At 70.9% G+C, this 57671-nt stretch carries 55 protein-coding genes, 1 tRNA gene, 1 other RNA gene and 1 pseudogene (1 of these 58 running past the window's edge); 38 read left to right on the plus strand and 20 right to left on the minus strand.

Annotation, left to right across the window (positions count from 1 at the left end):
• The first annotated feature begins 370 nt into the window (after positions 1-370).
• The 19 genes from ACLQ2S_RS18905 to ahcY all read left to right on the plus strand — a co-directional run bounded on the left by ACLQ2S_RS18905 (position 371) and on the right by ahcY (position 20111).
• Positions 371-1555, plus strand: coding sequence for a polyamine ABC transporter substrate-binding protein (locus tag ACLQ2S_RS18905; protein ID WP_155215088.1), 1185 nt, complete (start codon positions 371-373; stop codon positions 1553-1555).
• Positions 1500-2702 carry an ABC transporter ATP-binding protein gene (locus tag ACLQ2S_RS18910; protein WP_425702207.1) on the plus strand — a complete coding sequence of 401 codons (1203 nt, stop codon included), beginning with the start codon at positions 1500-1502 and terminating at the stop codon, positions 2700-2702. Before ACLQ2S_RS18905 ends, ACLQ2S_RS18910 begins: the two co-directional genes overlap by 56 nt.
• 22 nt (positions 2703-2724) lie before the next feature.
• On the plus strand, positions 2725-3630 hold the full coding sequence (locus tag ACLQ2S_RS18915; RefSeq protein WP_425702208.1) for an ABC transporter permease: 906 nt from the start codon (positions 2725-2727) through the stop codon (positions 3628-3630).
• Between the two features lie 55 nt (positions 3631-3685).
• On the plus strand, positions 3686-4504 hold the full coding sequence (locus ACLQ2S_RS18920) for an ABC transporter permease (protein WP_425702209.1): 819 nt from the start codon (positions 3686-3688) through the stop codon (positions 4502-4504).
• Positions 4505-4694: 190 nt separating this feature from the next.
• A complete protein-coding gene (locus ACLQ2S_RS18925) occupies positions 4695-5522 on the plus strand; it encodes a G5 domain-containing protein (protein WP_425702210.1) in 828 nt (275 codons plus the stop codon).
• A gap of 206 nt (positions 5523-5728) precedes the next feature.
• Positions 5729-6394, plus strand: coding sequence for a response regulator transcription factor (locus ACLQ2S_RS18930; protein WP_309222766.1), 666 nt, complete (start codon positions 5729-5731; stop codon positions 6392-6394).
• Positions 6391-7449: a sensor histidine kinase gene (locus ACLQ2S_RS18935; protein ID WP_309222649.1), complete on the plus strand. Its 1059-nt coding sequence runs from the start codon at positions 6391-6393 to the stop codon at positions 7447-7449. The genes ACLQ2S_RS18930 and ACLQ2S_RS18935 overlap by 4 nt, the downstream gene beginning before the upstream one ends.
• A gap of 268 nt (positions 7450-7717) precedes the next feature.
• The gene (locus tag ACLQ2S_RS18940) at positions 7718-8860 is read left to right on the plus strand and encodes a threonine ammonia-lyase (protein ID WP_230462276.1); all 1143 of its coding nucleotides are present in this window, start codon (positions 7718-7720) and stop codon (positions 8858-8860) included.
• 59 nt (positions 8861-8919) lie between these two features.
• A complete protein-coding gene (locus ACLQ2S_RS18945; protein ID WP_425702211.1) occupies positions 8920-10044 on the plus strand; it encodes a D-alanine--D-alanine ligase family protein in 1125 nt (374 codons plus the stop codon).
• The gene (locus tag ACLQ2S_RS18950) at positions 10041-10676 is read left to right on the plus strand and encodes a M15 family metallopeptidase (protein WP_309222648.1); all 636 of its coding nucleotides are present in this window, start codon (positions 10041-10043) and stop codon (positions 10674-10676) included. The genes ACLQ2S_RS18945 and ACLQ2S_RS18950 overlap by 4 nt, the downstream gene beginning before the upstream one ends.
• A gap of 106 nt (positions 10677-10782) precedes the next feature.
• Positions 10783-11463 carry a hypothetical protein gene (locus ACLQ2S_RS18955; RefSeq protein ID WP_309222647.1) on the plus strand — a complete coding sequence of 227 codons (681 nt, stop codon included), beginning with the start codon at positions 10783-10785 and terminating at the stop codon, positions 11461-11463.
• A 71-nt stretch (positions 11464-11534) separates the two neighbouring features.
• Positions 11535-11855, plus strand: coding sequence for a hypothetical protein (locus ACLQ2S_RS18960; protein WP_155215084.1), 321 nt, complete (start codon positions 11535-11537; stop codon positions 11853-11855).
• Between the two features lie 121 nt (positions 11856-11976).
• Positions 11977-13320 (plus strand): hypothetical protein, encoded by a 1344-nt coding sequence (locus ACLQ2S_RS18965; protein ID WP_425702212.1) that lies wholly within the window; start codon positions 11977-11979, stop codon positions 13318-13320.
• 69 nt (positions 13321-13389) lie between these two features.
• Complete coding sequence (locus ACLQ2S_RS18970) at positions 13390-14769, plus strand: phosphomannomutase/phosphoglucomutase (protein WP_425702213.1); 1380 nt, start codon at positions 13390-13392, stop codon at positions 14767-14769.
• A 62-nt stretch (positions 14770-14831) separates the two neighbouring features.
• The gene (locus ACLQ2S_RS18975; protein ID WP_309222645.1) at positions 14832-15014 is read left to right on the plus strand and encodes a Trm112 family protein; all 183 of its coding nucleotides are present in this window, start codon (positions 14832-14834) and stop codon (positions 15012-15014) included.
• Positions 15011-16207 carry an SIS domain-containing protein gene (locus tag ACLQ2S_RS18980; RefSeq protein ID WP_309222644.1) on the plus strand — a complete coding sequence of 399 codons (1197 nt, stop codon included), beginning with the start codon at positions 15011-15013 and terminating at the stop codon, positions 16205-16207. The genes ACLQ2S_RS18975 and ACLQ2S_RS18980 overlap by 4 nt, the downstream gene beginning before the upstream one ends.
• Entirely contained in the window at positions 16204-17157 is a 954-nt protein-coding gene (locus ACLQ2S_RS18985) for a cation diffusion facilitator family transporter (RefSeq protein ID WP_309222643.1), read from the plus strand. The genes ACLQ2S_RS18980 and ACLQ2S_RS18985 overlap by 4 nt, the downstream gene beginning before the upstream one ends.
• A gap of 3 nt (positions 17158-17160) precedes the next feature.
• Entirely contained in the window at positions 17161-18318 is a 1158-nt protein-coding gene (gene manA / locus ACLQ2S_RS18990; protein WP_425702214.1) for a mannose-6-phosphate isomerase, class I, read from the plus strand.
• Between the two features lie 293 nt (positions 18319-18611).
• The gene (ahcY, locus tag ACLQ2S_RS18995) at positions 18612-20111 is read left to right on the plus strand and encodes an adenosylhomocysteinase (RefSeq protein ID WP_155215081.1); all 1500 of its coding nucleotides are present in this window, start codon (positions 18612-18614) and stop codon (positions 20109-20111) included.
• 82 nt (positions 20112-20193) lie between these two features.
• Here the strand turns inward: ahcY and ACLQ2S_RS19000 are convergent, their stop codons facing one another.
• On the minus strand, positions 20194-20346 hold the full coding sequence (locus ACLQ2S_RS19000; RefSeq protein ID WP_196222453.1) for a hypothetical protein: 153 nt from the start codon (positions 20344-20346) through the stop codon (positions 20194-20196).
• The gene (locus tag ACLQ2S_RS19005) at positions 20343-21236 is read right to left on the minus strand and encodes an RDD family protein (protein WP_425702215.1); all 894 of its coding nucleotides are present in this window, start codon (positions 21234-21236) and stop codon (positions 20343-20345) included. Before ACLQ2S_RS19005 ends, ACLQ2S_RS19000 begins: the two co-directional genes overlap by 4 nt.
• A 41-nt stretch (positions 21237-21277) precedes the next feature.
• Here ACLQ2S_RS19005 and ACLQ2S_RS19010 point away from each other — a divergent pair, with 41 nt between their 5' ends.
• Positions 21278-22246: a stage II sporulation protein M gene (locus ACLQ2S_RS19010; RefSeq protein ID WP_309222640.1), complete on the plus strand. Its 969-nt coding sequence runs from the start codon at positions 21278-21280 to the stop codon at positions 22244-22246.
• 18 nt (positions 22247-22264) lie between these two features.
• Here the strand turns inward: ACLQ2S_RS19010 and ACLQ2S_RS19015 are convergent, their stop codons facing one another.
• The 5 genes from ACLQ2S_RS19015 to ACLQ2S_RS19035 are packed head-to-tail and all read right to left on the minus strand — an operon-like array spanning position 22265 to position 27324.
• Positions 22265-23575, minus strand: a complete 1311-nt coding sequence (locus ACLQ2S_RS19015; protein WP_425702216.1) for a DUF58 domain-containing protein — start codon at positions 23573-23575, stop codon at positions 22265-22267.
• Positions 23572-24543, minus strand: coding sequence for an AAA family ATPase (locus ACLQ2S_RS19020; RefSeq protein ID WP_425702262.1), 972 nt, complete (start codon positions 24541-24543; stop codon positions 23572-23574). Before ACLQ2S_RS19020 ends, ACLQ2S_RS19015 begins: the two co-directional genes overlap by 4 nt.
• Positions 24544-24554: 11 nt before the next feature.
• Positions 24555-25922, minus strand: coding sequence for a DUF4350 domain-containing protein (locus ACLQ2S_RS19025; RefSeq protein WP_425702217.1), 1368 nt, complete (start codon positions 25920-25922; stop codon positions 24555-24557).
• Positions 25919-26491, minus strand: a complete 573-nt coding sequence (locus ACLQ2S_RS19030) for a DUF4129 domain-containing protein (protein ID WP_155215078.1) — start codon at positions 26489-26491, stop codon at positions 25919-25921. The genes ACLQ2S_RS19025 and ACLQ2S_RS19030 overlap by 4 nt, the downstream gene beginning before the upstream one ends.
• A complete protein-coding gene (locus tag ACLQ2S_RS19035) occupies positions 26488-27324 on the minus strand; it encodes a hypothetical protein (protein WP_309222639.1) in 837 nt (278 codons plus the stop codon). The genes ACLQ2S_RS19030 and ACLQ2S_RS19035 overlap by 4 nt, the downstream gene beginning before the upstream one ends.
• A gap of 210 nt (positions 27325-27534) precedes the next feature.
• On the opposite strand from ACLQ2S_RS19035, the gene mtrA reads away from it, so the two are divergent.
• The 5 genes from mtrA (at position 27535) to hpf (ending at position 33389) form a co-directional block, all read left to right on the plus strand.
• Positions 27535-28224, plus strand: coding sequence for an MtrAB system response regulator MtrA (mtrA, locus tag ACLQ2S_RS19040; RefSeq protein WP_155215076.1), 690 nt, complete (start codon positions 27535-27537; stop codon positions 28222-28224).
• A 13-nt stretch (positions 28225-28237) separates the two neighbouring features.
• Positions 28238-29995, plus strand: a complete 1758-nt coding sequence (mtrB, locus tag ACLQ2S_RS19045) for an MtrAB system histidine kinase MtrB (RefSeq protein ID WP_309222638.1) — start codon at positions 28238-28240, stop codon at positions 29993-29995.
• Entirely contained in the window at positions 29992-31791 is a 1800-nt protein-coding gene (locus ACLQ2S_RS19050) for an LpqB family beta-propeller domain-containing protein (protein ID WP_309222637.1), read from the plus strand. Before mtrB ends, ACLQ2S_RS19050 begins: the two co-directional genes overlap by 4 nt.
• Before the next feature lie 6 nt (positions 31792-31797).
• Positions 31798-32496, plus strand: coding sequence for a ComF family protein (locus tag ACLQ2S_RS19055; RefSeq protein WP_425702218.1), 699 nt, complete (start codon positions 31798-31800; stop codon positions 32494-32496).
• A 248-nt stretch (positions 32497-32744) separates the two neighbouring features.
• On the plus strand, positions 32745-33389 hold the full coding sequence (hpf, locus tag ACLQ2S_RS19060) for a ribosome hibernation-promoting factor, HPF/YfiA family (protein ID WP_309222635.1): 645 nt from the start codon (positions 32745-32747) through the stop codon (positions 33387-33389).
• Between the two features lie 55 nt (positions 33390-33444).
• Here the strand turns inward: hpf and ACLQ2S_RS19065 are convergent, their stop codons facing one another.
• Positions 33445-34569 (minus strand): GNAT family N-acetyltransferase, encoded by a 1125-nt coding sequence (locus tag ACLQ2S_RS19065; RefSeq protein WP_425702219.1) that lies wholly within the window; start codon positions 34567-34569, stop codon positions 33445-33447.
• Positions 34566-35720, minus strand: a complete 1155-nt coding sequence (locus ACLQ2S_RS19070) for a GNAT family N-acetyltransferase (RefSeq protein ID WP_425702220.1) — start codon at positions 35718-35720, stop codon at positions 34566-34568. Before ACLQ2S_RS19070 ends, ACLQ2S_RS19065 begins: the two co-directional genes overlap by 4 nt.
• Before the next feature lie 161 nt (positions 35721-35881).
• Between ACLQ2S_RS19070 and secA the strand changes: the two genes are divergently transcribed.
• On the plus strand, positions 35882-38797 hold the full coding sequence (gene secA / locus ACLQ2S_RS19075) for a preprotein translocase subunit SecA (protein WP_309222633.1): 2916 nt from the start codon (positions 35882-35884) through the stop codon (positions 38795-38797).
• A 145-nt stretch (positions 38798-38942) separates the two neighbouring features.
• On the opposite strand, the gene ACLQ2S_RS19080 is transcribed toward secA, so the two are convergent.
• Positions 38943-39608: an Rv3235 family protein gene (locus ACLQ2S_RS19080; protein ID WP_155215072.1), complete on the minus strand. Its 666-nt coding sequence runs from the start codon at positions 39606-39608 to the stop codon at positions 38943-38945.
• 112 nt (positions 39609-39720) lie between these two features.
• Complete coding sequence (locus ACLQ2S_RS19085; RefSeq protein WP_203991763.1) at positions 39721-39954, minus strand: helix-turn-helix domain-containing protein; 234 nt, start codon at positions 39952-39954, stop codon at positions 39721-39723.
• A gap of 207 nt (positions 39955-40161) precedes the next feature.
• On the opposite strand from ACLQ2S_RS19085, the gene ACLQ2S_RS19090 reads away from it, so the two are divergent.
• On the plus strand, positions 40162-40680 hold the full coding sequence (locus ACLQ2S_RS19090; protein ID WP_309222632.1) for a DUF6912 family protein: 519 nt from the start codon (positions 40162-40164) through the stop codon (positions 40678-40680).
• Positions 40681-40726: 46 nt separating this feature from the next.
• On the opposite strand, the gene ACLQ2S_RS19095 is transcribed toward ACLQ2S_RS19090, so the two are convergent.
• A complete protein-coding gene (locus ACLQ2S_RS19095) occupies positions 40727-41707 on the minus strand; it encodes a hypothetical protein (protein WP_155215071.1) in 981 nt (326 codons plus the stop codon).
• A gap of 284 nt (positions 41708-41991) precedes the next feature.
• Here ACLQ2S_RS19095 and pruA point away from each other — a divergent pair, with 284 nt between their 5' ends.
• From pruA to ACLQ2S_RS19135, 8 genes are all read left to right on the plus strand, one after another.
• A complete protein-coding gene (gene pruA, locus ACLQ2S_RS19100) occupies positions 41992-43623 on the plus strand; it encodes an L-glutamate gamma-semialdehyde dehydrogenase (RefSeq protein ID WP_155215070.1) in 1632 nt (543 codons plus the stop codon).
• 213 nt (positions 43624-43836) lie between these two features.
• A complete protein-coding gene (locus ACLQ2S_RS19105) occupies positions 43837-44355 on the plus strand; it encodes a PadR family transcriptional regulator (RefSeq protein ID WP_155215069.1) in 519 nt (172 codons plus the stop codon).
• Positions 44356-44471: 116 nt separating this feature from the next.
• Positions 44472-45593, plus strand: a complete 1122-nt coding sequence (gene prfB, locus ACLQ2S_RS19110; RefSeq protein WP_309222631.1) for a peptide chain release factor 2 — start codon at positions 44472-44474, stop codon at positions 45591-45593.
• Positions 45594-45711: 118 nt separating this feature from the next.
• Entirely contained in the window at positions 45712-46392 is a 681-nt protein-coding gene (ftsE, locus tag ACLQ2S_RS19115) for a cell division ATP-binding protein FtsE (RefSeq protein WP_013731749.1), read from the plus strand.
• 67 nt (positions 46393-46459) lie between these two features.
• A complete protein-coding gene (gene ftsX, locus ACLQ2S_RS19120) occupies positions 46460-47335 on the plus strand; it encodes a permease-like cell division protein FtsX (protein ID WP_425702221.1) in 876 nt (291 codons plus the stop codon).
• 148 nt (positions 47336-47483) lie between these two features.
• Positions 47484-47963, plus strand: coding sequence for an SsrA-binding protein SmpB (gene smpB / locus ACLQ2S_RS19125; protein ID WP_425702222.1), 480 nt, complete (start codon positions 47484-47486; stop codon positions 47961-47963).
• 107 nt (positions 47964-48070) lie between these two features.
• Positions 48071-48446: a transfer-messenger RNA gene (gene ssrA, locus ACLQ2S_RS19130) on the plus strand.
• 179 nt (positions 48447-48625) lie between these two features.
• Positions 48626-49567 carry a hypothetical protein gene (locus ACLQ2S_RS19135; protein ID WP_425702223.1) on the plus strand — a complete coding sequence of 314 codons (942 nt, stop codon included), beginning with the start codon at positions 48626-48628 and terminating at the stop codon, positions 49565-49567.
• Between the two features lie 50 nt (positions 49568-49617).
• Here the strand turns inward: ACLQ2S_RS19135 and mdlC are convergent, their stop codons facing one another.
• On the minus strand, positions 49618-51213 hold the full coding sequence (gene mdlC, locus ACLQ2S_RS19140; protein WP_425702224.1) for a benzoylformate decarboxylase: 1596 nt from the start codon (positions 51211-51213) through the stop codon (positions 49618-49620).
• A gap of 285 nt (positions 51214-51498) precedes the next feature.
• On the opposite strand from mdlC, the gene ACLQ2S_RS19145 reads away from it, so the two are divergent.
• The 3 genes from ACLQ2S_RS19145 to ACLQ2S_RS19155 all read left to right on the plus strand — a co-directional run bounded on the left by ACLQ2S_RS19145 (position 51499) and on the right by ACLQ2S_RS19155 (position 53195).
• Positions 51499-52089: a YqgE/AlgH family protein gene (locus ACLQ2S_RS19145; protein ID WP_425702263.1), complete on the plus strand. Its 591-nt coding sequence runs from the start codon at positions 51499-51501 to the stop codon at positions 52087-52089.
• Between the two features lie 92 nt (positions 52090-52181).
• A tRNA-Ala gene (locus tag ACLQ2S_RS19150) sits at positions 52182-52254 on the plus strand.
• 251 nt (positions 52255-52505) lie between these two features.
• Complete coding sequence (locus ACLQ2S_RS19155) at positions 52506-53195, plus strand: hypothetical protein (protein ID WP_425702225.1); 690 nt, start codon at positions 52506-52508, stop codon at positions 53193-53195.
• A 47-nt stretch (positions 53196-53242) separates the two neighbouring features.
• On the opposite strand, the gene ACLQ2S_RS19160 is transcribed toward ACLQ2S_RS19155, so the two are convergent.
• From ACLQ2S_RS19160 to ACLQ2S_RS19190, 7 genes and pseudogenes are all read right to left on the minus strand, one after another.
• The gene (locus tag ACLQ2S_RS19160; protein WP_425702226.1) at positions 53243-54379 is read right to left on the minus strand and encodes a tyrosine-type recombinase/integrase; all 1137 of its coding nucleotides are present in this window, start codon (positions 54377-54379) and stop codon (positions 53243-53245) included.
• Positions 54380-54589 carry an excisionase family DNA-binding protein gene (locus tag ACLQ2S_RS19165; RefSeq protein ID WP_425702227.1) on the minus strand — a complete coding sequence of 70 codons (210 nt, stop codon included), beginning with the start codon at positions 54587-54589 and terminating at the stop codon, positions 54380-54382. It lies immediately after the preceding gene.
• Between the two features lie 349 nt (positions 54590-54938).
• Positions 54939-55952: pseudogene (locus tag ACLQ2S_RS19170) on the minus strand (AAA family ATPase); the annotation flags it as partial.
• Positions 55949-56932 (minus strand): bifunctional DNA primase/polymerase, encoded by a 984-nt coding sequence (locus tag ACLQ2S_RS19175; protein WP_425702228.1) that lies wholly within the window; start codon positions 56930-56932, stop codon positions 55949-55951. The pseudogene ACLQ2S_RS19170 and the gene ACLQ2S_RS19175, both read right to left, overlap by 4 nt.
• A 15-nt stretch (positions 56933-56947) precedes the next feature.
• The gene (locus ACLQ2S_RS19180; RefSeq protein WP_425702229.1) at positions 56948-57196 is read right to left on the minus strand and encodes a hypothetical protein; all 249 of its coding nucleotides are present in this window, start codon (positions 57194-57196) and stop codon (positions 56948-56950) included.
• Positions 57197-57249: 53 nt separating this feature from the next.
• On the minus strand, positions 57250-57537 hold the full coding sequence (locus ACLQ2S_RS19185; RefSeq protein ID WP_425702230.1) for a hypothetical protein: 288 nt from the start codon (positions 57535-57537) through the stop codon (positions 57250-57252).
• Positions 57534-57671: the 3' portion of a hypothetical protein gene (locus tag ACLQ2S_RS19190; RefSeq protein ID WP_425702231.1), read on the minus strand. Its footprint extends 105 nt past the window's final position; 138 of the gene's 243 nt are visible here — the last part of the coding sequence; its start codon lies beyond the right edge, outside the window; the stop codon is at positions 57534-57536. Before ACLQ2S_RS19190 ends, ACLQ2S_RS19185 begins: the two co-directional genes overlap by 4 nt.

Consider the following 57671-nt stretch of genomic DNA (forward strand, 5'->3'; position numbering starts at 1 on the left):
CGGCCATACCAGCCCAAAACGGCGGCCGAACCCCGCCTCGCCGCTTGACACAACCCATAGGGACACCCCCCCACCCCCCCACCCCCGGCCCTCCGGGCCCCTCCTTCTGCGTTGATCAAGAAGTTTTGGTCACCCAGAGGCCCGAAAAGAGACCAAAACTTCTTGATCACCCGGCGCGGGGTGGGGTGTGAGGGTGGGGGTTGTGGGTGGGGTGGGTGGGGGTGGTGTTGTCGTATCCTGCTGCCGGTTTGTCATCGGTCGATCTTGGCCGTCACGGCGGGAGCGATCGGACCGTCGTCGCTGAGCTTCAGCCGCTAGCCGGTGCGCCCAGCCGGTCCCGCCGCCGACGAGCACCGATAGGAGTCGTCACATGCGTAGTGCCCTCCGGCCCCTCACCCGGCGCGGGATGCTCACCGGCGCTCTCGGGTCGGCCGCGCTGCTCGCGACTGGCGGCGCGGTGGCCGGCTGCGGCACCCCCGCCGCACAGCAGACCGAGGCGGGCTGCGTCAGCGAGGACCTGTCCGGCTCGGAGCAGACGTTGGCGTTCTCCAACTGGCCGCAGTACATGGACGTGGACCCCGACGACGAGTCGAAGCGCCCCAGCCTGGACGGGTTCGTCAGCCGCAGCGGCATCCAGGTGACCTACACCGAGGACATCAACGACAACAACGAGTTCTTCGGCAAGGTGCAGCACCAGCTCGCCGGCTGCCAGAGCACCGGGCGCGACATCATGGTGCTGTCCGACTGGATGGCCGCCCGGATGATCCGGCTCGGCTGGATCCAACGACTCGACCCGGCCAAGCTGCCGAACGTCGAGGCCAACATCCTGCCGTCGCTGCGCGACCGCTCCTTCGACGCCGACAACCAACTCGCCATCCCATGGCAGTCCGGCCTCGCCGGGCTGGCCTACAACGGCCGGGTCACCGGGGAGATCCGTACCGTCGACGAACTGCTCACCCGCCCCGACCTCAAGGGCAAGGTGACCGCGCTCAGCGAGATGCGCGACACCATGGGTCTGCTGTTGTTGTCCAACGGCCACGACCCGGCGGACTTCACCGCAGCCCAGTTCGACGACGCGCTGAGCAAGCTCAAGCGGGCGGTGGACTCCGGGCAGATCCGCCGCTTCACCGGCAACGACTACGCGCCGGATCTGGCCAAGGGTGACATCGCCGCGTGCATCGGCTGGTCCGGCGACATCATCCAACTCGGCTTCGACGACGAACGGATCAAGTTCGTGGTGCCCGAATCCGGTGTGCTGCTCTGGTCGGACAACATGGTGGTGCCGAACCGGGCCAGCCACAAGGCCAACGCCGAAGCGCTGATCAACTACTACTACGAGCCGGCCGTCGCCGCCCAGCTCGCCGCCTACGTCAACTACATCTGCCCGGTCCAAGGGGCGCAGGCGGAGATGGAGAAGATCGACCCGGAGCTGGCCGCGAACCCGCTGATCTTCCCGGACGAGGCCATGCTCGCCAAGGCCCGGGTCTTCATGGCCCTCGATGAGCAGCGGGAACGCGATTACGAGACCAGGTTCCAGCAGGTCATCGGAGCCTGAGGTGGCGCGGGAGACTCCGGCCGGGGACCTGCGGCTGGCCAACCTCACCAAGACGTTCGGCGCCTTCACCGCCGTCGACGACCTGAGCCTGACGGTCCCGCAGGGCTCGTTCTTCGCCCTGCTCGGCGCGTCGGGCTGCGGCAAGACCACCACCCTGCGGATGATCGCCGGTCTGGAGCCGCCGACCAGCGGGCAGGTGCTGCTCGGCGACCGCGACATCACCCGGCTGCGACCGTACAAGCGGCCGGTCAACACGGTGTTCCAGAGCTACGCGCTCTTCCCGCACCTGGACGTCTTCGAGAACGTCGCCTTCGGACTGCGGCGGCGCGGCATCCGGTCGGTCGACGGGCAGGTGCGGCAGGTGTTGTCTCTGGTGCGGCTCGACGGCTTCGAACGGCGGCGACCCGGCCAGCTCTCCGGCGGCCAGCAGCAGCGCGTCGCGCTGGCACGGGCCCTGATCAACCATCCCCAGGTGCTGCTGCTCGACGAGCCGCTCGGTGCGCTCGACCTCACACTGCGTCGCCAGATGCAGATCGAACTCAAACGGATCCAGACCGAGGTCGGCATCAGCTTCGTGCACGTCACCCACGACCAGGAGGAGGCCATGACGATGGCGGACACGGTCGCGGTGATGAACGCCGGACGGATCGAGCAGCTCGGTGCGCCGGCCGACATCTACGAGTTCCCGGCGACCGCCTTTGTGGCCACCTTCCTCGGCCAGTCGAACCTGATCGCCGGTGTCGTCTCCGGCAGCAGCGGGGACGACCTGCTGGTCACCGCGCACGGCACGCGCTTCTCGGTGCCCGTCGGCCGGTCCCGCACCGACCAGGGCCCGGTCTTCCTGGGCGTACGCCCCGAGAAGCTGCGCCTGGCCGGGGCGGTGGCGCAGGTGCCCGCCGGAAACCAGCACCTCGAAGGCACCGTCACCGACGCCTCGTACCTCGGGGTCAGCACGCAGTACGCGCTGCGGACCGGCGCGGGCGCCGAGTTGAGTGTCTTCGTCGCCAACAGTGGCGACCGGCAGCGCTTCGCGGTCGGCGAGCAGGCGGTGGCGTACTGGCACCCACGGCACGCCTTCCTGCTCGGCCGCGCCGACGGCCAGGCCCGGACCACCCCGGAGCTGGGTGAGCCGGTCGGTGTGTCGTGAGTCGACCAGGCGGGTTCACCGCGTGACCGCGTTGACCCAACTGCCCTCCGGCACCGAGCGCTCGTCGCCGAGGGCCCGGTGGGGGCGTCGTCGGCTGCTGCCGTACCTGCTGGTGCTGCCGGGCGCGGCCTGGCTGGTGCTGTTCTTCGCCATGCCGGTGGGGCAACTCGCCGCCGCCAGCCTCTACGACCCCACCGGCTCGATTTCCACCGGGTACGCACCGGCTTGGGCGTTCGGCAACTATCCGGCGGCGTTGCGGGTGTACTGGCCGCAGTTCGGGCGGTCCTTCCGGTACGCCGGCATGGCGCTGGCGGTGGCGCTGGTGATGGGCTATCCGCTGGCGTACGCGATCGCGCGCAAGGCCGGCCGGTGGAAGAACCTGCTGCTGGTCTGCGTGATCGCGCCGATGTTCACCAGCTTCCTGGTGCATACGCTGGCCTGGAAGACGATCCTGTCGGACAACGGCGCGCTGGTCGGGCTGCTGCGCGACGTGCACCTGCTCGGCCCCGACGGTCGGCTGCTGGCCACCCCGATCGCGGTGGTGCTCGGCCTGACGTACAACTTCCTGCCGTTCCTGGTGCTGCCGCTGTACGCGAGCCTGGAGCGGCTGGATCCCCGGCTGCTGGAGGCCGCCAGCGACCTGTACGCGAGCCCGCTGGCGACGTTTCGCCGGGTCACCCTGCCGCTGTCGATGCCCGGCCTGGTCGCCGGCACCCTGCTGTTCCTCATCCCGGCGACCGGTGACTACATCAACGCCGAACTGCTCGGCACCCCGAACGAGTACATGATCGGCAACGTCATCGACTCGGCGTTCCTGATCCGGCTCGACTACCCGCAGGGCGCGGCGCTGTCCTTCCTGCTGATGTCGGCGATCCTCGCGCTGGTCTTCGGCTACCTGCGCCGCGCCAGCCCCGAGGATTTGCTGTGAGCGCGGGGAGTGCGGCGGAGCGGGGCCCCGCAGTCGCGAACGGAAGGCAGACCCGGTGAGTCGGGTCTTTCGCTGGTGCACCGAACACTGGGTGATGGGGGTGGCCCTGCTGGTGCTCGGCTACCTGCTCCTGCCGATCGTCGTGGTCGCCGCGTTGTCGTTCAACCGCCCGTCCAGCCGGCTGTCGTACGACTTCAACGAGTTCACCCTGGACAACTGGCGTAACCCGTGCGCGACCTCCGGCATGTGCGACGCGGTGCTGCGCAGCGTGCAGATCGGGTTCCTCGCCACCGTGGCGGCGACCGCGCTCGGCACGCTGGTGGCGTTCGCCCTGGCCCGGCACCGGTTCCGTGGCAGGTCCGGGCTCAATGTGCTGGTCTTCCTGCCGATGGCGACGCCGGAACTGGTGATGGGTACCTCGCTGCTCGCCCTCTTCGTCGCCGGTGGGGTGCCGCTCGGCTTCTGGACGATCGTCGTCGCCCACGTCATGTTCTGTCTGTCGTTCGTGGTGGTGACCGTCAAGGCGCGGCTGACCGGCATGGACAGGCGGCTGGAGGAGGCCGCGATGGATCTGTACGCCAGCGAGTGGCAGACGTTCCGGCGGATCACGCTGCCGCTGGTGTCACCCGGCATCGTTGCCGCCGCCCTGCTGGCGTTCTCGCTCAGCTTCGACGACTTCATCATCACGAACTTCAACTCGGGTACCACCGTCACGTTCCCGATGTACGTCTGGGGTGCCGCCCAGCGGGGCATCCCCCCGCAGGTCAACGTGGTCGGCACGGCCATGTTCCTGACCGCGTTGTTGCTGGTGTTCGCCACGTCGGTGGGTGGACGGCGAAGCCGCCGGGCAGCGGAGCCCGGCCCGCGTCCCTGAGTCGTCCACATCGTCCTTTCGCCCAAGCGGCGGTGGCGGGGTCGATGACGGTCAGCAGCCCGGTCGTGTCATCGGTGTGACGATCGGAGTCGTGTTGCGGCCCTGACGGTCACCTGACGAACGCGTTCGGTGTAGGTAGTCGCCGCAGCAGGGGATAGCGCCGGGAGTATCGCTGACGAGACTCACTGATGTGACTACTCCGATGACCTTTCCCGGTCCGCCGCAGCCTGTTCCGCCGTCGAACTGGTTCAGCCGGCTCAGCCCCGGCCACCGGGTCACGGTGATCCTGGGCGGAGTTCTCATGTCGTTCGTGCTGCTCTGCTGTGGCGGCAGCACCGTCGTGGGCGCGTTGGTGGGTGATCCGGAACCGGTGCGTACCGGCACCGTCGCCGACGAGGAGGCGGCCCCGGTCATCGTCGCCACCGCCGTACCCGCGCCAGCGGCACCCGCGTCGGACGATGCTGAGCCGTTGCCCGCCACCCCGCCTGCCACCTCCGGTGAACCGGCGGCGGGCGGCGCGTCCACGCCGGTGCCGTCGGCGGACGACGCGGTGGCCGAGTCGGCCGTGCCGGGCGGCGTCACCACGAGCCCGACCGTCGCCCCTACCCCCGTCGTGCAGACCCGTGACGTGGTGGAGAAGAAGGTGATCCGGCACGGCACCCGCACGGTGCAGGACCCGTCGTTGGCGAAGGGGAAGCGGGTCGTCCGCACCCGGGGCGTGGACGGCGTACGCACCCTGACCTACCGGGTGACGGTGGTGGACGGGGTGCAGACCAGCAAGAAGCTGGTCAGCTCGGTCGTGACGAAGAAGGCGGTGACCGAGGTCGTGGCCGAGGGCACCAAGGCGGCCGCCCAGTGCGATCCGAACTACAGCCCCTGTGTGCCGATCGCCAGTGACGTCGACTGTGCCGGTGGCAGCGGTAACGGCCCCGCGTACGTGACCGGTCCGGTCAAGGTCATCGGGGAGGACATCTACGACCTCGACCGCGACAACGACGGCTGGGGCTGCGACGACTGACCCCGCCCCCGCCGGTCGGCGGGCCCTGGCGGGTCGATCTCCCACCTGACCTCCACCACCTCAGCCGCCCATCTCGCCCGCCTCGTCGGGCCGTGGTGGGCGGCTGGGGTGGTTACGTGGAGTATTGCTGCGGCGGGCACTTACGGAATCCTTAACTCCCGCCTGGGAACGTATGCCCGACAGCGATGACCACGGGGAGCGGAAGCGTGCGGGTGCTGGTGGCGGACGACGAGCGGTTGTTGGCGGACACCGTCGCCGAGGGGCTGCGTCGCCTCTCGATGGCGGTGGACGTCTGCTACGACGGTTACGGAGCGTTGGACCGGGTCGGGGTCAACCGGTACGACGTCGCGGTGCTGGACCGGGACATGCCGGGACATACCGGCGACGAGGTGTGTCGCACCCTGACCGCGTCCGGTTCCGGCACCCGAGTGCTGTTGCTCACCGCCGCCGCCGGGATCCGGGACCGGGTGGAGGGCCTGGGACTCGGTGCCGACGACTACCTGACCAAGCCGTTCGCCTTCGCCGAACTGGTGGCCCGGGTACAGGCGTTGGGCCGCCGCTCCGCGCCGGCCCTTCCGCCGGTGCTGGAGGCGTACGGCGTCCGGTTGGACGTGGCCCGGCACACGGTCACCCGGGGTGACCGCCCGGTCAGCCTGAGCCCGAAGGAGTTCGCGGTGCTGCACGTGCTGCTCCGCGCTGAGGGCCGGGTGGTCAGCGCCGAGGATCTCCTCGAACAGGCGTGGGACGAGTTCGCCGACCCGTTCACCAACGTGGTTCGGGTGACCGTGATGACGCTGCGTAAGAAGCTGGGCTCGCCCCAGATCATCCACACCGTTCCCCGGGCCGGGTACCGCATCGGCGGTGCCGAGTGAGTCCGCGCTGGCGCGTCGTGCTGGTCGGCGTGGTCGCCCTGCTCGTCGGGTACGCCCTGCCCGGCCTGACGAAGTCGGTGCTCGGTGGGGTGTGGATGGGGGCCGAGGGGTTCTGTCGCTCCGGGCTGCCCGGGATGAGTCTGGTGTGCCAACCGGCACGGGAACTCAGCACGCTGGCCTTTCCGCTCACCAGGTTGGCCGTCCTCGTGGTGTTGGTCGCCGCGATCTGGGCCACGGCACGGTGGTGTCTGCGTCCGGTGCGGGACCTGGCCGGGCCGATCGCCCAGGTCGGGCCGCAGAACCTTGGTCACCGGCTCTGCCCGCGTGGCGACGACGAGCTGGCCCGGCTGGCGCGCGCCATCGACGAGATGATGGAGCGCATCGCGGCAGGCTACGAGGGGCAACGGCGGTTCGCCGCGAACGCCTCCCACGAGCTGCGTACGCCGTTGGCGGTGCAGCGGACGCTGATCGAGGTCGGTATGTCCCGGGCGCTCACCGGGGAACAGTTGGAGCTGCTGACCGGGCAACTGCTGGAGACCAACGAACGCAACGAGCGGCTCATCGAGGGGCTGCTCGCGCTCAGCGAGAGCGACCAGGGGCTGCGCTCACGTACCGCGCAGCGGCTCGACCAGGTCGTTGCCGGGGTGCTGGCCGCCTACCAGGACCGGATCACCGAGGCCGGGGTGACGGTGCAGAGCCATCTGGAACCCCGCACGGTGCTGGGCGAGCGGGTACTGCTGGAACGCCTGGTGACGAACCTCGTCGAAAACGCGATCAAGTACAACCGGCCGGGCGGCACCATCACCGTCACGGTCGGCCGCAGTCCGGCCCTCACCGTGGTCAACACTGGCCAGGTGGTGCCCGCTGAGGCGGTGTCCGGGCTCTTCGAGCCGTTCCGCCGCCTGGCCCGGGACCGTACGAACCACAGCGGCGGTGCCGGCCTCGGCCTGGCCATCGCCCGCTCGATCACCCAGGCGCACGACGGCCTGATCTCCGCCCGTCCGGCCGAGTACGGCGGGCTGCGGGTGGATGTCGAACTACCCACCACGACCTGACCCGGCCGCCCGGCCGGTAACACAGCGCACCACCGCCCACGGGGCCGCACGTCCAAGGGCGGCTGCATCCTGCTGGTCCTGCTCTGGCACGTGATCGTCAAGGACCACCAGCAGATCGACTGATCGCCGGGCTGGACGGTACTGCCCGGCTCGACCTGCCCGGCCGGCGCGCTTCCGCCCGCGACCAACCATCCCGACCACTCCCGTCGAGCCTGCCCGACGCCGCAGCGCCGACGGGCCTTCGACGATCGACTTTCAAGGAGAGCAGATGTCCCACACCGATCCGTCCGGAGCCGCTCCGGACGTGCCGGAGGCGGCCCGGTGGCTGGCCGGGCGGGTACTGCGTACCCCGGTGTTGCGCGCACCCGCCATCGACCGGCTGGCCGGCGCCCGGGTGTTGCTGAAGGCGGAGAACCTCCAGGCCGGTGGTTCCTACAAGATGCGTGGCGGGCTGTTCGCGGTGGGCCGGCTGGCAGCGGCCGGGCACGCCGGGGTGGTCGCCCAGAGCACCGGCAACCACGCGGTGGCGGTGGCGCTTGCGGCGCGGCGGTTCGAGCTGGCCGCCACGGTGGTACTTCCGGTCGACGCGGCATCGACGAAGGTGGCCAGGGCACGCGCGGCGGGCGCCCGGGTGGTCCTCGCCGGTACGACGGTCGAGGAGCGGTTGGCCGTGGCGCGCCGGGTGAGCGACGAGACCGGTCACCCGATCGTCGACGCGTACGACCATCCGGACGTCATCGCGGGACAGGGCAGCGCCAGCCTCGAACTCATCGAGGAGGCCGAGCGGGCCGGTACCCCGTTGGACGCCCTCGTGCTGCCGGTCGGTGGCGGCGGTGGCGCGGCGGGTGCCTGCCTGGCCGCGACAGGTCGGCAGATCGAGGTGTACGGCGTGGAGCCGCACGGCTGCGACTCGCTGGCTCGCAGCCTGGCCGCCGGCCGACCGGTCCCGGTCATCCCGGGGCAGACGATCGCCGACGGACTGCGTCCGTCCTGTGTGGGCGAGCTGCCCTTCGCCGTCCTGCGCAACCGGCTGCGTGGCGTGGTGCGGGTGGACGACGACGAGATCGCCGAGGCGTTCCGGTTGCTCCTGCTGGAACTGAAGGTGCTGGCCGAACCGTCCGGGGCGGCGGGATTGGCCGGAGCCCTACGGCTCGCCGCCGCCGGGGCGCTGTGGCCGAGCGGCCCGGATGGGGGGCTGCGGCCAAACGGCCCGGATGAGCCGCTGCGGCCGAGCGGCCCAGCCGGGGGGAAGCGGCCGGTCGGCGTGGATGAAGGGGCACCGGCGCTGGCTGCCGGTCGGCGTCGGCGGCGCACGGTCGGCGTGGTGCTGACCGGCGGAAACGTGGAGGCGGAACTGGTCGCCCGGTTGGCGGCTACCGCCCGACGTGCGGCAGAGGTGGCAGTGGCGTGAACGAGTTGATCAGCAAGACGTCGGGTCTGGGCCGTGGGCGAGTAGAGCGAGGCGAGGGCATGAGTGCACCAGTACGGATCGGAATCCTGTTCGGCGGCCCGTCGGCGGAGCACGACGTCTCCTGCGCGTCGGCGCTCGGCGTGGCCCGAGCGCTGGCCGGCGGCGAGTACCGCGTCGTCGCCATCGGGGTCACTCACGACGGTGGGCTGCGGCTCGTGCCGGACGCGGCGCTGTCCGGGTTCCTCGGCGGTTCGGTCGGCGAGCGGGCCATAGACGACCGGCTGACGGTGATCGGTCCAGCGGTGGAACTGCGGGCCGGGCCACGTGCCGGTACGGCGGTGGTGACCGCGATGGACGATTCGGGCCTGGTGCACGCCGAACTGGACGTGGTCTTCCCGGCGTTGCACGGCCCGTTCGGTGAGGACGGGGTGGTGCAGGGGCTGCTCGAATCCCTGGGCGTGCCGTACGTCGGGTGCGGCATCCTCGCCTCCGCCGTCGGGATGGACAAGGTGGCGATGAAGCGTGCCCTGCGGGCCGAGGGGGTGCCGATCACGCCGCACGTCTCCTTCGACGCGACCACCTACCGGACCACGTCGGAGCCGGAGAAGCTGGTGTTGGGGCTGCGCAGGCCGCTGTTCGTCAAGCCGGCCCGGATGGGTTCCTCGATCGGCATCTCCCGGGTGGCCGAGGGGGACGACCTGGCGGCGGCGATCGAGGAGGCGCTGCGACACGACACGGTGGTCGTGGTGGAGCAGGGGGTCGACGGCCGCGAACTGGAGTGCGGGGTGCTCGGCGGTACCAGTCCGGAGGCGTCGGCGGTCGGCGAGGTGCGGGTCAGCGGCGGCTGGTTCGACTACCGCCAGAAGTACTTTGGCGAGACCGACCCGATGGTGGTCCCGGCTGCCCTGTCGCCCGAGGTGACCGAGCGGATCCGGGAGCTGTCGGTACGGGCGTTCGCCGCGATCGGCGGCTGGGGCCTGGCCCGGGTCGACTTCCTCTACGACGAGGACGCCGCCGAGCTGTACGTCAACGAGTTGAACACCATGCCGGGGTTCACCGCGCACTCGATGTACCCGAAGGTGTGGGCGGCGTCCGGTCTCGACTACCGGAAGATCCTGGACCGCCTGGTCGCGCTGGCCTTCGCCCGGCACGCGGAGCGGCCGAGCCGGGGAGGCCGACGGTGATCCTCCTCTGCGATCCCCGGGTCGCGGCGGTGCCCGGTGCCGACGACGGTGAGCCGCTGGTCGACCTGCGTGAGGTCCCCGAGTTGCGGCTGGACGAGCGGGCCGCCGACCCGATCGGCGCGTACGCCCGGCTGCGCCGACCGGTGGTGGACCGTCTCCTCACCGCGCAGCGCGCGTTGCCCGACGGGTTGCGTCTACTGATCATCGAGGGTTATCGGCCCTACCAGGCGCAGCTGGCCATCTTCACCGGCTACCAGGAGGAGCTGCGGCGACTCCACCCGGACTGGTCGCCGGAGCGGCTGCACCGGGAGACCACCAAGTTCGTCTCGCCGGTGGAGGTCGCACCGCACAGCACCGGTGGCGCGGTGGACCTGACCCTGTGCACCGCCGACGGCGTCGAACTGGACATGGGCACCGAGGTGGATGCCACCCCGGAGGCGAGTGGCGGCGCTTGTTTCACCGCGGCGTCGTCGATCGGGGCTGACGCCCGTCGGCACCGGCAGATCATGGCGGGTGCGCTGCGCGGAGCCGGCCTGGTGAACTACCCGACCGAGTGGTGGCACTGGTCGTACGGCGACCGCTACTGGGCGTTGTTGACGGGTGCGCCGAGCACCCGTTACGGACCGGTATGACCGGTGCTGTCGAAACGTGTTTCGATAAGTGTCACGTCGCTGAACTGGAAGCCGCCTCCCGGCCGTACCAGCCCTCGAACACATGGTGTGAGGACTGGAGGAACAGGTGAAGCTGGAGCGGAAGCACATGCTGGCGGCGGGGGTGGCGGTGGTCGCCGCGGCGACGCTGGCGGTAGGCACCGGACTCGGATTCGCTGACAGCGCACCGACCCGGTCGAGCGTCTGCTCGGGATCGATCACATTCTCGGCCGAGAGTGGCGCACCGGCCGCCACCAGCAACCAGTTCCCGGTCGGTACCCGGCTGCGGGTGACGAACCTCGACAACGACAGGTCGGCGGAGCTGACAGTGGTCGGGCCCTCGGGCAGCTGCGTGCTGCTCAACGCCGCTGCCATGGACCTCGTCCGCGAGCCCGGCAAGAACGTGATCCGGCGCAACGTGGTCGAGCGGATCGGTGAGGTCGCCGTGCAGCCGGACGCGCCACAGCCGGGGAAGGTCGGCGACCGTCCGGGTTCGGCCTCACCGCCGGCGGCCCGCCCGGTCACCGGATCGGCCTGCCAGGGGGCGATCACCTTCTTCGACGAGGCCGCCGGACCGGCTGCGACGAGCGACCGCTTCCCGGTCGGTACCCGGCTGCGGGTGACCAACCTGGACAACAACAAGTCGACCACGGTCACCATCACCGGTCCGTCGGGCAGTTGCGTGCTGCTGAACTCGGCGGCGATGGAGCAGATCCGGGAGCCGGGCAAGAACCTGGTGCGCAAGAACACCGTCGAGATCCTGCGCTGAGCGCACACCGGGCGGCGGTGGTGTCGACGCGTGGCGCTGCGGGCCCGGGGAGAGCGCAATAGGCTCGTGGGATGGCAGCACCGGAGAAGAAGGGCGGTGACCGACGGTTCTGGGCCTGGCCGGTGGGAATCCTGCTCGGCTTGGTGATCGGCATGGCGGCGCTCGACGGTGCCGCCGGAATCGGCATCGGGATAGGCATGGGCATCGCGTTCGCCCTGGCGTTCGATGCGACGGGTCGCGGAGGCGACAAGCCCGACCCCGACAGGCTCGGCTCGGACAGGCCCGATCCCGACAGGTCCGGGACCGACGGGCACCGCTCGGACAGGTCTGACCCCGGCGGCCATGGCTCCGACGGGTCTGGATCGGAGCAGGGGCCGGGCCGCCAAGCGTGATCGGTGGGTGGCCGTCGACGTGGTGCGGCGCACATGCGGGGTGCTCGATGACAGGCCGACGTCTGGCCCCGGTAGTAGCCTGACCGGCGTTCCCCCGTCGGGGGAGGAACGGTGGTTGATCATGTCGGTACGTCGGCACACGGCGCGGCTCGCAGCGATCTGCGTGTTCCTGGGTGCCCTGGTGGCGCTCGGTGGTGCGCCCGCGCACGCCGACGAGGACCGGGTGCGGGTGCGTTCGGCGAGCAGCCTCACCGCGGGCCGTTCCGCCGGGAACGTGACGGTGGAGGTGCGCAGGCGCACCGACGGGTGCGTGCGGGTACGCACCGCGCTGGGTCTGAGCCTGCCCGACGTACGGGTCGACCAGGTGGCGGTGCAGGCGAACGTGGGCGGTAGCTGGGTGCCGGTGGGCGTCTCCGGCGGCACGGGACTGGTCACCACCGCACCGGTCGCCCCCGACAAGGACGAGCTGTGCAAGGGCAAGCGGGCGAACATGCGGTACCGCATCGCCTTCGCCGCCGACGCCCCCGGTGGGCGACTGGTGGTGACCGGCGAGGCGACCACGGCACGGGGCGTCGTGCTGGGCCGGGCGGCCACGTCGTCGCGGGTGGTGGGCGGGCGGGTCACGGCCTCGCCGTCGCCCACCCCCTCGCCCAGCGAGGAGGTGCCTGAGGAGCCGACCGTAGAGGCGTCGCCGACCGTGGCGCTCGCCGCCGAGAAGACCGACGGTCTCGCCCAGACCGCTCCGGAGTCCTCCGGCGGATCACCGGTGATGTACTTCGGCATCGCGATGGTCGCCGCCGGTGCGCTGCTCATCGGGCTGTTGATCCACCGCTCCCGCAAGGAACGCAAGGCTCGTCGCGGTTCGGCTGCGGGATTCGAGATTCCGCAGCCGCGCAACCCGGGCGGCACCACCTACCGGTCCGGTGGGCAGGGTGCCGCGCCGGTCGTACCCCCACTCGGTGCCGCGCCGATCCCGCCGGGCACCGCGCCGGCGTCGCCGCCAAAGCCGGCGGGCGGCGCAGCGCCCGGTCAGACGTACGGGACGAGCCGGCCCGGCACACCACGGGTCTACGGCGGCACCCCGGCACCCCGCCCGACCGGCGGTCTGTACGGTGCCCGACCGGCCGACCCGAGCGAGGCGCCCCTGCCGGGTGATCCGGCTGGTCAGACTCGACCGATCCCATCCGGCACGTCCGCCCGTGCGGCTGTGCCACCGGCGCGGACCGTTCCGCCCACCTCCGCGCCACCGGCCTCCGCCCCGGCCGCGCCGCTGTCCGACCCGGGGCGCCCCGGGGTCGGTCGGGCCGCGCCGCCGTCCGGCCCGGCCGCGCCGGTCTCGGGCGCACCGGCCGGATTCGCCGCCGTTCCGCCGCCCGCGCCCGGCCAGCGGCCCGGATATCCGGACGGGTCACCGGGTGCCGAGAAGGGCGACGAGTCGGAGTACGGGCACGGGCTCGGCGGCTGAGCCGGGGTGGCTGCCCCCACTCCGATACGCTCAGGTTCGTTGACGACCCGCAGGCGAGGAGTGGAACCGGTGTCTGATCTGTCCCGGATCGTGAAGGCGTACGACGTCCGTGGGACGGTGCCGGAGCAGTGGGACGAGCGTGTCGCAGGTGCGCTCGGTGTCGCCTTCGCGCAGATGCTCGACACGGCCGGTGAGCCGGGGCAGGCCGTGCTGATCGGGCACGACATGCGGGCCTCCGGCCCCGGACTGGCCGCCGCCTTCGCCACCGGCGTACGCGCCGAGGGACGCCCGGTCATCGAGATCGGGCTCGCCTCGACCGACATGGTCTACTACGCCTCCGGTGCGCTCGGGTTGCCCGGGGCGATGTTCACCGCCAGCCACAACCCGGCGCAGTACAACGGCATCAAGCTGTGCCACGCCGGCGCTCGCCCCGTCGGGCAGGACAGCGGGCTGGCCGAGGTCCGCGACCGGGCCCAGGCGTTGCTCGACAAGGACGAGCCGCTGGGTGAGCCGACCGCCCCGACGCAGCGGCGTGACCTGCTGCCCGACTACGCGGCACACCTGCGCACGCTGGTGGACCTCGCCAATATCCGGCCGTTGACGGTGGTGGTGGACGCGGGCAACGGAATGGGCGGGCACACCGTGCCGAGTGTGCTCGGCGACGCCGTCCTGGAGGCCCTGCCGCTGCGGATCGTGCCGTTGTACTTCGAGTTGGACGGCACGTTCCCCAACCACGAGGCCAACCCGCTGGATCCGGCCAACCTGGTCGACCTGCAACGCGCGGTGGTGGCACACGGTGCGGACATCGGCCTGGCGTTCGACGGCGACGCGGACCGGTGCTTCGTGGTGGACGAGCGGGGTGAGCCGGTCTCCCCGTCGGCGATCACCGCCCTGGTGGCGGCCCGGGAGTTGGCCAAGCATCCGGGCGCGACGGTCATCCACAACCTGATCACCTCCAGCGCGGTGCCGGAGATCATCCGCGAGCACGGGGGTGAACCGGTGGTGGCCCGGGTCGGTCACTCGTTCATCAAGGCCGAGATGGCGCGTACCAACGCGGTCTTCGGTGGTGAGCACTCGGCGCACTACTACTTCCGGGACTTCTGGTTCGCCGACACCGGCATGTTGGCGGCGATGCACACCCTGGCGGCCCTCGGCGAGCAGCCGCTGCCGTTGTCCACGCTGGCCGCCGAGTACGAGCGGTACGTCGCCTCGGGTGAGATCAACTCCACCGTGGCGGACCAGGCCGCCAAGGTGGCCGAGGTGCGTGCCGCGTACCCGGAAGCCGAGGCCGACGAGATGGACGGACTCACCCTGCGTTTTCCCGACGGGGCGTGGTTCAACCTGCGCGCCTCGAACACCGAGCCGCTGCTGCGGCTCAACGTCGAGGCACCGACCGCCGAGCGGATGGCCGCGCTGCGCGACGAGGTGCTCGACCGGGTACGCCGATAAGATCGCTCGGGCCGGTCGGCACCGCCGACCGGTGTAGCCGCATACGTGGAAGGAGCCGCGCAGTGGCCCTCGACCCGCAATTGCTGGAAATCCTCGCCTGCCCGGACACACACCATGCCCCGCTGACCTACGACTCGCAGGCCCAGACGTTGACCTGCACCGAGTGCGGCCGGATCTTCGAGGTCCGCGACGACGTACCGGTGCTGCTGCTGGACGAGGCGCGCGGCCCCGCGGAGGGATCGTGATCGACGGAACGGCCGGTGTCAGCGGGCACCGCCACGCCGACGAACGGCTTCTCGACGACCCGGAGGCGCTCGCCGAGCGGGATCCGGGTGGCATGCTGCGGCACACCGCCTCGGCGGGCGCGCAGGTCCGCGAGTCGGCCGCCCTGGCCGCCGAGGCGAATCTCGCCGTACTCGCCGACGACGGACGCCCCCGGGCGGTCGTGATCGCCGGCATCGGCACCGCCGGGCGTACCGGTGACGTGCTGGCCACGGTCGCCGGGCCACGCTGCCCGGTGCCGGTCATCGCGCACCGCAGCGCCGGGGTGCCCGGCTGGGTCGGCGCGGCCGACGTGGTCATCGCGGTCAGCGCCTCCGGTCGCAGCCCCGAGGCGCTGGGTGCCGCCGAGGCCGCCCACCGCCGGGGAGCCCGGTTGGTCGCGGTGGGTCCGGCGGACTCGCAACTGCACTCGGTCGCCGATCGGGCCCGCGCCCCGTTCATCCCGGTGCCCCGGCGGGCACCGGCTCGGGCCAGCCTCTGGGGGCTTACCGTGCCGGTCCTGCTCGCCGCCCGGGCCCTCGGGCTGGTCAAGGTGAACGAGGCGGATCTGGCGGAGACGGCGGCCCGGCTGGACGCCGACGCGGACCGCAGCCGCCCGAGCGCGGAGTCCTTCGTCAATCCGGCGAAGTCCCTCGCCCTCGGGCTGGCCGGGTCGATCCCGATCGTGTGGGGCTCGTCGCCGCTGGCGGCGGTCGCCGCTCGTCGCTTCGGCGACACCCTGTCGGCCAACGCCCGTTATCCGGTGGTCACCGGCGCGCTGGGCGAGGCGGGTCGGGGCCGGGTCGGTCTGCTCGACGGTGTGTTCGGCGGGCTGGCCGAGGGGGAGCGGGACATCTTCGCCGATCCCGACGAGTCGAACGGGGACAGCACCCGCCTGCGGGTGGTGCTGTTGCGCGACGGTGGCCTGAACGCGGAGGACGACGCCGACGAGCCACTGGCGGTCGAGGAACGCCGTGCGGATGCGGTGCAGACCCTCGCCGAGCGGCGGGGCGTACGGTGTGACGTGGTCACCGCCGAGGGTGGTTCGGCGTTGGAGCGGCTCGCCTCCCTGGTGGCGGTGCCCGACTTCGCGTCCATCTACCTGGCGTTGGCGCACGGCCTGGACCCGATGGCGGTGCCGGCGATCACCGAGATGAAGGAACTAGCCAACCAGTGAGTGCCCAGGGTGGCAGCAAGGCGATCCTCGCCGCGTTGCTTGCCAACGCCGGCATCGCCGTGACGAAGTTCGTGGCCTATCTGCTCACGAGCTCGTCGTCGATGCTCGCCGAGTCCATCCACTCGGTCGCCGACACGGGTAACCAGGCTCTGCTGCTGCTCGGCGGCAAGCGGGCGCGGCGGGCTGCCACCCCCCAGCACCCCTTCGGCTACGGCCGGGAACGCTACGTCTACGCGTTCATCGTCTCGATCGTGCTGTTCAGCCTGGGCGGTCTGTTCGCGCTCTACGAGGCGTGGCACAAGTGGTCCGACCCGCACGGCATCACCAGTTGGCAGTGGGTGCCGGTGGCCGTCCTGGTGGTGGCGATCGTGATGGAGTCGTTCTCCTTCCGTACCGCCATCAGGGAGTCCAACCAGGTCCGGGGCAAGGAGAGCTGGACGCGGTTCATCCGCCGGTCGAAGGCGCCGGAGCTGCCGGTGGTGCTGCTGGAGGACTTCGGCGCGCTGGTCGGTCTGGTCTTCGCCCTGTTCGGGGTGGGGCTGACCCTGGCCACCGGTGACGGTCGGTGGGACGCGGCCGGTACCGCGATGATCGGTCTGTTGCTGGTGACCATCGCGATCGTGCTGGCCGTGGAGACCAAGAGCCTGCTGCTGGGCGAGGGAGCCGAGCCGGCGGACGTCGCGGCCATCGAGCAGGCGGTCACGGCTGGTCCCGAGGTGGAGCGGATCATCCACATGAAGACCCTCTACCTCGGCCCGGAGGAACTGATGGTGGCCGCGAAGGTGGCGGTGTCGCGGTGCGAGAGCGCCGAGGAGGTGGCCCGGGGGATCGACGTTGTGGAGCAGCGGATCCGCGCGGCGGTACCGGTGGCGCGGGTCATCTACCTCGAACCGGACATCTATCGGGCTCCGGAGGCGTCCTCCACCGCGTCCGGGCGCACGGAGAGCTGACCGGTGGAACCGCTGCACGGCCCGATCAAGGACTACGCCTGGGGTTCCCGCTCGGCGCTCGCCGAACTCCAGGGGCGGCCGGTGCCGAGTGCGACGCCCGAGGCGGAGCTGTGGCTCGGGGCGCACCCGTGCGCGCCGGCCGCCGTCGAGCGTGCCGGGCGGCGGGTCGCGCTCACCGAGGTGCTCGCCGCCGAGCCGGTCGACTGGCTCGGCCAGCCGGTGCTGGAGCGGTTCGGAACCCGCCTGCCGTTCCTGCTCAAGGTGCTGGCCGCAGCGGCTCCGCTGAGCCTTCAGGCACACCCGGACGCCGAGCAGGCCCGGGCCGGTTACGCCGTCGAACAGGCTCGGACCGGTGGGCACCGCAACTATGTCGACCCCTTCCACAAGCCGGAGCTGCTGGTGGCGCTCGGGCCGATGGAGGCGTTGTGCGGGTTCCGTGATCCGGACGCCTCGGCGCGGGCGCTCGCCGCGTTGGGCGTACCGCAGCTGCGGCCGGTGCTCGCCGCGTTGGCCGCCGGGCCGACGGGGTTGGCCGAGGCGGTGCGCCGGTTGCTGGAGTGGCCGATGGCGGAGCGGGCGGGTCTGGTGGCGGCGGCCCGCGCGGCGGGCGGCCCGGACGCGGACCTGGTGTCCCGGTTGGCCGACGCCTACCCGGCCGATCCGGGAGTGCTGGTGGCGTTGCTGCTCAACCGGGTGCGACTGGCCCCCGGTGAGGCGATCTGGATGCCGGCCGGGAACCTGCACGCGTACCTGGAAGGCACCGGCGTCGAGGTGATGGCCGCCAGCGACAACGTGCTGCGGGGCGGGCTGACCCCGAAGCACGTGGACGTGGCCGAGCTGCTGCGGGTGCTCCGCTTCGAGGTGCTCGACCGGCCGGTGGTCCCGCCCCGCGAGGTCGCCGACGGCGTGGTGACCTGGCCGGTGCCGGTGGACGACTTCGCGTTGCACCGGGTGACCGTGGGCGATCGGCGGCGCGAGGTGACGTTGGCCGTGCCCGGCCCCCGGGTGGTGCTGTGCACCGCCGGTCGGATCACCGTGACCGACGGGGTGGCGTCGGTGGCGCTGGAACCGGGGCGGGCCGCAGTCGGACGGGCCGCTGGCGGTGTACTCACCGTCACCGGTGAGGGTGAGACGTACATCGCGTCGACCGGCCTGGTCTGACCTTTTCGCATGTCCAGCTACCGGCCCATCCCCAACACGCCAAGTCCGACTTTTCCGGAATAGCTTGACTTGGCGCTTGCTTACTGTGACTCTATGAGTGCGCAGCGTTATCGCGACGATGGTCCGAGAGCGCGCGGGGGAACCAAACCGGGGGGATGCACGGGGCGGACGGAGATGGACGGCACACGTCCACACCGGCCGCCCCGTGCGCTGTCCGTAACCACCCCGGCCGACCGCCGTAGGCGCGCGTAAGGTGGGAGGTTGCGCAGCACCATCGTCCGACAGGAGCTTTCATGACCAGCACCCTCCCGGCGTCCGCCAGTGGCACGTCGTCCGAGGCCCGGCCGCGTACTGTCGCCGAGGGCGACTACAAGGTGGCGGACCTTTCGCTCGCCGAGTTCGGGCGCAAAGAGATCCGCCTCGCCGAACACGAGATGCCCGGCCTGATGGCGATCCGCCGCGAGTTCGCCGACGCGCAGCCCCTCGCGGGCGCGCGGATCACCGGGTCGCTGCACATGACGATTCAGACCGCCGTGCTCATCGAGACCCTGGTCGCGCTCGGCGCGCAGGTCCGCTGGGCGTCGTGCAACATCTTCTCCACCCAGGACCACGCCGCCGCCGCGATCGTCGTCGGCCCCGAGGGCACCGTCGACGCGCCCGCCGGTGTCCCGGTGTACGCGTGGAAGGGCGAGAGCCTCCAGGAGTACTGGTGGTGCACCGAGCAGGTGCTCGACTGGCCCGACGGGGACGGTCCGAACATGATCCTGGACGACGGTGGCGACGCCACCCTGCTCGTCCACAAGGGTGTCGAGTTCGAGAAGGCCGGGGCGGTGCCGCCGGTCGAGTCCGCCGACTCCGAGGAGTACGCGGTCATCCTCGAACTGCTGCACCGCTCGCTGGCCACGAGTGGACAGCGGTGGACGCGGATCGCCGCCGGCATCAAGGGCGTCACCGAGGAGACCACCACCGGCGTGCACCGGCTCTACGAGATGCACCGCGCCGGCACGTTGCTCTTCCCGGCCATCAACGTCAACGACTCGGTGACCAAGAGCAAGTTCGACAACAAGTACGGCTGCCGCCACTCGCTGATCGACGGCATCAACCGCGCCACCGACACGCTGATCGGCGGCAAGATGGCCGTCGTGCTCGGCTACGGCGACGTGGGCAAGGGCTGCGCCGAGTCGCTGCGTGGCCAGGGTGCCCGGGTCGTGGTGACCGAGGTCGACCCGATCTGCGCGCTCCAGGCGGCCATGGACGGCTACCAGGTCGCCACCCTGGACGACGTGGTCGAGCAGGCCGACATCTTCATCACCGCCACCGGCTGCTACGACGTCATCACCAACGAGCACATGGCCCGGATGAAGCACCAGGCCATCGTGGGCAACATCGGCCACTTCGACAACGAGATCGACATGGCCGGTCTGGCGAAGCGCTCGGACGTCACCCGGGAGAACATCAAGCCGCAGGTGGACCTGTGGCGCTTCGACGACGGTCACGCCATCATCGTGCTCTCCGAGGGCCGCCTGCTGAACCTGGGCAACGCCACCGGTCACCCGAGCTTCGTGATGTCGAACTCGTTCGCCAACCAGACGATCGCCCAGATCGAGCTGTACACCAAGACCGACGAGTACCCGGTCGGCGTGTACGTGCTGCCCAAGCACCTCGACGAGAAGGTCGCCCGGCTGCACCTGGACGCGCTCGGCGCGAAGCTGACCACGCTCACCAAGGAGCAGGCCGCCTACCTCGGCGTCGCCGTGGAAGGCCCCTTCAAGCCGGACCACTACCGCTACTGAGCGTCGAGAACACCCCCGGGCCCGGCCACCGAGGTCGACCCGGGGGTGTTCTGTGCGGTCGCCCGCCCGGCGGGGCTGGTGGTCAGCGGGTACGGCGGCGGGTGGGGCGGATCCAGGTCCAGACACACCACAGCAGCCAGGCCACGGAGACCAGCGCCGCCAGGGTGCGCAACCGCAGCGCGCTGAGCAGCAGCACCACCGCGAGCACCGCCAGCCACGGCCCGAAGCCCCTCATCCCGACCTCCGTGAGGGTTCGTCGGCCGACGCCACCGGCAATCCCGACCACGCCGCCTCGGTGAGCACCCGTTCACCGGCGAGCAGGTGACGCGCCCGCCGGTGCCGCTCGGCGATGACGGCGGCCAGGTAATGGACCTCCGGCAGCGCGACCGGGGGCGGCGGGCCGGTCACCGCGGCGACCTGCCGCCACAGCAACCGGGCCAACTCGCCGCGCGCCGGCTCGCTGAGCCCGTGGGCCCGAGCCAGGTACTGCCGGACGGCCAGCGCCAGGTCCGCGTCCAACCGGCTCAGATCCAGCGTGTACGCCCACCCGACCAGCTGCGGCATGGTCGCCGGGACCGCACGCCACCTCGTCGCGGGCCGGGTGTGCACCACCAGCGTGCCCGCGGCCAGGTCACCCAGTCGCCGACCACGGTCGTCGCTGAGCATCACGGTCAGCCCGACCGCCCAGGACAGCAGCGGCAGCACCAGCCCCGGCCACTCCACGGAGACCCCGACCAACGCCCGGGTCAACGACTGCCGGAAGCCGACCGGGGCGCCGTCGACGCTGACCACCCGCAGCCCGACCGCCGCCTTGCCCGGTGTCCGGCCGTCGTTGAGGCGTTCCCAGAGCACCGGATAGCCGACCAGTAGCAGCACCAGCCCGACGGTGAGCAGCGCCCGTTCCATCGCCGCGTCGAGCAGCCCGTACGGCAGTGCGGCCAACAGCAGCCCGGCCAGCGCGAGGAGCAGCAGGCCGCACAGCAGTTGGATCAGCACGTCGAGCAGCAGTGCGAGGGTCCGGGAACCGATCCGTGCGGCCCGCACGTCCAGCTCGACCGCCTCGCCGCTGACCAGCCGGGCATCACCCCAGCCGGGGGCGGTCCACGCTCGTGCCGCTGTGCTCACCCCGACAGTGAACACTATGATCGCGCGGTCGGAGGTGGCTGGTGGATGTCGACGCGTACGTCGCGGAGCACGGCGGTCAGTGGCGTCGGCTGAATCAGCTCTGTGCGCAGCGCCGTCTCGACCCGGCCGAGGTCGACGAGCTGGTCGCGCTCTACCAACGGGCCACCACCCAACTGTCGGTGCTGCGTAGCCGCTCGCCGGACCCGGTGCTGGTCAGTGAGCTGTCCCAGGTGGTGCTCCGGGCACGGGCGCGGTTGACCAGCCGACCCCGGCCGTCCTGGTCGGCGGTGCGGCGATTCCTGGCGGCCGACCTGCCCGGTGCCATCTGGCGGGCGGCGCCGTGGTGGTGCGCGGTGGCGACCGCGTTCACCCTGCTCACCTTCACCCTGATGTGGTTCGTGGCGGACAACCCGGAGACGGCGGCGGCGTTCATCGGCGACGAGGAGGCCGCCCGGCTGGTCGAATCCGGCTTCGCCGGCTACTACACGGAGTTCTCCGCGCCGACGTTCGCCTTCCACCTGTGGACGCACAATGCCTGGCTGGCCGCGAAGTGTCTGGCGGCGGGCGTGCTGATCGTGCCGGTCGGCTACCTGCTCTGGCAGAACGCGGTGAACATCGGCGTGGTCGGTGGGGTGATGGTCTCCTACGGCCGGGAGGACGTCTTCTTCGGCCTGATCACCCCGCACGGTTTGCTGGAGCTGACCGGTGTGTTCGTCGCCGCCGGGGTGGGTCTGCGTATCGGGTGGGCGTGGATCGCACCGCCGGAGCAGTTGACCCGGGGGCAGGCGGTGGCCCGGGCAGGGCGCGACGGCGTCCTGGTCACCGTCGGCCTGGTCGGACTCTTCGCCGTCTCGGCGGTGATCGAGGCGTTCGTGACGCCGGCGCCGCTACCGGTGGCCGTGCGCGTCACCATCGGCGCGACCGCCTGGTTGGCCTTCCTGGCCTACGTCCTCGTCCTCGGCTCCGCCGCACCACCCGACCAGGAGGTCGCTACCGGCGACCTTCGGTAACGGGCAGCCCCGTCAGGGTCAGAGCTGCGCGGTGGCCTTCAGGTGCAGGTAGGCGTCGGCGAGGGCGGGGGCCAGTCGATCAGCCGGGGCGTCGACCACGGTGACGTCGTGTCGGGTCAGCGCTGCGGTGAGGCGGTCGCGTTCGGCGAGTGTCCGCCAGGCGGCGGCTGCGGCGTACGCGTCCTCGGGGCGTCGCGGCGGCCCGGCGGTGAGTCGGGTCAGCACCGGGTCCTGTGCCGCAGCCACCAGCACCCGGTGCCGGGCGGCCAGCCGGGGCAGCACCGGCAGCAGTCCCTCACCCAGCGCACCGGGCTCCAGGGCGGTGAGCAGCACCACCAGGCTGCGGGGGCGGTGTCGCCGCAGCAACTCGCCCGCGATCAGCCGGAAATCCGTCTCGACCAGCGCCGGTTGCAACGGGGCCAACGCGTGCGCCAGCCGGTTCCACTGCCCCGCTCGTTCGACGCCACCCACCGAGGCCCGGGGCACGGCGTCCGCCGCGAGCACGTCCACCCGGTCACCGGCCCGCGCCGCCAACGCGCTGAGCAGCAGCGCCGCCTCGATCGAGGCATCCAGGCGCGGCTCGTCGCCGAGCCGTACGGCCGAGGTGCGCCCGGTGTCCAGCACGCAGATCAGCCGCCGGTCCCGTTCCGGACGCCAGGTGCGTACCAGCACCTCCGAGTGTCGGGCGCTGGCCCGCCAGTCGATGGAGCGTACGTCGTCGCCGGAGACGTACTCGCGCAGCGTGTCGAACTCGGTGCCCGGTCCGCGTCCCCGGCCGAGGAGTGTGCCGTCGATGACGCGCAGCCGCGACAGCCGCTCCGGCAGGTGCCGTCGGGCGTCGAAACGGGGCAGCACCCGTACGGTCCAGGGCGGGGTGCCGGGCCGACCACCCCACTGCCGGTACGCCAGCCCGAGCGGCCCGAACGAGCGGACCGTCAGGGCCACGGCGGGCCGGTCTCCCCGCCGGGTGGGGGTGAGGCGGGTGGGCAGGGCGAGCACCTCACCGGGGGCGGCGCGCACCAGCCGGGTCGGCGGCAGCTCCGGCCGGGCCCCGGCGGAGGGCACCCAGGCGTCGCGGACCCGGGCGCGCAGCGGCCGGTCGGAGGTGTTGCGCAGGTACAGGGTGACCGTGGCGGTGCCGCCGAGCGGTACCGCCCGCTCACCGGCCCGCTCGACGGTCAGCGCCGCCAACGGCGCGGCGAGCGCGAGATCGAGGCCGACCAGCAGCAGCACCAGGCCGACCATCACCGCCACGCCGACGAACGGAACCGGCCATGCGGGCAGGGTCAGCGCGCCCACCGCCAGCAGCGCCGCCGCCCGCCAGGTCATCGTGGGGTCGGCACGGTGGCCAGCACCGTGTCCAGGATCCGGTCCACCCCGACACCTTCGAGTTCGGCCTCCGGACGCAGGCGTAGCCGGTGCCGCAGGGTGGGCCGCGCCATCGCCTTCACGTCGTCCGGCACCACGTGGTCGCGTCCGTGCAGCCACGCCCACGCCTTCGCGGTGCCCAGCAGGGCCGTCGCGCCGCGCGGTGATGCGCCCAACTCCAGCGACGGGGTGGTGCGGGTCGCCCGGCACAGGTCGACGACGTAGCCGAGCAGCGGATCCGCGACGTGCACGCGGCCCACCGCCGCGCGGGCGACGGCGAGTTCGGTCGCGTCCGCCACCGGGCGTACGCCGGCGGCGCTCAGGTCCCGGGGGTCGAAACCGGCATGGTGGGCGCGGAGCACTCCGAGTTCCTCGTCCCGGTTGGGTAGCGGCACGGTGAGCTTGAGCAGGAAACGGTCCAACTGGGCTTCCGGTAGCGGGTAGGTGCCCTCGTACTCCACCGGGTTCTGGGTGGCGGCGACGATGAACGGATCAGGGAGCGTGCGCTGCTCGCCCTCGACGGTGACCTGCCGCTCCTCCATCACCTCCAGCAGCGCGGACTGGGTCTTCGGCGGAGTGCGGTTGATCTCGTCGGCGAGCAGCAGGTTGGTGAAGACCGGCCCTTCGCGGAAGGTGAACGCCGCGGTTCGCGCGTCGAAGACCATCGAGCCGGTGACGTCGCCCGGCATCAGGTCGGGGGTGAACTGGACCCGCCGCGAGGTGAGGTCCAGGGCGGCGGCCACGGTACGCACCAGCAGCGTCTTGGCGACTCCCGGTACGCCCTCCAGCAGCACGTGACCACGGCAGAGCAGGGCGACGATCAGTCCGGTGACCACGCCCTCCTGACCCACGACCGCCTTGGCCACCTCGGTGCGCAGCCGGTGCAGCGCGGCGCGGGCGGGGTCGGTGGCGAGCGGGTCCACGGTCATCGCGGGTCGGGTCACCGGGGATCTCCTTCGGATCGGGGCTTCGGTAGCCGGGCCGCAGCCGGCGGGTCGGGGGTGGACGTCGACTCGCCGGTACGCGTGACACGGTCCAGCTCACCGGCGAGTTCCAGTAGGTCCCGGTCGGTGCGCGGCGCGTCGCCGTAGAGCAGTTCCCGGATGGTGTCGGGCTGGTCGCCGGTGTCGGCGGCCACGGTGGCGGCGACCGTGCCGGGTGGCGCGTCGGCGGGCAGGTGCAGGCGTCGCGCCAGCCGGGCGAGCGTCGCGGTTCGGAGCAGCCGCGCGGTGTTCTCCCGGGCTCGCGCCTGCTGGTAGAGCCGCCCCCGGCCGAGGACCGTCTCGGCGGCGGGCACGGAGACCGGCAGTGGTTCCGGGGTGGGCGGGCCGAGGCGGCGGGCCCGACCGATGGCTATCAGCAGTGCCGCCAGGGCGAGTTGCAGCAGCAGTGCCCAGAACCACGGTGGGAACGCCGACCAGAGGGGGTTGGGCTGCCCGGCGGAGTCGCGGGCGCGGGGACCGGAGGTCTCACCGCCCGGCCGCCCGTCCGATGCCGTCTCGCTGTTCCCCTCGCCGCGCCGGTCCTCCGGCTCGGCGGGCTCGTCGACTTCGTCGACGCGTTCCGGTAGCGGCCGGGTGGGTGTCCGATGGGGTTCGGGTGGTGGCGGTGCCGGGCCGTCCAGGTCGAGCCAGATCACCCGGCCGGCGGTGGCGAGCAGCCCGGTGGCGAAGGCCAGGTTGTCCCATTCGTCGATCCGCCCGTTGCGGAACGGGTCGCTGGCACCCACCACCACGCTCTCGGCGGCACCGGGCAGCCGGGCCAGGCCACCGGCATAGCAGAGGTCGACGTTGCCCACGCCGGTGGGCGCGTACCGCTGGCGGGCGACGGCGGCCGTGGTGACGGAGGCGGCCTCGGCCAGCGGGCAGGACCGGCCGTGCGCCTGCGGCGGCACGGCGCGGGTCGCCCAGCGTCGGCCGGTCGGGCGCAGCGGTAGCCCGGCGGCGGCCAGCACCCGCCGGGGTGGGTCGACCAGCACCAACCGGGTGCCGCCGGGCAGCAGACCGAAGAGGCTGACGGTGCGCGGGTGCAGCAACTCGGGCGCGGGGACGAACAGGGTGGCCGGACCGGGGCGGGTGGCTCGCAACGCCCGGAACGTGTCCGTCTCCCGCTGCACCGTCACCCCCTGCCGGGCCAGGCTCGCGGCGAGCCGGCTGCCGCCGTGGTCGTCGGTCACGGTCGGGGAGAGGAAGCCCCGGTCGGTCTGGTCCGGCTGGTCGATCTCGCGGGTGACCAGGGTGACGGCCGTCAGCAGCACCCCCACCAGCACGGGTATCACGATCCGGTGGCGGCGTCCCCGCGCCCTCACCGGTCGTCGTCCTTCGGGGCGGCGGTGACGAGCAGGTCCCCCAACCGCCCGGCATGGTCGCGCATCCGGTGATCGTGGTCGGCGGTGGCCGGGCGTTGGGCGTACCACAGCTCGGAGAAGATGGCGGCTGCGGCGGCCAGTGGCGGTCCGACCGGTGGATGGTTGGCGGTGGCCTCGGTGACCACCTCGGCGACGGTCATGCCGGGCCGGACCCGCACCACCTGCCGGTCGGTGAGCTGGTGGAGCATGACGCGCAGCCGCTCGCGGACCGCCTCGTCGTAGCGGCCCTCGGCCGCCAGCCGATCGGCCGCCACGACCGTCCCGGCGGGGTCGGCGGGCGGCTCCGGGGCGGCGGCCACCGGTGGTGCGGTCGTGGGCTGTCGCCCGGTGGACCGGGCGGGGCGGCGTCGGCGGAGCCGGGGAAACCGCCGGGGAAGCCAGGCGGGGAAGGTGTACCAGGCGGTCGCGGTCAGCGCCGTGGCCAGCACCAGCAGCAGCGCGGCCAGCGGTAGCGGCAGGTGGTCTCCGAGGGCGGCCGTGGTCTCGGTCCACCACCGGCTGAAGCTCATCCGCCCACCGCCAGCAGATCCGCGCTCGCGGGCGCACGGGAGATGCGGATGTCCAGGCCCTCGCTGCGGATCCGGGTCTCCAGGTGGACGACCGCGTCCAGGCTGGCCAGCGCGGCGTAGGCGATCGTGTTCACGGCTGCCCAGAGCAGCATCGCCACCGCGTTGGTCCAGCCCTCGTCGATCAGCCCGAGTGTGCTCAGCCCGACGAACGTCCCGCAGCTGAGCCCGACCCGGATGAGCCACCAGAGGAGGTATCCCAGTACCCGCAAAGCGGCGGCCCGTACGCCCAGACGTAACGCCAGCGTGGCGGAGCGGGTGATCGCCCGTACCGGCCGGACCCGGTCCACGACCAGGGCCGGGGCCACCGCGCCGAGCAGGGCGAATCCGAGGAACCAGGTGGGGCCGAGCAGGGACGTGGACAGCATGACCGCGCCGACCACGAGGCAGAGCAGGACGGTGGCGCCCCACCGGGCGGCACGGGGGTCGACCAACTCCGCGACGGTCGGTCGGCGGCCGACCAGCGTGCCGGCGGCGGCGCGGGCGGCCGGGTTGCCGAGCAGCGTGATGATCATCGCTTCGGTTGCCGCACCGAAGGCGAGGAGCAGCCAGAAGAGACCGAACTCGTTCAGACCGGACGGCCACCACAGGGGCCCGGTGGCATCCACCGCGAGCCGTAGCGGTCGCAGCAGGAGCTGTTCGCCGGCGGCCAGCACGGCGGCGAAGGGCAACAGGACCGGCGCCTGGGCGCGCAGTAGCAGCACCGCGGAGTCGAGCAGTTCCCCGACGGTGAGTGGGCGCCCGGGGAGTACGACTGTCGGGCCTGTTGCGGGCACGCGTACTCCTGGGAGGCGGGGGCGGTGGCGCGCTACGGCGCACCCGGGGATCATGTTGACATGCGCGGTCGTCCGGGGTGCAGTCCCGCCCCCCGGGTCGGCACGTGCGACTGGGACAAACCGAGCGGTGCTGGGCACAGCACACCTGACGGCAGTAGCGTGCGGGTGACGCCGAGCCCACCGAACTGACGGGATGGAACCATTAACCCCATGAGAGCCCGGGTACTGGTGGTCGACGACGACCCCGCGCTCGCCGAGATGCTCGGCATCGTGCTGCGCAGCGAAGGCTTCATGCCCTCGTTCGTGGCGGACGGGGAACGGGCATTGGCCGCGTTCCGTGAGAATCGACCCGATATCGTCCTGCTCGACCTGATGCTGCCCGGAATGAGTGGTATCGACGTGGCACGGGCGATCCGGGGTGAGTCCGGGGTGCCGATCGTGATGCTGACCGCCAAGAGCGACACGGTCGACGTCGTGCTCGGCCTGGAGTCGGGTGCCGACGACTACGTGGTCAAGCCGTTCAAGCCCAAGGAACTGGTGGCCCGGATGCGGGCGCGGCTGCGCCGTGGCGAGGACGCCGCGCCGGAACTGCTCACCATCGGTCCGCCCGGCAACCAGATCGCCATCGACGTGCCGGCGCACACCGTCAGCCGCAACGGCGAGGAGGTGAAGCTGACGCCGCTGGAGTTCGACCTGCTGGTCGCGCTCGCCCGTAAACCGCGTCAGGTCTTCACCCGCGAGGTGCTGCTGGAGCAGGTCTGGGGATACCGGCACGCGGCGGACACCCGGCTGGTCAACGTGCACGTGCAGCGGCTACGTGCCAAGATCGAACCGGATCCGGAGCGACCGGAAATCATCCTGACCGTTCGCGGCGTGGGCTACAAGGCTGGTACCGGATAGCCTGGGTCGCACTGTGGCCACCTCCCCGATCCCCGATCTCGACCCGACGTCCCGCCGGCGTGGTGCCGTGTGGGAGTTGTGGCGTGGGGTGAGTGGCCGGCTGTCCCGATCTCTGGCGAGGCTGCACCAGACTTGGCGCCGCTCGTTGCAGGTGCGCGTGGTGACCATCACGTTGGTGACGTCCAGCCTGCTGGTCGGCGGTTTCGCCTACCTGATCGCCGACAAGATCACCAACATCCTGCTGGACAACGCGAAGACCGACGTCCAGTTGCGGCTGCTCAACGGCGCGGAGTACGCGGCGAAGCAGTTCAGCCTCTACAGCCAGCCGCAGGAGGCCCAGCTCCAGGAGACGATCGACGGCACGGTCAACTACCTCGCGGGCGGTGACCCCCAGCAGAACAGCGGCGTGGTGGTGGCCCTCACCGCGGAGAACTGGCCCGGGGTGATCGAGCCGCGCACCTCGCCGTCGGTGAACGTCCGGCCCCTGATCAGCCCCGAGCTGCGGGCCGCCGTGGCCGACGGCAACGTGGCCAACCAGATCCGTACCGGTCGGCTCACCGGGGACGCCGAGACGAAGTACCTCGTCTACGGCTCCCCGGTGCCGACCGGGTTCGGTCAGGTGGAGCTGTACTACCTCGTGCCGCTGACCCTCCAGGACACCACCGCGGCGCAGGCGCGGGCCACCGTGGTGGCCACCGGGGTCGCCCTGGTGCTGCTGCTCGGCCTGCTCGCCGCGTTGGTGACCCGGCTGGTGGTGATCCCGGTACGGGTCGCCGCCCGGACCGCCCAGCGACTCTCCGCCGGTCTGCTCGACCAGCGGATGGCCGTCAACGGCGAGGACGACCTGGCGCTGCTCGCGGCCTCGTTCAACCAGATGGCCACCAACCTGCAACGGCAGATCCTGCGGCTGGAGGAGATGTCCCGGCTGCAACGCCGGTTCACCTCGGACGTCTCGCACGAACTGCGGACCCCGCTGACCACGGTACGGATGGCCGCTGACCTGATCTTCGCCGAGCGGGACGAGTTCGACCCGGCGGTGGCCCGCAGCGCCGAGCTGCTCCAGGCCGAGCTGGACCGCTTCGAGGAGCTACTGACCGACCTACTGGAGATCAGCCGGTTCGACGCGGGGTTCGCGGTGCTCGACGCCGAGCCGACCGACCTGGTGCCGGTGGTTCACCGGGTGGTCGACCGGCTGGCCGGGCTGGCCGAGCGGGTCGGGGTGAGCATCGAGCTGGACGTCCCGAACGCGCCGGTGATCGCCGAGATCGACCCGCGCCGGGTCGAGCGGGTGCTGCGCAACCTGGTCGGCAACGCGGTCGAGCACGGCGAGGGACGACCGGTGCGGATCACGTTGGGGATGGACGACACCGCCGTCGCGCTGACCGTCCGTGACCACGGCGTCGGGCTCAAGCCCGGCGAGGAGAAGCTGGTGTTCAACCGGTTCTGGCGGGCCGACCCGTCGCGGGCGCGGCAGACCGGCGGTACCGGTCTGGGGCTGTCGATCAGCCTGGAGGACGCTCGACTGCACGGCGGCTGGCTGGAGGCGTGGGGCGCCCCGGGGCAGGGCGCGCAGTTCCGGCTCACCCTGCCGGCGCGCGCCGGTGACCGGCTGACCACCTCACCGCTGCGGCTGGTACCGGCCGATGTCGCGTTGCCGCTCGGCGGCCCACCGACCGGGGAGCTGCTGGACATCGAGCCCGGCCCGGCCGGCACGCTCGCCATCGGTCCGGCGTCGCAGGCGGGGCAGCGGCGCGCGGAGGTGGGCTCGTGAGGCGCCGGCTGGTGACCGGGCTGCTCGGCGGCACGCTGGTGCTGGCCGTCGCGGCCGGTTGCGGAATCCCCGACAGCACCGAGGTGCAGATCGAGCAGCGCGGCCCGGCGGCGGAGACGAACTGGTCGCTGGGGCGCGGCACCGAACCGCCGCCCCGGGAGGCCAGCGGCAGCGACGCCGAGGCGTTCGTGCGCAACTTCCTGGCTGCGGCAGCGGGCGAGCCGGATCGGGCGTACGAGCGGGTCAAGCGGTACATCGCCACCTCCGAACGCAGTGGGTTGCCGGAGCGGCAGGGCAGCGAGGTGGCGCTGTCGGTGGTACGGCTCACCGACGATCCGGTGATCGAACCGGACATCGACAGCATGAAGGTCACCATCAGCGTGCAGCAGGTCGGCCTGCTGCGGGCCAACGGGATGCTGGTGCCGCCGGTGGCCACCGATTCCACGTACGAGTTCCGGCTGGTCAGCGCGGGCCCGGTAGGCGAGGACGATGCCGGCTACTACGTCAGCGACCCGCCGAACGTGCTGCTGCTCAGCGACGACGCGCTGCGCCGGTTCTACCAGGCGGAGACGATCTACTTCTGGAACTCCGACCGCACCCGACTCGTGCCCGACCAGCGGTACCTCTCCTCGGCCGTGCCGGCGGAGCGTCGGGTGAGCGAGGTGATCCGGTGGTTGACCGCCGGCCCCTCGGAGTGGCTGCGGATCGGCGTCTCCGGTCTGCCCGACCGCACCGAGATGATCAACAATGCCACCGGTTCGGACGGCCGGTGGGAGGTCAACCTCGACATGCCGGGTGCTGACGAGCGTCGTCTGGTGCAGTTCGGCACCCAGTTGGCGTGGTCGCTTCAGGAACTGCACGGCACCGTCGAGGTGAAGATCCTCAACCAGTCCCGCAAGGTGATCGACCTGGAGGAGCAGCGCCGGCTGAATCCGTTGGACCTGATCGACGGCAACGCGCGGCGATACTGCGTCTACGAGGGGGCGATCCATTCGCTGACGGTGGCCGGTGAGGCTGCCGGCTCGGTGCCGGTGGCGCCCGAGGTGAACCAGGACATCGTCTCCGCCGAGTTGCGGCGCGCCAACGGGGGCGTCCTGGCCGCCGTCGTGGTAACCGGCGAGGACGGGCGGCAGCGGCTGGCCGTCGGTCGTGGCGGTGCCGTGGTGGGGGCCCTCACCACCGGTCCCACCAAGTTCACCGCGATGAGTCGTCCGGTGTGGGTCCGTACCGAGGGCACCCGACCGGCGGGCCTGGTGGTCGCCGACGGTCGGCTCTACCGCTTCGACGACCAGGCGGCGACGCGGCAGGTCCAGCTCGGCCTGCCGGGCCGGGTCACCGCCGTGGCGGCGGCACTGGACGGGCATCGGCTGGCCCTCGTCGTGGACGGCGCGTTGCACGTCACGACGATCAACTGGGAGGGTGGCGTACCCACCGTGGGCCCGGCCCGGCGGCTGGTCAGTTCGCTGACCGACGTCACCGCGGTGGACTGGTCGGCGGCGAACCGCCTGCTGGTGGCCGGCTCGGCGAGCCGCCCGGCGATCTACGAGGTGAGCGTGGACGGCGCCGTGGAGACCCCGCTGCGGGAGGACACCGGCAGCCAGGTCGACCACCTCGCCGCGTACCCCGCCACCCCGGAGCGCTCCCCGCTGGCCGGGTCGTTCATGTACGAGGCGAACGGGGTGGCGTACCGCAGCAACCCGTTCGAGCGGATCAACCGGGACCAGGTCCAGGAGGTGACGCCGCCACCCGCCGGCGTACGTCCGGGCAACCCCACCGCGCCCGTCTTCCTCTACTGAGTCGCCGTGGCTGGCGGGCTCTGGGCGGACCTGGTCGACCTGGTCCTGCCCACCGACTGCGCCGGCTGCCGGGATCGCCGCGCGGGGCTGCGGCACGGCGTCTGCCCGCAGTGCGTCGACGCGCTACGGGCGATGCGGCCGGGCCCGGTACGGCCCGTTCCCGCCCCACCGGGCCTGCCGCCCTGTCACGCCCTCGGCGAGTACGGCGGGCCGCTGCGGGAGATGTTGCTGGCGTACAAGGAGCACGGCCGGCACGGCCTGGCCCGCCCGCTCGGCGCGCTGCTGGCCGAGGTCGTCGCCACGGCGGTCGGCGCGGTGGGACCGGTGCTGTTGGTGCCGGTGCCGGACACCCCGGCGGCGGCTCGGGCCCGCTACGGCGATCACCTCGGGCGGCTGGCCCGGCACTGCGCCGGTCGACTGCGCTCGGCGGGCTGGCCGGTGCGGGTGCACCGGGCGGTACGCGCCACGCCTCGACCGGACTCGGTGACGCTGGACAGCGCGGGTCGGACGGCGGCGGCCACCGCCGCCTTCCTGGCCCGGCCGGGGCGGGTACCGGCCGTCGCGGGGGCACGGGTGGTCCTGCTGGACGACATCGTCACCACCGGAGCGACCCTCGCGGCGGTCAGTCGCGTACTGACCGTGCGCGGACTGTCGCCATCCGGGGCGGCGGTGCTGGCCGCGACACGGAAAAGGCACCGACGGTAACCGATTGTGTTTCCGTTTCATACCTTCGTGTATGAGGTGTGGAAATTCTCCGAATGGTGTTGGCAACCGGGGGTGACTGTCGGGCTGGCAGGAGTTAGCGTTTGGCTGTCGGGGGTAGGAAGGCCACCCCACCCACCCCCGGCGGCGAGAGGAGGCGTAGCCGTATTGACCGGTCGACGCCGAATGGGGCCGTCCCTCGGGCGCGACCGGAGTTCTGGATCGAAGACCGTCCGATTAAGGGAGGTCACGTGGACATCGTGGTCAAGGGCCGTAACGTCGAAGTTCCGGATCACTACCGGGTGCACGTCGCAGAAAAGCTCGCGAAGATCGAACGCTACGACCACAAACTCATCCGTGTCGATGTTGAACTGTTCCATGAGCGCAATCCGCGCCAGGCCGATCATTGTCAGCGGGTGGAGATCACCTGTTTTTCCCGTGGTCCGGTGATTCGGGCCGAGGCCTGCACCAGCGACTTCTACAGCGCTCTGGACGCGGCTATCGCCAAGCTCGACTCCCGGCTGCGTCGCGCGGCCGACCGGCGGCGGGTACACCGGGGCCGGCACGCGCCGCTGTCGGTCGCCGCCGCGACCGCCGGCCTGCCGGTGGCCGACCTCCCGCCGCTTCCTACGGAGACCAGCCCGGCCGCCACCGAGACCGGCACGGCCACCGTGGTGGCCGAGCGGCCGGAGGAGGAGTACGCCGACGGCCAGCCATGGCACATCGCACGGGAGAAGGTGCACCCCGCCGAGCCGATGACCGTCGATGACGCCCTGTTCCAGATGGAACTGGTGGGCCACGACTTCTATCTGTTCCAAGACAAGGAGTCCGGTCGTCCGAGCGTGGTCTACCGGCGGCACGCCTACGACTACGGCATCATCTCGCTGGACATCTGACCGAGGCGACGGCCCGGGTCGGCGCACGCCGACCCGGGCCGTCGGCATCACGTCGTCAGTCGATCGGATCCGTGACCAGCAGGCCGTAGATCGTCGAGTCGGCCCGGCGGCCGGCCGCCCCGACGAGCCGGCCGCGCAACAGCCCCTCCCGGCGGAACCCCGCCTTCTCCAGCACGCGCATGGAGGCGACGTTCTCCGGCAGGGTGCCGGCCCACAACCGGGACAGACCGGCGTGCCCGAACCCCCACCGACTGGCCAGCCGTACGACCCGGGTGGCGTAGCCCCGCCCGCGCCAACGCGGCAGCAGGCTGTAGCCGATCATCGCCTGGTCGCTGGCGGGCTGGTCACGGAGCAGCGTGCAGTTGCCGACGAAGTCCCCGCTGGCAGCGTCGACGATGGCCATCGCCGCGGCCGTGCCGACCAACCACTGGCTCTCTGCGACGTGGCAGCGGCGCGTCACCTCGTCGAGGGTCGCCGCCTCCGGGGGAACCCGGGTGACCACCACGTCGGGGTCGGTGTGCAGGCGATACGTCTGCTCGATGTGCTCCGGACCGAGTCGGCGCAGCACGACCACCCCGTCGGTGAGTCGCCCGTCGGGCAGGTCCGGCAGGCCACGTGTCGTCGGTCCCGGCGGGTCGTCGGCGAGGCGTACCCACGCAACCAGGTCACCCCGACCGCCGCCCCGCACGGACGTCACGCGGCGGCGTACCCCCTCGGGTCGGAAGCCGGCGGCCAGCGCGACCCGCTGGCTGGCCGCGTTCTCCAACTCGGTGAGCAACTCCAACCGGTAGATGCCGTTGGCGAACGCGTGCTCCGACAGGGCCCGGGTGGCGGCGGTCGCCACCCCGGCGCCGCGCGCCCACGGCGCCACCCAGTAGCCGATCTCCGCCTGCCCGCGTTGCGGCACCGGATAGCTCAGACCCACCGCGCCGAGCAGCCGGTCGGTCACCGGGTCGGCGATGGCGTACGCGGCCCCGCCGGCGGCGAAGGCGGCCGGAGCGCCCTCGGTGATCCACCAGCGCGCGTCGGCCTCGGTGTACGGGGAGGGCAGGTGGTTGAGGAACCGCTGGGTGACCGGGTCGTCGCAGCTCTCGGCGACGTCGGCCAGGTCAGCGAGGTGGAACGGCCGCAAGCGGACCCCGTGCGCGTCGATGCGCTGCGCGAGACGCTCCTCGGTCACCGCAGGTCCTCTGCCAGTAGCGAGCCTACCCAGGCGTCGACGCGGGTACCACGGTGGTTGAGCAGCCCACGGGCAGTGCCCTCCATCGTGAAGCCGGCCTTCTCGGCGGCTCGGCGGGAGGCGACGTTGCCGACGTTGGCCCGCCATTCGATGCGCGCCAGTCCCAGAGTGGTGAACCCCCAGGCGCACAGCGCCGCGAGCGCAGCAGGTTGGTAACCCCGACCACGGACGTGTGGTGCGGTCATGAAGCCGATGTCAGCCAGCAGCGGATCGGCCGGTGACAGGCGCAGGTCGATCGAGCCGGCGTAGCGGTCCGTGGCGTCGGCGAGGACGAAGGGCGCGGAGGTGCCCGCGACCCAGGAGTTCCGTACGAACCGCAGGAAGTCCTCGGCGTCCGCCCTGGTGTAGTTCTCCGGCACGGTCGTCCAGCGCAGCGTGTCCGGGTCCCGGCAGACCGCGACGAGCGCGTCGAGATCACGCTCGGCCAGGGGGCGCAGGCTCAGCTCCTGCGCGCCGGCGGTCGCGAACAGGGTCGGTTGCGGCCGGCCGAAGACCGCCGCGCGCCGGGCCTCCAACGTGTCGGGTCCGGCCGGGCCGACCTCGCCGGGAGCCGGTACGTCACCGGGCAGCAGCGAACCGAACCACTCGTACCCGCTGCCCGCCGGGTCGGCGGCCCGCAGCTTCCCCTCGATCCGGACGCCGGAGCGGAGGGCGACCAGCCGGGAGGCATAGTTGCCCACCTCGGCGCTCCAGAGCAGCCGGCGCAGCTTCAGCTCGTCGAAGGCCCACCGGGCGACGGCCCGGACAGCCCGCACGGCCACGCCCCGCCCACGCGCCCACGGCGCGGTCCAATAACCGATCTCGCTGAGTTCGTGGTTGCGATCGATGAAGTTGAGCCCGCAGAGCCCGAGCACCTCGCTGGTGTCGGCGTCGCAGACTGCGAAGGACGCGCCGGTGCCGAGTTGCCACTGTCGGTCCCGGCTCGCGACGAAACCCTCCGCGTCTTCGTACCGGTATGGGTAGGGTACGCCCGTCCAGCGCTGGATGTCCGTATCCTGGCAGGCGCGGAACACGGCGTCGATGTCTGCCGACCGCCACGGCCGCAGCACCAGACCTTCCTCGACGATCTCCACGGGCTCCATTCCAGCCATCGTGCCGGATCGTTCGCCCACGGCGTAACCGGATAACCGGGACACGGGCCGGAGTGGGGAGTGTTATGTCTGTTTCGCGATGGCCGACCGCCGCCACCAGTGACCATCGACCCGATGGAACGCCTACGATGGTTCGAGACTGTCTAGGGGAGCGTTGATCCGTGTCGATTCTGGAAAAGGTCCTCCGTGCGGGCGAGGGGCGCATGCTGCGCCGCCTCAAGGCGATCGCCGCCGCCGTCAACTCGATCGAGGACGACTACGTCAACCTCACCGACGATGAGCTGCGCGGCATGACCGAGCAGTTCAAGGAACGTCTCGCCGACGGTGAGACCCTGGACGACCTGTTGCCCGAGGCGTTTGCGGTCTGCCGGGAGGCGGCGGCCCGGGTGCTCGGCCAGCGGCCGTACGACGTGCAGGTGATGGGTGGCGCGGCGTTGCACTTCGGCAACATCGCCGAGATGAAGACCGGTGAGGGTAAGACCCTGACCTCGGTGATGCCGGTCTATCTCAACGCGCTGTCCGGCAAGGGCGTGCACGTGGTGACGGTCAACGACTACCTGGCCCAGCGGGACGCCGCCTGGATGGGGCGGGTGCACGAGTTCCTCGGCCTGACCGTCGGCGTGGTGCTGCCCAACCGGCCGGCCGCCGAGCACCGCGCGGCGTACGAGTGCGACATCACCTACGGCACCAACAACGAGTTCGGCTTCGACTACCTGCGCGACAACATGGCCTGGTCGAAGGACGATCTGGTCCAGCGCGGCCACAACTTCGCCGTGGTCGACGAGGTCGACTCCATCCTGATCGACGAGGCCCGTACCCCGCTGATCATCTCCGGCCCGGCCGAGCACTCCGCCCGCTGGTACGGCGAGTTCGCCGCCGTGGTGGCCCGTCTCCAGCCGGGCAAGGACGGGGAGGGCGACTACGAGGTCGACTACTCCAAGCGCACCATCGCGGTCACCGAGCGGGGCGTGGCGAAGGTCGAGGACCGCCTCGGCATCGACAACCTCTACGAGTCGGTGAACACTCCGCTGGTCGGCTACCTGAACAACGCCATCAAGGCCAAGGAGCTGTACAAGCGGGACAAGGACTACATCGTCAGCGACGGCGAGGTCCTGATCGTCGACGAGTTCACCGGCCGCATCCTGCACGGCCGTCGCTACAACGAGGGCATGCACCAGGCGATCGAGGCCAAGGAGGGGGTGGAGATCAAGCAGGAGAACCAGACCCTGGCCACCATCACCCTCCAGAACTACTTCCGCCTCTACGACAAGCTCGCCGGCATGACCGGTACGGCGCAGACCGAGGCGGGCGAGTTCAACAAGGTCTACAAGGTCGGTGTGGTGACGATCCCGACCCACCGGCCGATGGTCCGGCAGGACCGGGCCGACGTCATCTACAAGACCGAGAAGGCCAAGTTCAACGCCGTCGTCGAGGACATCGCCGAGCGGCACCAGGCAGGTCAGCCGGTGCTGGTCGGCACGGTCTCGGTGGAGAACTCCGAGGTCCTGTCCCAGCTGCTGCGCCGCCGGGGCATCCCGCACTCGGTGCTGAACGCGAAGTTCCACGCCCGGGAGGCGGAGATCGTCGCCCAGGCGGGTCGCAAGGGCGCGGTCACGGTGGCCACCAACATGGCCGGCCGAGGCACCGACATCCTGCTCGGCGGCAACCCCGAGTTCCTCGCGGCCAACGAGCTGCGTCAGCGCGGGCTCGACCCGATGGAGAACCCCGAGGAGTACGAGAAGGCCCTGGAAGAGGTCCTGCCGAAATGGAAGCAGGCCTGTGACGCGGAGGCCGAGGAGGTCGCCGCCGCCGGTGGGCTCTACGTGCTGGGCACCGAGCGGCACGAGTCCCGCCGGATCGACAACCAGCTCCGTGGTCGGTCCGGTCGTCAGGGCGACCCGGGTGAGTCGCGGTTCTACCTGTCCTTGCAGGACGAGCTGATGAAGCGGTTCCGCTCCGGTGCGGTGGAAGCGGTCATGGACCGCTTCAACATCCCCGAGGACGTGCCCATCGAGTCGAAGATGGTCACCCGTCAGATCAAGAGCGCACAGGCCCAGATCGAGGGTCAGAACGCCGAGATCCGTAAGAACGTCCTCAAGTACGACGAGGTCATGAACAAGCAGCGCCAGGTGATCTACGCCGAGCGGCTGCGCGTACTCAACGGTGAGGATCTCTCCGAGCAGGTACGCAACATGATCGACGACACCATCGAGGCGTACGTGCGGGGAGCCACCGCGGACGGCTACGCCGAGGACTGGGATCTCGATCAGCTGTGGTCCAGCCTCAAGCAGCTCTACCCGGTGGGCATCACCATCGAGGAGATGGAGGAGGAGGCGGGGTCACGGGCCAGCATCGACGCCGACTTCCTGCTCGCCCGGCTCAAGGAGGACGCGCACGCCGCGTACGACCGGCGTGAGGAGCAGCTCGGTGCCGAGGGCACCCGGCAGCTGGAGCGGATGGTGTTGCTCCAGGTGATCGACCGCAAGTGGCGGGAGCACCTCTACGAGATGGACTACCTCCAGGAGGGCATCTCGCTGCGGGCGTACGCCCAGCGTGACCCGGTGGTGGAGTACCAGCGCGAGGGCTTCGACATGTTCGCCACCATGATGGACGGCATCAAGGAGGAGACCGTCGGCTTCCTCTACAACCTCGAAGTGCAGGTCAACGAGCCGGAGCCCGAGGCTGAGGAAGTCCAGCTGCTGGACAAGCCGGTGGAGATCCGGGCCAAGGGCCTGGGCCGTGCGCCGCAGCAGCAGGGGCTCCAGTACTCCGCGCCGACCATCGACGGTGAGGCCGGTGCCGGTTCCGTCGCCGTGCAGCGTGAGGAGCAGCGGGCACCCGCGCTCGGCATCGGCAGCCCGGATCCGGCCACCCCGGCGTCGCCGGGCCGGACGGCGCCGAACGCCCCACCGCGTCCGGCTCGTGGACCGGCGGTCCCGGTGGGCGCGGCCCGTCAGCCGGCACCGGGGCAGGCGACGGCCAGCAACGGCCCGTCCCGCAACGCGCCGTGCCCGTGTGGCTCGGGCCGTAAGTACAAGCGGTGCCACGGTGCCCCCGGCGGCCCCTCGGCCAGCTAGGGGCCGCCGCCTGGGCTCCGCCTCGGCTCGACCGAGGCGCTGACCAGACCCAGAAGCGCTTGACGTCGGGCCTGGACACCACTGGGTGTCCAGGCCCGACGCCGTCGTGCCGGCTCGCTGCCGGGTGTCCGCGTGCGCGGTGGGATCACAGCACCCGTAGGTCGGTGCAGATCCAGTTGCCGCGCCGGTGCTCCAGGCGTAGGGCCATCGCCCAGCTGCGGCCACCGGCTCCGGTGAGCACGGCGGCGGCCTCGATGGCGGCGGGGCGGGGTTCGCAGACGCGCAGCCGCCGCAGGCGTACCCCGGGGCGCGCCGAGCGGCGCCGGGGCGGTGCCCCACGGGCGGTGGCGCGGACCAGCTCGGGCAGCAGCACCGTGAGCCGGGCCGGGTCGAGTTGACGCCGGAGCTGCGCCGGTGGTCGGAATCCGTTGACCACCTCCAGGCAGGTGGCGACGAAGCGGTGGGCGACCCGGGTGGCCGCCGGGGTGGCCGTGGCCAGCGCACCGGGTGGCAGGTGCCGGGCGGAGGCCTGGCCCGCCGATCCCGCTCCGGGGCGGCTGGCCGTGCCGGGCCTTGATGCGCCCGGCGGGATCGGCCGGGTGCCGGAGCGCGCGGCCCGCCACGGCAGCGGTGGCTGGTCCGACCCACCGGGCCACTGGCGGGCGGCGGCGAAGAGGTCGAGGGCGAGTTGGCCGTCGGCCGGGCGCGGCCAGCCGGTGATGTCCTCCTCGACGGGCGGTGGCTCGAAGGCGGGTGCTGGTCGCAGCCGCACGGGTGGGCGGGCCGGCCCGGGCCGCCGGAGGTCGGTCATCACGCTGCCCCCTGCCGTCAAACCGCTTTTCGTTGCGTTTACCTTCGTTTGCCTTCGACAGCGTCGATTCTCGGGCATGGCAGAGCGGGCGGTCAATGTCTCGGCTGCGGTCCTACCGCTCCTCGGGATCGCGTTCCGCTAGCGGGTTGTCGCGTACCCAGTCGGCTGTCTCGGCGTACTTGCGCTGGATGTACTCCTCCAGCCGGGCCCGCTCCACCCGCCACTGCCCCCGACCACCGATCTTGATCGCGGGCAACTCGCCGCTGCGCACCATGTGGTAGACCTGCGAATCCGACACGTTCAGCTCGGTGGCCACGTCGGACAGGAGCAGGAACCTCGGTTCCACCGAAACTCCCCGGGTTGGCGTCGTTCGGTTCAGTTTGCCACCGGCTGCCTGGTCCCGACCAATGCGTCCCCTGTCGGACACACCGGCTCGCGGCCGGAACTTCCACGAAAGCGATACGCGGTGTATGACGGTCAGGGCGGCGGGCAGGGCCCGTACGCCCAACCCGGCGGTGTCGCCGCCGGACGGAGCAGAACGGGGGAGACCACGGTGACCGACAAGCTTGTCCGGGTTTACGTGCCGGCGACCGTACCGATGCTGGCCAGGCTGCCGGAGCACGGACTCGCCGCGACCCAGGCGCACGCGGTGACCCCGACGTTGCGGGAGTGGTACGCGGAGGGCGACGAGGAGGAGTTGGAGTACGCCGCCTTCACCCGCGCCGCACAGGACTCGCTGCAACTGATCCGCCACGACCCGGCCGCGCCCCGGCGGCGGGTGGTCGTCTCGGCGGACCTGCCCGCGACGGCGGTGGGTCGCGGCGACGGGGAACTGGGTTCCAGCGTGGTGGAACTGCCCACTCCGGTGCCGTTCGCGGCGGTCGCCGCCGTGCACGTGGACGGGGCGGACGCCGCAGCGGACGTCGATGCCGCCGTCAAGGTGGTGTTGGAGGCGTTGGCCGGAGACGCCGACGCGCAGTTCACCGTCGACGGCACCGAGGACCACGAGCTGGAGTGGTACGACCCCAGCGAACTGAAGTCCCTGCTGGAGAGCATCACCGGGGAGAGCTGACCCGGCCGACCGGTGAACGGGCCGCCAGCCGAGCTGCGCCGTCGGCCTACTCCTCGTCGGCGGTGGGCGAGCCGAGCGTCCGGCCGAAGCTGATCACGGCGGCCAGCGCGCCGACGAACAACACCCAGATGGCGTTGTCCACCCGCGAGGTGCCGAGTGAGGTCTGCGCGACCGCGTCGGCGTCGCTGAGCGCGGCGGCCAGGTCGATCAGCGACCGTCCGCCGACTCGGATGATCACTTCGGTGAGCAGGAGCAGAAGTCCCGGCCCCGCGCCCGCCACCAGGTACGCCGGCCAGCGCGGGGCGTCGTCGCCGTCACGCTCAGCCCGTCGCCTGGCCCAGGTGAGGTAACCGAAGGCCAACCCGCCCGCGATGAGCCCGGCCAGCAGGGACTCGGTCCGGGAGACCCAGCTGGCGGCGTTGACCAGCGCCTGCTGGGTGTCGCCAGCGCTGTAGAGGTCGAACAGGGGGTCACGGGCCAGGCTGAACGCCACCACGAAGAGCAGGGTGCCCAGCGCGGCGGCGGCCACCGCCCCGACCACGGCACCGTTGCGGGCACCGGCGAGCGCGCCGCCGATGACGGCGGCGGCAGCGGTGGTGCCGGCGATCGTGCGGGTGGTGACGTCACCCGCGTAGGTGAGGTCGATCGCGAGCGCGGCGAGTAGCCCGACCAGCAGACCGGCCCCGACCGCCACCGCGAAGCGCAGGGTCACCCGTTCGGTCCGGCGGGCAACCGGTTCGCCGACGGCCAGTCCGACGGCGGCCCCGGCCACCAGCGCGGCCGAGATCACGCCGGGCAGCGCGAAGGCGGAGAGGCTGACCGCGGTGACACCGGCCGTCGCCGAGCTGATCGCCTCCCGGGTCGACCAGAGCATCGCGGCCAGCCAACCGGCCGCCAGCAGGGCCAGCACGGTCGCACCCGGTGCGGGCGCCGCACGGCCGGTGGTCGGGTGGTCGTCGACTCCGGTGTCGGTGGCCTCGGACTGGTCGGGCGCAGCGGCGGTCGGCCCACCGGGCTCGTTGCTCATGGTCTCCCCTTCGCCACCGGGCCCGACCGGGCCGGATCGTCACCGGCAATCCAGCGTACGCGGCGGGGACCGGGGTGAGTCCGAAGCCTGCGGTGCCTGCTTTTCTTCGGTCGTACGGGTCCTTCGGATACGAATCAGCTCCCGGGTAGCGGTCCTGCCTGGCGATCAAAGCTTCACGAGCGGTTGGGGTGTCATCGACCGCCGCCGGGCGTGGGAGGATTGGCGCAGGTCCCGCCACCGCGGGTCCGGTTTCGCCATCGCTGTCGAGATCGCCAGGAGCCCTGATGGACGCCGTGTTCTCCGTACCCGAGCCACGTAACGAGCCGGTGCGCACCTACGAGCCGGGTAGCACCGACCGCGAACGCCTTCAGCGGCGGCTCACCGAGCTGGCCGCCGAGCGAATCGACCTGCCGATGACGATCGCGGGCGAACAGCGGATGGCCGGCGGCGAGCCGATCCAGGTGGTGCAACCGCACCGGCATGCGCACGTGCTCGGGGTGACCGGGCACGCCACCCACGACGACGCGCGCATGGCCGTCAAGGCCGCCAAGGACGCCGCGCCGGGCTGGCGCGCCCTGCCCTTCGAGGAGCGGGCCGCGATCTTCCTGCGCGCCGCCGAACTGCTTTCCGGGCCGTGGCGGGACACCCTGAACGCGGCCACCATGCTCGGCCAGTCGAAGACCGCCGTGCAGGCCGAGATCGACGCGGCCTGCGAGTTCATCGACTTCCTGCGGTTCAATGTGCACTTCGCCCGCACCCTGCTGGCCGAGCAGCCGATGTCGTCGCCCGGGGTGTGGAACCGCTTCGACCACCGGCCGCTGGAAGGCTTCGTCTACGCGGTCACCCCGTTCAACTTCACCGCCATCGCCGGCAACCTGCCCTCGGCCCCGGCCCTGCTCGGCAACACGGTGGTGTGGAAGCCGGGCCCGACCCAGCAGTTCGCCGCGCACTTCACCATGCGTCTGTTCGAGGCGGCCGGGCTGCCCCCCGGTGTGATCAACATGGTGACCGGTCGGGGTGTGGAGGTGTCCGACGTGGTGCTGGCCGACCCCGACCTGGCCGGTATCCACTTCACCGGGTCCACCAAGGTCTTCCAGCAGCTGTGGCGCACGGTCGGGGAGAACATCGCCGGTTACCGGGGCTACCCCAGGCTGGTCGGCGAGACCGGAGGCAAGGACTTCGTGGTCGCCCACTCCAGCGCCGACGTCGACGCGCTGCACACGGCGCTGATCCGGGGTGCCTTCGAATACCAGGGGCAGAAGTGCTCGGCGGCCTCCCGGGCGTACATCCCGCGCTCGCTCTGGGAGGGCGGCGGTCTGCGCGACCGGTTGGCCGCGACCGCCGACGGGCTGGCCTACGGCGACGTCACCGACTTCCGCAACTTCGGCGGCGCGGTCATCGACGACAAGGCGTACGCCCGGCACACCGCCGCGCTGGAGCTGATCTCCTCCGACGACAGTTGCCGGATCATCGCCGGTGGCACCGCCGACGACTCGGTCGGCTGGTTCGTCCGGCCGACCGTATTCGAGTGCGACGACCTGGCACACGAGACGTTCACCACCGAGTACTTCGGCCCCATCCTCGGTGTGCACGTCTTCGACGACGCCCGGTTCGACGAGGTGGTGGCGCAGGCCGAGGCCATCGCCCCGTACGCCCTGACCGGGTCGATCTTCGCCACCGACCGCCGGGTGATCGACGCGGTGGCCGAGAAGATGCGGTACGCGGCCGGCAACTTCTACATCAACGACAAGCCGACCGGTGCCGTGGTCGGGCAGCAGCCGTTCGGTGGCGCGCGGGCCAGCGGCACCAACGACAAGGCGGGTTCCTGGCACAACCTGGTCCGGTGGATGTCCCCCCGGACGATCAAGGAGACCTTCGTCCCCCCAATCGACCACACCTACCCCCACATGGGCTGAGGTGTAAGGAAGGGCCCCTTGCTAACGCCTAGTGCATAGGAAGGGGCCCTTCCTAACGTCAACCTCTGGGACGGACGCCCGGTTGTCCAGTGGTGCCGAGGCCAGAGCTGCCGGAGGACCGTCGCGCGCCGACAGTGCACATAGGAAACCCCATCGGGTGGCGAAAAGGGGAAATCCTGGACGCCGGCCGCGCAAAGTGGCAGCGTGAGGGGCATGGCGGAATCCGGAGTGAACCCCACAGCGGCGGCCCTGCTCGGGCTGCTCCACGAGGGGCCCATGACAGGTGGCCAACTGATGGCCGCCGCCGAGCGTCGGTTGGCGCCGTACTGGTCGATGACCCGAAGCCAGGTCTACCGGGAATTGCCCGTGCTGGCCGAGCGAGGTCTCGTCCGGTTGGGCAAACCGGGGCCGCGGATGAGTCAGCCGTACGCGATCACGGCAGCCGGGAAACGGACATTCTCCCGCTGGTTGGCCGAAGATCCGGGGCGGGACACCATCCGCAACCCGATCGCCCTGCGCATCGCCTTCGGGGAACTGCACTCACCGAGCCAGCTGAAGAACCTCCAGGCCGCGGCCAACGAGTACCACACCGACGCGCTGGCCCGGGTCCGCGAGCAGGTCAAGAACGCCAAGAAGGAAGGCGACACGTACGACGCGACCGCGCTGGAGTTCGCGGTCGCCTACCACCGTGCCGCCCTGTCCTGGCTCAAGAGCGCCGCCGCCATCAGCTGATCCGAGGAAAACCGGCCCGAGCTCGCAAGCTCACTGGTCGTCCGAGCTGGGTTGTTTTGGCTCGGACTGCGGGGCTCGCAAGCTCACTCCTCGTCCGAGCAGTACCCTTGTCTGTCGTGACCGCTGCCGACTTCGCCGAACAGCTCAAGGAACTCGACGCCACGCTGCGCAACATCGAGGCGGTGCTGGACCTCGATCGTCTCCGCGAGGACAAGGCCCGCCTGGAGCAGGAGGCGTCCGCCCCGGACCTCTGGGACGACCAGGCCCGTGCCCAGCAGGTGACCTCGCAGCTGTCGTACGTCAATGGCGAGATCGACAAGCTGGGCAGCCTGCGCTCCCGGCTGGACGACGCGCACGTGCTGCTGGAACTGGCCGAGGCGGAGTCCGACTCGGGGGTGCTCACCGAGGTCGAGTCGGAGATCGCCGGGCTGACCAAGGCCATCCAGGAGATGGAGGTCCGCACGCTCCTCTCCGGTGAGTACGACTCCCGGGAGGCGCTGGTTGCCATCCGGGCCGGCGCCGGTGGCGTGGACGCGGCGGACTTCGCCGAGATGCTGCTGCGGATGTACCTCCGCTGGGCCGAACGGCACGGCTACCCGACCGAGGTCTACGAGACCTCGTACGCCGAGGAAGCCGGTCTGAAGTCGGCCACCTTCGCGGTCAAGGTCCCGTACGCGTACGGCACGCTCAGCGTGGAGTCCGGCACCCACCGGTTGGTGCGGATCAGCCCCTTCGACAACCAGGGGCGGCGGCAGACCAGCTTCGCCGGGGTCGAGGTGCTGCCGGTGGTCGAGCAGACCGACCACATCGACATCCCCGAGAACGAGATGCGGATCGACGTCTACCGCTCCTCGGGCCCGGGTGGGCAGAGCGTCAACACCACCGACTCTGCGGTGCGGATCACTCACATTCCCACCGGCATCGTGGTGACCTGCCAGAACGAGAAGTCGCAGTTGCAGAACAAGGCCTCCGCGCTGCGGGTGCTCCAGGCCCGGCTGCTGGAGCGCAAGCGCCAGGAGGAGCAGGCCAAGCTGCAAGGGCTCAAGACCGACGCCGCCGGCTCCTGGGGTGACCAGATGCGGTCGTACGTGCTGCACCCCTACCAGATGGTGAAGGATCTGCGGACCGAGCAGGAGACCGGCAACCCGAGTTCGGTCTTCGACGGTGACCTCGACTCCTTTATCGAGGCGGGCATCCGGTGGCGCAAGCAGCAGCAACTAGCCGGCGACCGTGCGTGATCGATCGTGGGCGGAGCGCGCCGCTGATCTTCCCGTGACGTGCTGATTTGACGACTTCCTCCGCAACGGCGGGGCGTGGGACTTGGCACGACAGTTACACGGCGTAGACTCACCACCCGTGATTCAGCTTGAGCAAGTGACGAAGACGTACCCGAAGGCGTCGCGGCCTTCGCTCGACAACGTGTCCGTGTCGATCGACAAGGGCGAGTTCGTCTTCTTCATCGGCCCATCCGGCTCCGGCAAGTCGACGATCATCAAGATGCTGCTGCACGAGGTCACCCCCAACAAGGGGCGTGTCGTCGTCAACGGCAAGGACGTCACGTCGATGCGGTCCTGGAAGCGCCCGCATTTCCGCCGCTCGATCGGCTGCGTCTTCCAGGACTTCCGGCTGCTGCCGAACCGCACCGCGTACGAGAACGTCGCCTTCGCGCTGGAGGTGATCGGCAAGACCAAGGCGGTGGCCCGCCGGGTCGTGCCGGAGGTGCTGGAACTGGTCGGCCTCGGTGGCAAGGAGCACCGCTACCCGCACGAGCTGTCCGGTGGTGAGCAGCAGCGCGTGGCGGTGGCTCGGGCGTTCGTGAACCGTCCGCTGATCCTGTTGGCGGACGAGCCGACCGGAAACCTGGACCCGGACACCTCCATCGAGATCATGCGCCTGCTGGACCGGATCAACCGCACCGGCACCACCGTCGTGATGGTCACGCACGACTCCAACATCGTGAACCAGATGCGCCGCCGCGTCATCGAGATCGAGAGTGGCCGTATCGTTCGCGACCAGGCCCGCGGCGTCTACGGGTGACGGCCCTACCCACCGCACCCCGATCTGACGACGAACACCTCACGCCGGAGAGCCGGAGGAAATCCCGATGCGGATGAAATACGTCATGTCCGAGGTACTGGTCGGACTGTGGCGCAACGTGACCATGACCATCGCGATGATCATCACGATGGCGGTCTCGCTGACCATGCTCGGTGCCAGCGGCCTGATCTACACCAAGGTCGCCGACATGAAGCAGCTGTACTTCGAGAACATCGAGGTCTCGATCTTCCTGGACGCCGACGTGACGGACGAGCAGCGCACCGCGCTCGCTACCCAGTTGGAGTCCGACCCGCTGATCTCGCAGGCCACGTACGTCAACAAGGACGAGGCGTTCCAGCGCTTCCAGGAGATGTTCCGGGACTCGCCGGACCTGCTCAGCGCGGTCAAGGCGGATCAGCTCCCGGAGTCGTACCGGCTCAAGCTGGTCGACCCGGAGGAGTACAAGGCCGTCTCCGACCAGTACACCGCGGTCGCGGGAGTCGACCAGGTGGTCGACCAGAGCCAGGTGCTCGACAAGATCTTCAACCTCTTCACCGCCGGGCAGAACATCGCGCTGGTCGCCGCGATCGCGATGGCCATCGCCGCCCTGCTGCTGGTCGCCAACACCATCCAGGTGGCCGCGTACAGCAAGCGTCGTGAGGTCGCGGTCATGAAGCTGGTCGGTGCGTCCAACTGGTTCATCCAGGCGCCGTTCGTGCTGGAGGCGGTGGTCGCCGGTCTGATCGGCTCGATCCTGGGCCTCGGTGCCCTGATCGCGCTCAAGATATTCCTCTTCGACGGTGCGCTCAGCGCCCTGCAAGGGCTCTTCGCGCCGGTGAGTTGGGGCGAGGTGTTCCTGACCTTCCCGGTGATGGCCGGCGTCGGTGGTCTGATCAGCGCGATCACCGCCTGGGTCACGCTCCGCTTCTACCTGCGGGTCTAGTTACCCGTACCGCTTGCTCACGCTGCGCGGGGCCCTTCCACGCCGGAATAAACGGCGCGGGAGGGCCCTTGTCGTTCGGGTAGCATGATCTCCGCCTTGGGCCGGCCGAGCCGGCCAGGGGCGACGACGAAAGGGAGGTGGCGCGGCGATGCCACGGGAGAAGGGGCGTAAGGTCGTCGCCTCCAACAAGAAGGCGCGTCACGACTACGCCATCCTCGACACGTACGAGGCAGGCATGGCACTCACCGGCACCGAGGTGAAGTCGCTGCGGGCCGGGCGTGCCTCGCTGGTCGACGCGTTCGCGCAGGAGCGGGACGGCGAGATCTACCTGCACAGCATGCACATCCCCGAGTACGTGCAGGGCACCTGGACCAACCATGAGCCCCGGCGCACCCGGAAACTGCTGCTCAAGCGGCTGGAGATCGACCGGCTGATCGGCAAGCTCCGGGAGAGCGGGCTGACCCTGGTGCCGCTCCAGGTCTACTTCTCCGACGGCTGGGCCAAGGTGGAGATCGGCCTCGCCAAGGGCAAGAAGGCGTACGACAAGCGCCAGGACCTCGCCAAGCGGGACGCCGACCGGGAGATCCAGCGGGCGATGGGTCGGCGGGGTAAGGGAATGCGTGACTGATTCGTCCGGTCTGTTCCCGCGCGGAGCGTCGCTCCGGGCTCGGGATGAATCCGTTTGCGGCAGGCGTTACGCTTGTCGGAGCCGCCGGAAGGTCGGCGGCCTGTCGAGGGGGTGACTGGTTTCGACTTCGTACGTTGCGGCAGGGGAAGCGAGCCGAGGAAGCCGACGTCGTCTCGTGAATCGTTCGTCGGAAACCAATAAGCGCCAAGAACAATCGCGCTGACTTCGCTCTCGCCGCCTGAGGCGAGTAGCGAGTCTGTCGGCCTGGGAGCGCCTTCGACCCAGTTAGCCGGCATCAGCTAGAAGGCTGGCCAACCGGACCCGGTCGCGGGGTCCGTGCGGCGAGATCAATCAGCGACTGGGCCCGTCACACCGACTCGCTCGCGTGATCGGAGGGGCCGAGTAGAGGCACAGCGAGCTGCGCTCGGAGAAGCCCTGACAAGGCGGCGAAGGACCCGGGTTCGATTCCCGGCACCTCCACCACCACATGCGCGCCCCGGTCATCGACCGGGGCGCGCAGTCGTCTCCCGACCTGCCCCGGGCATGTCGCGCCGCGCACCCCCACCGGCTCCGCGACCGGCCGTCGCCGCCGATCGGTCGCCGACCCCCGGGTCCGCCAGGTCGCCGGGAACCGGTCGGGTCGCCGTGCCGTCAAACCGGTCATGCGCCGCATTCTCGCCCTGTTGGGCCTGCCGTTGCTGATGGTGTCCGCCGGTTGCGCCCAGGCCGGCAGCGGACCCGCCGGACCGGGTCAACCGACCGACCGTCACCAGGCGTTCGAGGAGCGGGCGGAGGCGGTGGCGCAGCAGTGGCGTCCAGGTGCGGCGTGGACCACCGGCTATGTGCCGCTCCAGGAACCCACGGTGCTCGTCGGCGACCCCGAGTTCACCGAGGAGACCAAGCTCGCCTTCCAGGCCGGCTGGTACCGGCAGCAGGTACCACTGCCACCCGGGAAGCCGGGCGACGGCACCATCGGCTTCGCCGACGGAGAACTCCGCGTGCCGTTGATCAGCGCGACCGAGGCGTACCGCCAGCTCGACCAGGGTGACCCGCCACCCTGCCCGGGCCGACCGAAGGGCCCGAGCATCCCGCCACCGGCCGACGGGCCGGACGCGCCGGTCAGCAGCGAGGCCCAGGTCTCCTGCGTTCCGCTCACCGTCACCGACGTCGAACTGGGCTCCGCGACGGTGCGCACCACCCGAGGCGAGGCGCAGGTGCCGGCGTGGCTGTTCACCGTCGAGGAGATCAACGCCGTGGTGGCCCGGGCCGCGGTGGCCGCCGACGCCATCGGTGCCCTGCCTGAACCGGTCCCGCCCACCGCGCCCGTGCCGCCGGAGCTGATCAGTGCGCAGGACATCGAATCCGTGGACGGCACGACGTTGAACGTCCGGCTCGGTGTCGGCAGCTGCGACACCGAGATCACACCACTGGTGCAGGAACACGACCATCTGGTCGTGGTCGGCGGCACCGCCGTGCGGTCCACCGGCATCTGCGACGACATGCTCAAACTGGAACCGGTCACGGTGACGTTGCGGGCACCGCTGGGAGCCCGTCCGGTCCTGGACGTGGTCAGCGCCGCACCGCTGCGCCTCGCCGGGAACTGACCGTCGATCCGCACCGCCCCGGCATGCCGGGGCCGGTACCGCCGCGCCGCTCAGAGGATCGGCGGCACATCGGTGCGGATCGGCACCGGCAGCACCGTCGGCCCGTCGGCTTCAAGCGCCGAGGCGAGCGCCTCGCCGAGCTGGTCGGGGCTGTCGACGACGGTGGTGGCGCACCCGTAGCCGCGGGCGATCGCCGTGATGTCGATGCCGGGCAGGTCCAGCCCGGGTACCCCCGAGGTCTGCTTGAACTCGGCGAACGCCTTGAGGATCGCGTACTGCTGGTTCACCGGCACGACGACGACCAGCGGCAACCGCAACTGGGCGGCGGTCCAGAGCGCCTGGACCGAGTAGTGGAACGAGCCGTCGCCGATCACCGCGACCACCGGCCGGTGTCGGCCGGTGTCCCGCTGCGCCAACGCGATGCCGACCGCCGCCGGCAGGCCGTAGCCGAGACCGCCACTGGCCATCGTGAAGTACGACCCCGGAGTGTCGAACCGCAGCCGACGGCGTAGCGCCGACAGGTTGGACGGGGATTCCTGCACCAGCACCCCGTCTGCGGGCCAGTGCCGGGCCAACGCGGCGAAGAGGGCGTCGGCGCTGAGCGGGACCGAATCCTCCACCGGAGACGGAACGGGACGGGCGGGCGGTGGTGGTCGGTCCGCCGGTGGCATCAACTCGGCCAGCGCGGTGAGGGTGAGGCCGGCGTCGCCGAGGAGGCTGTCGCCGACCGGTGCCCGAGCCGCCTCCTCCGGATCGTCGGTGACGTGCAACAGCCGGGCACCGTCCGGCAGCGTTTCGCCGGGCACGTGCGGGTAGTACCGGAACACCGGTGCGCCGACCACCAGCACGGTGTCGTGCCCCTGGAGTTGCTCGGCCAGCGGGCCGATCGCGAAGGGCAGCACGCCCTGGAAGTGCGGGTGGTTCTCCGGGAAGGGAGTCCGTTCCGACGCGGGTGCCGACCAGACCGGGGCGACCAGTCGCTCCGCGAGGGCGACCCCGGCCGCCCAGGCGTGCGCCCGGTCCACGGCGGCACCGAACACCAGCGCCGGTGACCGGCTCGTCGCCAGTGCCGAGGCGAACTGACGCAGTCGCTCGGGATCAGGAGCGAACCGGCTGGCCACCGTGCGGACCTGCGGCGGCGGATCGGGGGGCTGTGCCCAGTCGTCCAGCGGCAGCGACAGGAAGACCGGTCCGGTCGGCGGCTGGATCGCGGTGGCGTACGCCCGCATGAGCGCCGCCGGGACGTCCTGGGCGCGGACCGGCTCGTGGGCCCACTTGACGTACGGCTGGGGCAGTTCGGTCGGATGACGGGCGGCGAGCCGGGGCTCGAGCAGCAGCATCTCCCGGGTCTGCTGACCGGCGGTGACGATCAGCGGGGTCCGGTTGTGCCAGGCGGTGACGATGGTGCCCATGGCGTTGCCGGTGCCCGGTGCGGTGTGCAGGTTGACGTGCGCCGGGGCGCCGGTGACCTGTGCGTACCCGTCGGCCATGGCCACCGCCGACGCCTCGTGTAAGGCGAGCACGTAGCGGAAGTCGTCGGGGAAGGCATGCAGGAATGGCTCCTCGGTGGAGCCGGGGTTACCGAAGACGGTGGTCATGCCCAAGGCCCGGAGCAGGTCGTAGGTGGTGTCGCGGACCGTTGCCATCGCCTCTGAATGTATCGGGGCGACTCGGGTGTACAGGGCGTTTCGACACTGCTCCGATGTCGATCAGCATCCGGCTCGCCCGCGGGCTCAACCGCCGCGACCGCCACCGTCGCCAGTCCGACCATTCCGAGGGTCGATCACCCGCCCCGCAGACCTTCGCCTGGGTCGGGAACGCAAGCTATGGTGCCAGGCATGGCGATGACAGCACGGATGTCACCGGTTGGGCACACCGCCGGAAAGTGTGACCGGTTCCGCCGTTCCGTGCACGACTGACGGGTGCGCGTGATGCAAGGAGAGGGGCAGGCGATCGGCGGGCGGGCGACGGAGTCGATGGCCGGGAAGCTGCTGGTGGCGACACCGGCGCTCAAGGATCCGAACTTCGATCGCACGGTCGTGCTCCTGGTCGCACACGAGCCCGGCGGTGCGCTCGGCGTGGTGCTCAACCGGGCCACCGAGGTGCCGGTGGCGGACGTCCTGCGCGACTGGGGTGACCTGGCTCGCCATCCGGCGGTGCTGTTCGAAGGTGGTCCCGTGCAGCCGGACTCCGCGATCTGTCTGGCCCGGATGCGTCCGCCGGTGCGTCGCCTCAAAGGCTTCCACCAGGTTTCCGGTGCGGTGGGCACACTCGACCTGTCGGTGGATCCCGAGCGGTTAAGAGAGAACGTGCAGGGCATCCGGGTCTTCGCCGGGTACGCGGGCTGGGGCACCGGGCAGCTGGAGCAGGAGATCGAGGACGGCTCCTGGTTCGTGCTCGACGCGCTGCCCGGTGACGCTTTCGTCGACCGACCCGACGACCTGTGGCCGATGGTGCTGCGTCGACAGGGCGGCATGATGGCCGCCGTCGCGCACTTCCCGCCGGACGTCGCGCTGAACTGAGCACCGGCCGACGGGCACCCCCCGCGAGATGACCATGCGGGGCGGCGTGTGTATAGTTCTTCCAGTGCCCGGGCGACCGGGTGCGAAAGCAAGGGGCCGTGGCGCAGCTGGTAGCGCACCACACTGGCAGTGTGGGGGTCAGGGGTTCGAGTCCCCTCGGCTCCACCCATGCAAATGCCCTGGCAAGGGAACTAGTTCCCTTGCCAGGGCATTTTTTTATCCCCGCCTGTGGCCACTCTTGTGCCAGTTGCGTGCCAGATGCGAGCCGGGTGCTCGCACCGGAGGCGCAGGAGCCAACGGTAGGACGATCACGTGCATCGCAGGACGTTACCGCGACGCGTGCTGAGCCGAGAGCTTGCCATGCATGCATATCCTCAAGCGTGAATCACGCCTGTAGGTTTTCATGAGGGAAGCCAATGGATCTGTCGGAAGACATAAAACATCGCGTAGAGATCTTCCTCGCCGAAGAGGAGATGGAGCGCGAGGACTTGAGGCTGTATCTGGCGGGACTAAGAGATCTGATAATGAATGTCGCGACTCGGATTGGCCGCAGTGCGCTTTTCATGGTCCTTGGTGTTGCAATCTTCGTGCTTCTGTCGCACGGCGAGTTGGCTGAGGTTGAGCTGTTTGGTGTAAAGGCTGAGAAGTTCGGACTCTTCCGCCTTGCGATTCCGGTGGTCGTAGCTTATCTGTCGGCCCGCATCGTTATTCTAATCAACACCCGCTCGCAGCTCGTTCTGCTCTATCGAGAATTTGTGCACAAGTCGTTTCCAAGGTGGGGCGAGGCGCAGCTTGGGCTTATCCCTCTCGGCATCCTCACGATCTTTCTCTCCGCTCAGCCCATTCGGCTGACGAGGGTCGAATTTCATCTCGCGCGGGTTACCTTCTATGTTGAGACGGCAATCATCCTCCTTATGCCTGCCCTTTTTGGAATATACGCCTACGTGTCGATTTTTTCGGACGACTCTATTGATTTCGGCTGGGCGGCTTTATCGTCATTGGTGGCGCTCGGGTTTGTGGTGCTAACATTCTTCCACGTAGTTGCTGGCAGATTGAACGACGATGTCATCCAAGGCCTGCGTGAGCGACTGCGAGGCGCTGAGTAGAAATCATTCGTGGTTCGGGCCGGCAAGGCGGCCCGAACCACGAATTACTAGTCGAGGGCCTTTAGCCGAGCATTTTCAATTAGGGCGTCGAGTGCGACAGCGATGGCCTGATCGCGGTCACGGGTCGCGTGCTGGTAGATCATCGCCGCGCGGGTGCTCGAATGACCGATGCGCGCCATCAGTTCCTTGAGCGTCGCGCCGCTCTGTGCTGACCATGTGCTGCCGGTGTGCCGCAGGTCGTGAAGGTGCAGACCGAGGTCGGTCGGGATACCGGCGGCGGCCAGAGCCTTTCGCCAGATCCGGTTGAAGTTGCGGCGGCGTGGGATGCCACGTTGTGCGCCGAGGAACAGGCGTCCGTTGGGGCCACCCTCGGCGAACTGCGCGAGGTGCCATTCCACGTCGGTATGCAGCCCGGCCGGCAGGCTGATCGGCCGCTTACCCGCCTCGGATTTCGGGTCGTCGTCAATCTGCGTGCCGTCCTCCATCTCGGCCGTAGCGCGGCGTACCCGTAGCTCCATCGTGCGCAAGTCGATGTCCCGGCGGCGTAGCGCCACCAGTTCACCGAACCGCAGTTGCGCGAATGTGGCGAGCAGAACGAACAGCCGGTAGCGCGGCTGGATCGCCTCGGCGATCGCGAACACCTGTTGCAGCGTGGCCGTAGGTCGTTCGTCGGCCTTGTCCTGACCGGCTCCCTTGATACGGCACGGGTTTCGGCGTATCAGGTCGTCGTCAACGGCGGTGGCGAAAATCGCATGAAGGATGCGGTACGTCTTAGCCACGGTCGGTTTCCCCACGCCATCGGCGAGCCGGTCCGCGCGCCATTTGCGGATGTGCGGCGCGCTGATTTCGTTCAGTGCGTGGTTGCCGAGCTGCGGCCGGACATGAAGGCGGATATGCCGCTCGTACTCCTCTCGCGTACGTGCCTTGAGATCACGCTCGCGCATCCACCGATCGGCGTACTCGCTTAGCGTGATCTTTCCCGCGTCGGGGTCGAGCCATTCCCCGCGCAACATCTCGGCCTCGGTTTCGACCAACCACTGTTCGGCGGCCCGCTTCGTGTCGAAGGTGCTCGGTGCCTTGCGCGGCAACCCGTCCGGCGCGGTGTACCGGGCTTGCCACGCGCTGGAAGGGAGCTTCCTGACGCTGCCGAAGCGGCGTTTACGCCCCTTGGTATTGCCAGCCATTTAGGCAGCCCTCCGTGCCCGGCCGATCCGGCGCACCGGGGTCACGGTGCACGAGTCGATGTAGGCGTTCAGAACGCTTTCCGCGATCCGTACGTGTCGGCCGAAGCGCTTGAACTCGATGCGCCGTTCCTCGATCAGCCTGCGCGGGAACCGGTCGGTGGTGCCGAGCCGGGCAGCGACTTCCGGGATCGTCAGGTACCTCTCCGGCATTGCGGGCCTCCTGTGGTGCGGCGTGCGGGTGGCGGGAAGGGCGTTCGTCGGCAAGCTGGGTGCCTTTCTGGCCGATCGCGGGGTTCGTAGTGGGTCGATGGCCGGACGCCTCAGCGGGCGTTAGAGCGGCCCGCTGAGAGCGCCGCAGAGCCAAGATCTTTGGCTTGCGAGGGTGATGGGTAGGGTCTGTGCTGAAACATGGCGGATGGCGTGTGTTTCAGCCGATCTGACCGGCCGGTTGCCGCCGGTCGGTTGTCACTGGCCTGTCTCCGCGATTCGGCAGCGTTTCCGCAGGTGAGTGCAGGTCGGGTGACTGTGGTGACTCGGGTGACATCGGGGACAGCTAGGCGGGTATCCGGTATCGGCCGCCGGGGTCGCAGGCGACCTGGCCGGCGTCGAGCATCCGGCCGCAGGTCTTCTTGACGTTGTCGGCGGTGAGCCCGGTGCCTTCGGCGATGGCCTTCGGTGTGCTGCCAGGGGAGGTGCGTAGCCAGCGCAGGATTGCGGCGCGGGTGTCGCTGACTTCGTGCTCTGCGGCGGGGCCGTCGAGCATGGTCCACGCTCCGTTGGTCGGGTCGAACGCCAGCGCGTATTCCGACTCGTCCACGTCGCGGCCGGTCACGTGCAGCACCCCGTCGGCCGACCCGCGCGGCCGGCGGAGTACGAGTGTGGCGTCAGCGGCACCGGCGAGGCCGTTGGTGCCGGACACGGCTTCGAGGAAGTCGTCCGATCCGGCCTTGCGGACGTGGTGCACCAGCACCACGGCCACGCCGTAGGCGTCGGCAACCTTCTTCGCCCGACCCACGGCCGCGTAGTCAGCGTCATAGGCCGACATGCCCGGTGCGGATGTGCCGCGTAGCTTGGCGAACACGTCGATGATGACCATGCGTGCGTCGCGGTTGCGGTCCAACCATGCGGCGATGGCCTCATCGCCACCTTGCGGCAGCGGCGGGCACGCGGTGGCGAGGGTCAGCCCGGCCGGCGCGGGTTGTCCGGCGAGGACTTTGCCCATGCGCGACTGCAACCGGCGCGGCGTGTCCTCCAGCGCGAGGTAGAGCACCGGTCCGGGTTCGGTGTCGATGCTGCCGAACGCTTTGCCACCGGCGGCGACGGTGAGGCCGAGGCCGAGGGACAGCCACGACTTGCCGACCTTCGGCGGCCCGGCGAGCAGGTTCACGCCTTCGGACAGCACACCGGGTACCGCCCACCGGGGCGGCGGGAACTCCATCGCCATCAGGTCGGCGGCAGTCCACGCGGTCCGGATGCGGCCCGGTTCCCGCCGGATGGGTGCGATGACCTCGGCGGCGGTGTCGTCACCGGGCTGGATGACCCGCAGGTCGGGACGCTCAGCCGGGGCGGTCATGCGGCCACGCTCCGGGGCCGACGCGCACCGGCGCGCAGCCCGGATGCGATGGTGCGGGTCGTCTCCGTGCGCCGTAGCCCGGCCGTGAGGCCGGCGTCGGTGAGGACGGTTTCGGCGTCGTCCTCGGTGAGCGCGCCACCGGCGACGAGTTGGCCGAGGGCAACCGCGGACACGTAGAGCGCGTGATTGCGGGTGCCGGCGGTGGCGGTGGTGACCTCGGCGACCTGGCGGCGGATCGCGGCGTCGACGTAGGCGGCGCGGCGTCCGGTGCCGAGGTCGACCACCACGGGCCGTTGCGGCGGCAGCGGTGGCGGCGCGGTAGCGGCGGCGATCCAGTCGGGCAGCGGTGCCGGGTCGCAGTCGAGCGCCACCACGTAGGGGCGGCCGGCGGCGGTGCTGCCGGCGGCGACGACGTAGCCACCGTGGGTGCGGGTGTCGACTTTCCAGCCGAGGCCGCCCCGGTCGCCGGTGGTATTGCGCAACTGCGGGCCGGTGTCGGGGTGGCGGTAGTAGAGATGAGTGCCGCCGCTGCCGGTGAGCACGGTGTAGGTGTGGTCAACGCCGACCGGCATGGTGTCGTCTGGGCCGAAACCGGCGATCCAACCGGTCGGGGTGCCGTGCCGGTCGGCGAGGACGGCGAACACATCGCGGCCGTCGCACACACCGGCCCACTCGGGCGGCGGCGTGTCGGCGTCGCTCTTAGGAACGTCCAGGTCGACCACGACCAGCCCGGACGGGCCGCACGCGATACCGATCCCGTAGGAGCGGGTCGACCATGCGCGGCGGATGCGGTCGGGGTTGGTGGTGGCCCGGTCTTCCCACCCGACGTGCCGGCCAGCGGCGTGGCAGCGCGGGTCACGGCCGGTGCACCGGTCGGCGGCGTGGTCGGGGAAGGCGGGTCGCTTGTCGTCAGGGCGCAGCGGGAAAATGTGCCAGCCGCGTTCGGCGTGGCCGAGCGCGGTGGTGAGCAGGTCAGGCATGGAGATGTCTCCTGATCAGGCGGTCATGCGGTGGGTGCGGGCGGTGTCGAGGTCGAGCAGCGCCGCGCCACCGGTGTCCGGTGCGCGGCTGGCCGGTCGGGCGGTGGTGACGACGGACAGCCGCAGGTAGAGGCGGCACCGGCCGGCGTCAGCGCCGGTCAGCGGCCAGCGGGTGCCGCGTTGAGCGATCCGGTGCCCCGCAGCGGTGAGCGCGGCCGTCGCGGCGTCCAGCTCGGCCGGGGTGCCGGTGAGCCAGATTTCCAACCCGGACAGCCGGGCATCACGCGGGGAAGCGCCATCGCGGCGCGGCCCGGCCATCAGGCGGCCCGGCGCGGCCGAGGCCGCGCCGCGATGGCCGCGCGGGTCACGGCCTGCCGCATGTCGCCGAGCAGTCCGACCAACTGACGGCGAGCGGCCACCTCGGTCGGGGCGAGCGCCACCCGTAGCCGGATTTCGGCGTGGTCGCGGCCGGCGGCGGACCGCACGCGCACGAGCACGGCCCGCGCCCGTCCGGCGTCGACCACGATTTCGTCGGAGCGGTGTTCGCCGAGGCCGCATCGGTGGCCACCGGCGCACCAGCCGGTGTGCCGGTCGCGGCCGGTCATTGCTGGCCTGCCCGGTACTCGGCGCGGATGTACTCGATCAGCCGGCGGCCGAGGCGCGGCCGGCGGCCGGTGCCGTGGCAGCGGTGGCACTCATGCAGCGCGCGGATGATCAGGCCGCGTCGCTCTCCGGTGCC

Origin of the sequence: Micromonospora sp. DT48, assembly GCF_049844495.1 — a bacterium.
Classification (GTDB): Bacteria; Actinomycetota; Actinomycetes; order Mycobacteriales; family Micromonosporaceae; genus Micromonospora.

Bases quoted from the DNA above. Each gene is read 5' to 3' on its own strand.
- ACLQ2S_RS18905 (WP_155215088.1), top strand. From the start codon at position 371: ATGCGTAGTGCCCTCCGGCCCCTCACCCGGCGCGGGATGCTCACCGGC.
- ACLQ2S_RS18910 (WP_425702207.1), top strand. From the start codon at position 1,500: ATGAGCAGCGGGAACGCGATTACGAGACCAGGTTCCAGCAGGTCATCG.
- ACLQ2S_RS18940 (WP_230462276.1), top strand. From the start codon at position 7,718: ATGTCCCACACCGATCCGTCCGGAGCCGCTCCGGACGTGCCGGAGGCG.
- ACLQ2S_RS18945 (WP_425702211.1), top strand. From the start codon at position 8,920: ATGAGTGCACCAGTACGGATCGGAATCCTGTTCGGCGGCCCGTCGGCG.
- ACLQ2S_RS18960 (WP_155215084.1), top strand. From the start codon at position 11,535: ATGGCAGCACCGGAGAAGAAGGGCGGTGACCGACGGTTCTGGGCCTGG.
- ACLQ2S_RS18965 (WP_425702212.1), top strand. From the start codon at position 11,977: ATGTCGGTACGTCGGCACACGGCGCGGCTCGCAGCGATCTGCGTGTTC.
- ahcY (WP_155215081.1), top strand. From the start codon at position 18,612: ATGACCAGCACCCTCCCGGCGTCCGCCAGTGGCACGTCGTCCGAGGCC.
- ACLQ2S_RS19000 (WP_196222453.1), bottom strand. From the start codon at position 20,346: ATGAGGGGCTTCGGGCCGTGGCTGGCGGTGCTCGCGGTGGTGCTGCTG.
- ACLQ2S_RS19015 (WP_425702216.1), bottom strand. From the start codon at position 23,575: ATGACCTGGCGGGCGGCGGCGCTGCTGGCGGTGGGCGCGCTGACCCTG.
- ACLQ2S_RS19020 (WP_425702262.1), bottom strand. From the start codon at position 24,543: ATGACCGTGGACCCGCTCGCCACCGACCCCGCCCGCGCCGCGCTGCAC.
- ACLQ2S_RS19030 (WP_155215078.1), bottom strand. From the start codon at position 26,491: ATGAGCTTCAGCCGGTGGTGGACCGAGACCACGGCCGCCCTCGGAGAC.
- mtrA (WP_155215076.1), top strand. From the start codon at position 27,535: ATGAGAGCCCGGGTACTGGTGGTCGACGACGACCCCGCGCTCGCCGAG.
- ACLQ2S_RS19070 (WP_425702220.1), bottom strand. From the start codon at position 35,720: ATGGCTGGAATGGAGCCCGTGGAGATCGTCGAGGAAGGTCTGGTGCTG.
- ACLQ2S_RS19080 (WP_155215072.1), bottom strand. From the start codon at position 39,608: ATGACCGACCTCCGGCGGCCCGGGCCGGCCCGCCCACCCGTGCGGCTG.
- ACLQ2S_RS19095 (WP_155215071.1), bottom strand. From the start codon at position 41,707: ATGAGCAACGAGCCCGGTGGGCCGACCGCCGCTGCGCCCGACCAGTCC.
- pruA (WP_155215070.1), top strand. From the start codon at position 41,992: ATGGACGCCGTGTTCTCCGTACCCGAGCCACGTAACGAGCCGGTGCGC.
- ACLQ2S_RS19105 (WP_155215069.1), top strand. From the start codon at position 43,837: ATGGCGGAATCCGGAGTGAACCCCACAGCGGCGGCCCTGCTCGGGCTG.
- ftsX (WP_425702221.1), top strand. From the start codon at position 46,460: ATGCGGATGAAATACGTCATGTCCGAGGTACTGGTCGGACTGTGGCGC.
- smpB (WP_425702222.1), top strand. From the start codon at position 47,484: ATGCCACGGGAGAAGGGGCGTAAGGTCGTCGCCTCCAACAAGAAGGCG.
- ACLQ2S_RS19135 (WP_425702223.1), top strand. From the start codon at position 48,626: ATGCGCCGCATTCTCGCCCTGTTGGGCCTGCCGTTGCTGATGGTGTCC.
- mdlC (WP_425702224.1), bottom strand. From the start codon at position 51,213: ATGGCAACGGTCCGCGACACCACCTACGACCTGCTCCGGGCCTTGGGC.
- ACLQ2S_RS19145 (WP_425702263.1), top strand. From the start codon at position 51,499: ATGCAAGGAGAGGGGCAGGCGATCGGCGGGCGGGCGACGGAGTCGATG.
- ACLQ2S_RS19155 (WP_425702225.1), top strand. From the start codon at position 52,506: ATGGATCTGTCGGAAGACATAAAACATCGCGTAGAGATCTTCCTCGCC.
- ACLQ2S_RS19160 (WP_425702226.1), bottom strand. From the start codon at position 54,379: ATGGCTGGCAATACCAAGGGGCGTAAACGCCGCTTCGGCAGCGTCAGG.
- ACLQ2S_RS19165 (WP_425702227.1), bottom strand. From the start codon at position 54,589: ATGCCGGAGAGGTACCTGACGATCCCGGAAGTCGCTGCCCGGCTCGGC.
- ACLQ2S_RS19175 (WP_425702228.1), bottom strand. From the start codon at position 56,932: ATGCCTGACCTGCTCACCACCGCGCTCGGCCACGCCGAACGCGGCTGG.
- ACLQ2S_RS19185 (WP_425702230.1), bottom strand. From the start codon at position 57,537: ATGACCGGCCGCGACCGGCACACCGGCTGGTGCGCCGGTGGCCACCGA.